Origin of the sequence: Rhizobium sp. Root708, from assembly GCF_001429725.1 — a bacterium.
Lineage (GTDB): Bacteria > Pseudomonadota > Alphaproteobacteria > Rhizobiales > Rhizobiaceae > Rhizobium.
In genome coordinates this window covers 1-56,027 of record NZ_LMHV01000023.1, presented here as the reverse complement: position 1 = coordinate 56,027, position 56,027 = coordinate 1, and the positions used below count along the sequence as shown (strand labels likewise).

Genomic DNA, 56,027 nt, shown 5'->3' with positions numbered 1-56,027 from the left:
GCTGTCCGTCAGATCCAGCGATATGCGGAGTTCCGGATTTTCTTTCAGCAGGTCGGGGATGAAGGGAGCCACGAACTTCAAGCCGAAGGACACCGGTACGGAAACCCTCAGCAATCCAGCCGCACCTCGCTCGGAGGATCGCAGACGCGCCTTTGCCTCCGCCTCGTTCTCCACCAAGGCCAAAGCAAACGGCAGGAACGTTTCCCCCTCGGGGGTCGGTGAAATCGAGCGCGTCGTGCGATGCAGAAGCCTGACGCCCAAAGCCTCCTCGAGCGCGGCAAGCCGTCGGCTCGCCGCCATCGGGCCGATACCCAACCGCCTGCCTGCTTCGGCAAGACTCCCTGCATTGACCGCCGTCGTGAAGACCAGAACGTCATCCGTGTTCATTATATCGAATTCCGTTATAGAGGCAGAACATCCAAGACCACTAAATCCATGCAAGGTAAAAAGCTAGATATCTCGTAGACCTCATCCAACGAAGGTGAAAGCCATGGATATCAATGCCAAACATGCCCACAAGCCCAGGGCGGGGCTGGGCAAGCCCGCACTTTTCGCAATGGCCGCTGCAAGTGGCATTGCCGTCGCCAATATCTACTACAACCAGCCAATGCTCGGCATTATCGAGGCGGATTTCGCGCACGAGCCTGTCACCGGCTTCATCCCCACAGCGACGCAGTTGGGCTATGCTCTCGGGCTCCTCCTGCTGCTCCCGCTGGGCGACATCGTCCATCGTCGCAAGTTGATCATCGGACAATTCATCGTTCTGGCCGCAGCTCTGGTGTTGGCCGCACTGTCGCCCACAGCCTGGGCACTGGTGCTTGCATCCCTGGTCGTCGGCGCCGCTTCGACGGTCGCTCAGCAGATAGTGCCATTTGCCGCATCCCTTGCCATGCCCGAAAAGCGCGGCTCGACGATCGGCACCGTCATGGCGGGCGTTCTCTCCGGGATCCTCTTTAGCCGAACCCTGTCGGGTTTCGTCGGGCAGCACTTTGGCTGGCGAGAAATGTTCTGGCTCGGCGTCCCAATGGCACTCGGGGCTTCCGGCCTGATGTTCATGACGCTGCCCGATCATGCACCGACGTCACGGATGGCTTACCGCAACGCCCTGCGGTCTCTCGTCCACCTCTGGAAGCGCGAGCGTGCGCTGCGAACCGCAGCCTTGATGCAGGCGGCTCTCTTCGGTTCCTTCACCGCATTCTGGACCGTCCTGGCGCTCTATCTCGCAACGCCCAAGTTCAACCTTGGCGCGGATGTTGCCGGCCTGTTCGGCGTCGTCGGGGCCGTCGGAGTGTTTGCAGCCCCGTTGGCCGGCAAGGTCGCGGATCGGAAAGGTCCGCACTTCGTCGTATGGCTCGGAACCATTCTGACGATCGCATCCTGGCTGATGTTCGGCTTCTGGAACTCGCTGATCGCCCTCGTCATCGGTGTCATCGTTCTCGATTTCGGCATTCAGAGTGCCTTGGTCTCGAACCAGCATATCGTCTACGCGCTCGATCAGGAGGCCCGCAGTCGCCTCAATACCATCTTCATGACAGCCATGTTCCTCGGCGGTGCCGCGGGTGCTGCACTCGCCTCCACCGTCTGGAGCTACGAGGGCTGGGTTGGCGTCAGTGTTCTCGGTGGCGCCCTCGGTCTGATGGCGTTGGCGGTCCGTGTGATCGAGCATGTTCGTCCCAAGATTCAGGCTGCCAACTAAGGAAATCGAGATGAAGCCTCTCCGTATTCGTATCGTCGGCGGTTCGCTCGCGGGCCTCTTTGCCGGAATCCTTCTCGCCCGCGATGGGCATGATGTGAAGGTTTACGAACGCTCCTCGTCCGGCTTTGCCGGCAGGGGAGCAGGCCTCGTGCCGCAGCAGGAGGTATTTCACATCCTTCGGGAAATCGGCGTTGAGCATCTTGCGACGTTCGGCGTGGTCTCGCAGGATCGCATCTGGTTCGAGAGATCCGGTGCGATCGCGCGGCGGGCTCACATGCCTCAAACACAGATATCGTGGGACCTGCTCTATTCGACCGTGGCCGCGCGGCTCGATCCCGGTGCTTACGTTCTTGGCAAGCCGGTAGTCGGGGTGCGCGAGGAGGCAGGCTATTCCCTGCTCGAGTTCGACGATGGCAGCACTGAAAGTGCGGATCTCGTCGTAGGGGCGGACGGGATCGGCTCAACCGCCCGCGCCACGATGAATCCGGACACCAGGAACAGCTATGCCGGCTATGTTGGATGGCGCGGGCTGATTGCTGAAGACCGGCTCCCGAAGGCCGCTTCTGTTCTTGCCGGCGATTTCGCGTTCTATGTGGCGCCGGGCAATCACATGCTCGGGTATCTGGTCCCCGGTCCCAACGGCGAAATCGGCCAAGGGCAGCGCCGGTATAACTGGGTGTGGTACCGCTTCGTCGATCAGGGCGATCTTCCGGCGCTCTTTACGGGAACATCAGGCAAGACATTCGAGCTTTCCTTGCCGCGAGGCGAGCTCTCGAATGAACGGCGGGAACTTCTGCGCGTCGATGCCAGTCGTCTGCTGCCACCACCATTCGCCTTGGCCGTGGAGGCCGAGCCAACCCCGTCGATCCAGGCGATCTTCGACTATGAGGCGAGACATATGGTTGGCAGTGCCACCGCGCTGGTCGGCGATGCCGCCTTCATCGCGCGTCCCCATACAGCCATGGGCGTCTCCAAAGCCGCAGGGGATGTAATCTCTCTGCGAAACCACTTGAGGCAGGCCGAAGACCTGCAATCCGCACTGAAGGCATATGAAGGCGAGCGGATCGAGGTCGGCAGGAAGATCGTGGAACTCGGCCGTCAACTCGGCGCCACGGCGCTCTCATCGCTGGACAGAACCCCTATCGTTCGACCGGTTGGAATGGCCTACCTCGGGCCATTTCGATGGAAATAGTGCGAAAGATTTACCGCTATTCGTACCGGCAGCACACGAACGTACACCTTGGTACAGTTGGCCGCTCCCCGCCTGCACGATACCATTTCGAGATCATAGCCAGAATTTCCGTGAGCGGAGCATGCCGTCTTTGCAATTCCTCGCGCTCTCCTAACTAACCCGATGATCCTCACTCAAGACGTTGATTAAGGGAAAATGCCTGTGTCAGACGACCTAACGCTTCAAGTCGCAAACATGCGGCCGCAGGATGCCGGCGCGAGCATCGCGCGTATGTCCGCAGCTTCGATGACCAAGATCGGCATTGGCGAGGGAGATCTTGTCGAATTGATCGGTCGCCGGCATACGGCTGCGATCGCAATGCGCCCCTATGAAGAGGACCACGGGCTGAATATCATTCGACTGGATGGCCTCCAGCGCGTCAACGCCGGCGCGTCGAGCGGCGACCACGTGGAAGTGCGCAAAGCGGAAGCCCGTCCCGCGACGAGGGTCATACTTGCGCCGGCGCAAAAGAACCTTGTCCTTCAGGGATCCGGCGAAGCCTTGCAGCGCACCTTCCTGCACCTTCCCATGGTCGCGGGCGATGTGGTTTCGACGTCTGTTCAACAACGGGTGAGGGATCCGCGCCTGCTGAACCTTCCGGCCTACGGCTTGCAGGAAATCAGGCTGGTCGTCGTCTCCACGCAACCTCGCGGGATCGTCCAGATGACCGCGGAAACGGTCGTGGAGCTGCGCCCACAATTCGAGGAGCCGAAAGAGGCACGGCGCGCTGATGTAACCTACGACGATATCGGCGGTCTCGGCTCGTCCGTCGAGCAAGTCCGTGAGATGGTCGAACTACCGCTGCGCCACCCCGAACTGTTCCAGCGCCTCGGCATCGATCCACCGAAGGGCGTTCTCCTTTATGGACCTCCGGGGACGGGCAAGACGCTTCTCGCGCGTGCCGTCGCCAACGAAACCGAAGCGAATTTCTATCATATCGCCGGCCCCGAAATCATGGGTAGCCGCTATGGCGAATCCGAAGAGCGGTTGCGTCAGGTTTTCCAGGAAGCCTCGCAAAACGCTCCGTCGATCATCTTCATCGACGAAATCGACTCGATCGCTCCAAAGCGTGAGCAGGTAACCGGGGAGGTGGAGCGGCGCATTGTTGCCCAGCTTCTCACACTCATGGACGGCCTCGAGCCGCGCCAGAATATCGTCGTTATCGGCGCGACGAATCGACGGGACGCCATCGACGAAGCGCTCCGTCGCCCCGGCCGCTTCGACCGCGAAATCGTCATCGGCGTTCCCGATCAGAACGGGCGGCGCGAAGTCCTGGCAATCCATACGCGAGGCATGCCCCTTGCCGAGGACACCGATCTTGACGAGATCGCGCGGACAACCTTCGGCTTCGTCGGGGCGGACCTTGGCGCCCTGGTGCGTGAAGCGGCGATGGACGCGCTGAGACGGATCCTGCCGGACATCAATCTGAAGGAAGGTATTCCGACCGAGGTGCTGGAGAAGCTGACGGTCACGCAGGACGACTTCACCTCGGCGCTGAAGCGTATTCAACCTTCGGCGCTGCGTGAAATCATGATCCAGGCACCCAACGTCCGCTGGGACGATGTCGGTGGCCTGGATGACGCGCAGATGAAGCTGCGGGAAGGCGTGGAGCTGCCGCTGCGGTCGCCCCAGTCGTTCAAGCGGATGGGGATCCGGCCGGCGAAAGGCTTCCTGCTCTTCGGTCCTCCTGGAACCGGCAAGACACTCCTTGCAAAAGCCGTTGCCCGGGAGGCGGAGGCGAATTTCGTCGCGGTGAAGTCGTCCGATCTGCTGTCGAAATGGTACGGCGAGTCCGAACAGCAGGTTTCGAGGCTTTTTGAGCGGGCCCGTCAGGTTGCCCCAACGGTGGTTTTCATCGACGAGATTGATTCTCTTGCACCCGCGCGTGGCGGCGGGTTTGGGGAGCCGGCGGTGACGGAGCGGGTGGTGAACACGCTGCTGGCTGAAATGGATGGTCTGGAGGACATGCAGGGGGTTGTGGTGATGGCGGCGACCAACCGACCGAACCTCCTCGATCCCGCGCTGCTCCGCCCCGGCCGGTTCGACGAGTTGGTCTATGTGCCGGTGCCGGATGTGAAGGCACGGCGGAAAATCCTGGGCATCCATACCAAGAAGATGCCGCTTGCCGCCGATGTCGACCTCGATGAACTGGCGGAGAAGACCGAACGGTTCACCGGCGCGGACCTGGAGGATCTGACCCGGCGGGCCGGCTTGATCGCGCTGCGGCAGTCCCTCGATGCAACGATCGTCACCAAAGATAACTTCGCGAAGGCACTGGAGGAGGTCCGGCCGTCTGTTACACCGGAGGTCGAGCGGGAATACGAGGAAATGCTGCGGACACTTCGGCAGGAAAACCCGCAGAAAATGCAGATCGGCTTCACGCCACTGCGTCAGACGAAGGAGTGAGGGAGTGTATGGGGCAACAGTCCCGTAATCCTCCAAAGGGCGCCGGTTATGCTGGCGCCTTTCTCGTTGTTGCGGCCTTGCCGCTGCCCTCCATCAATGAAGGCTTTGTATGGTCTGGATATCAACGAGCGACAATGCTTGGACGCCAGCAACGAGGAGCACCGCACACAACGCTACCGCTGCCACGGCGGTGACGATTGCGGGCAACCAGAGTTGCCGTGGTTTGGCCGGCGCGGTGAACGGCCCGGCATCGATGCCGCGCGGCAGATTGCAGTTGGCCGCGCGAAGTATTCGGGGAGCGGAAGCCACGGCCGGCGGGCCATTCTTCACATCCGGGATATGGACTTGGAGAAGCATTTTCGACCTCGTGTAATCGGGTTGATGCTAGAGCGACGGCAACTCGGCCGAATATCTTGCCGAAGGTGCCCGCAAGGGAACTGTGACGGTCGACGTTCCCTGCAGCGATTGCCCTTCCGTCGAATAGGCGGTGAACCGAACCGTGTAGATGCCGGGCTCCAGCGCCGCGGCTATCGGTATGACCAGTTCGCCCTCTCGGCTCCTCTGGGCTTTTCCGACAGCGACTTCGCCGTTGGGGCCAAATATCCTGACCTGCGTACGTTCCACGTCGACCGTGGAGGTGAACGACAGCGTGAGATTCTGGAAGGGTTCCGCCGGGCCTGACAACCTTCCGTTTGGCTCAAGCGACGCCTGCGCTTGCGTGGCCAGGAACAATGCCACGGCGATGGATGTTGCGATCACGGTATTCCTGAACATCTTGCGGCTCCCGTGTTGAATAAAATGCAGCCTAATAATCGCCCGCGGGCGGCGGGTTTTAAATGACGTTGAAGTATAGGACGGGCATACCTTGGTGTTAGGCAGGCTAGCGCGGACGAGGCTGCGGCGGCTGGTGGGTTCTTCGGCGTCGCATGGAAAAGTCCGCATTCGGCAGGCAAAAGGTTTAGTTGCGCTCGACGATGGTATGATCGCCAATCGGCTGGCCGAATTGCACAATCACGCAGTCAACAACGAAGAGGCTCGCCCGCGATCCTTGCTCGTGATACCGGACGCCTGTCCGGGCCTCCGTTCCCGCCGTCAAGGCGAGACTACCAACTGAAAGGTGATGCCGTGAGTGCAACCAAGCTTTTCTCACCCTTCGAAATCGGATCCTTGAAACTGCAGAACCGCATCGTCATCGCGCCGATGTGCCAGTACTCCGCTTCCGATGGCGAAATGACAGACTGGCATCTTATCCATCTCGGAAATCTTGCCCTGTCCGGTGCCGGTATTCTGACCATCGAGGCGACAGCGGTAACCCCCGAAGGTCGGATTTCGTATGGCGACGTGGGCCTTTATTCCGACGGGTGTCAGCGGGCGATGGACCGGGTGCTCACTGGGATCCGCCGCTGGTCCGATATGCCGATTGCCGTACAACTTGGCCACGCTGGCAGGAAGGCCTCCTCGGAGATTCCCTGGAAGGGCGGACACCAGATTGCGCCGGACGCCGAGGGTGGCTGGAAGACGGTGGCGCCGAGTTCAATTCCCTTTCGGGAGCACTACGACCATCCGAATGCCCTCGACAAGGTCGGTCTACAGCGGATCCGTGCAGCCTTCGGCGACGCGGCAAGACGAGCCGCGGAACTGGGCATTGACGCCATCCAGATTCATGGCGCGCATGGCTACCTGCTCCATCAATTCATGTCACCGCTGTCCAATGAACGGATCGACGAGTACGGCGGCTCCCTGGAAAACAGGTTACGCTTCCCGCTGGAAGTCTTTGATACGGTTCGCGAAGCTTTCCCATCGGACAAGCCTGTCACGATGAGGCTATCCGGGACGGATTGGGCCGAGGGCGGCTGGGATGTCGAGCAGACCATCGACTTCGCGACCGCATTGGAAGCGCGCGGGTGCTCCGCGATTCACGTATCGTCGGGTGGTCTGGCGCATCACCAGCAAATCGCCGTTGGCCCAAGCTATCAGGTCCCCCTTGCGCGGGCAGTCAAACAGGCCGTCAAGATTCCGGTGATCGCCGTAGGCCTCATTACCGAATTCGAGCAGGCGGAAGCCATCCTGACGACAGGCGACGCGGATCTCGTCGCGATTGCCAGAGCCATTCTTTATGACCCGCGTTGGCCATGGCACGCTGCGGCTCATTTCGGCGAGACCGTCCAGGCCGCGGATCAGTACCTGCGGTGCCAGCCGAGGCAATTCCGGCACCTCTTCGAGCACAAGGCCCAATAACGCAAAATGCGGTGAACGACGGAAATGCCGCTCACCGCATGTTTGTTCACCTGTACGGATTCCGCTGCGATTGGCCGAGAAGACTGGTCAGGTATCCACGACATTGGCGTCGACACGCTCGCCGTTTCCGGCCAGCTCCGTGACCCATTGTCCGCTGGTATTCTCATACGTCACCAGAACGCTCGCGTCGCTCGTGCCTTGGCGCGATGCCGCGGCCCTTGCTGCTTTCAAAGCCGATCCGTGATCTGAAAATGTCTCGGACCAGACCTGATCGACGTGGTACGCCCAGCCGCCGTCGTGTTTGTCGACATGATACGTTACATGCAAGCGAGTGCTCCTTGAGGTTTGAAAGTTGTCTGACACGGCCTCGACGATGGGGAGAGTGGATCTCTTCATCCTCCGTCGGACCGGAGTTTAAAGGCAGCCTCGAGGGGAGCCTCGAAAGAACCGCTTACTGCGATCGCGCGACGGATCGAAACTCCAGGACGCGTGACGCACTTTGGAGAAGCTGAGCAAACGATCTTGCGTCAACGTTGTCAGCCTCGTTGAGTAGTCCGATCAGTGGATCCGATATCGCCTCGGTCAAGGAAAGTTCACTGAATACGCGATGCTTCGGCGCCGTGGACGGACCATTGCCCCGATCCGACCTCTCCCTCCGGCCAGGCACCGGCTCCTCTTCGAGGGCGACGTGGCTGGGAGATGAGGGAACGCGCTGGCCAACGTCATGACGCGGATGCTTTGAAGAGCAAAGCACTTGCGCGAGCAACCGATGGTTCTCGGTTTGCGCTGTTGTGAAGGGTATCTGGAACAAAATAGTCTCCGCGATCAGTATTCATTTCGAGCAATCAATAAGCAACACGCTATCAGCACGCGGCGCTGGTCGTAATCATACTCAGGTATAGTCGGGCACGCCTTCGCACGTCGGCCGATTTGCATCGCGATCTTTCGGTACAAGTGCAGGCAATATGTCCAAGACCGGCGTCACAGGTGTCGGTAGAGATGGGACGATCTTGAAACGATATCCGCAGCTTTAGAGGATGGCACCGCTCATGACCGCCTGTGCGCACAAATCGACAATCCGCTCCGTGACGCCCCGAACCTTCGGCTGTGAAGAATGCCTTGAGCAGGGAATGGAGTGGTTTCATCTCCGCCTGTGTCGCGAATGCGGGCATGTCGGCTGCTGCGATCAGTCCGTCGGCAAGCATGCCACGGCGCATTTCCACCAAACGGGACACCCGATCATCGAAGGTTACGATCCACCCGAGGGCTGGGGGTGGTGCTTCATTGATGAGACCTTCGTCGATCTGCCGGACCAAACCCCTCAGAACGGTCCCATACCGCGTTACTACTGATCGAGAGGATCGAACGATGGCCGGCTCCACATCTCGCGACGACCAGAAATTCCCTGTCCTCGATGTTAAGCAAGTTGCGGTCGCGAGACGGTTCTCGTCAGCGGACCCGGTCTCCTTCCAGCCCGGAGCGGCGATCCTTGCGATCGGAGAAACAAATGCATCATCGTGGCTCGTCCTCGATGGTCAGCTTGAGATATTCAGCGGCACGGGGCTGCGAGGCGAAACACCGATCGTGACACTGGCTGCCGGCCAATTTTCGGGGGAGGTCAGTCAGCTTTCGGCGCGCCCGTCGCTTGTCGGTGCCCGGGCGGGCACCTGCGGCTGCAAAGCGATCCCATTCGACGCAGCCCATGTCCGAGCGCTGATCGTCGGATCCGCTGAGATCGGTGAGCTCGTCATGCGCGCCTTCATCCTGCGGCGCGTCGCGCTGATCGATAGCGGCGCTTCTGGATCAGTGCTGATCGGCACGCCCGGTAGCGGGCAACTGGTCCGCCTTGAAGGTTTCCTGCGCCGAAACGGCTATCCCTATATTGCCTTGGACGCCACATCTGACGTCGAAGGCCTCGCGCTTGTGCAGCGCCTCGGCATCGCCTCGTCCGACCTGCCGATCATGGTTTGCCCTGGTGGCACTGTCCTGAAGAACCCGAACGAGGCGGCGGTGGCGCGCTGCCTCGGCATCACACCGACATTGGATAAAGGGCGCGTCTATGATGTTGCAATCGTCGGTGCGGGCCCCGCTGGTCTTGCTGCAGCAGTTTATGGCGGTTCCGAGGGGCTCGATGTTTTGGTACTCGAGCAGGCAGTCGCAGGCGGACAGGCCGGCGCCTCGATGCGGATCGAAAATTACCTCGGCTTTCCGACCGGCATAACGGGCCAGGCGTTGATGGGGCGGGCTTTCAATCAGGCGCTGAAGTTCGGCGCCGAAATCGCCCTGCCGCTGGCTGTTGCAAACCTTGCGGCACCGGAGAACACGGCGAGTGGTCCCTTCGCGCTCACGCTCTCCAACGGCCAGAAAGTTTGCGCGCGAACTGTCGTGATCGCGTCAGGGGCGCGGTACCGGCAACCGAGCATTCCGATGCTTGCGGACTTCCAGGGATCTGGGGTTTCCTACTGGGTGTCGCCCATCGAAGCGAAGCTCTGCGGCGGGGAAGACGTCGCGCTCATCGGTGGCGGCAACTCTGCCGGCCAGGCCGTGGTGTATTTGGCGCCGCAAGTCAGACGCCTGCATCTCGTCGTCCGCCGACCGCTTGAAGAGACAATGTCAGCCTATCTTGTCGAGCGCATCGCTGCGCTTGGAAATGTCGACGTTCATGTCGGCAGTGAGATTGTCGGCATTAGCGGGGATGAACAGGGCAAACTCTCGTCTTCCGTGATCAGGGACCTGATGTCGGGCGTCGAGAAGCCGCTTTCCGTGCAGCACCTCTTCGTCTTCATCGGCGCCGATCCCAATACGGAATGGCTCCCGGCAGGGATTTCGGTCGATGAGAGAGGGTTCATCGTGACAGGCCAGCAAGCGCGCGGGGACATAGTCCGCGCGAGGCAAACCTTGCCACTTGAGACGAGCGTTCCGAATGTCTTTGCGATCGGCGATATCAGGGCCGGTTCGACCAAGCGGGTTGCTGCCGCGGTCGGCGAGGGGGCGGCTGTCGTCAGTCAAATTCATGAGGCGTTGAAGGCGTTCGATGGAGCCGCGGTAGCTCGGGAAGACCGTTTGCTTCACGCCGTGCGGTAGGACGCTTTGTCGGCGGCTTTGCTCCGGTCATTCAATACAAATCGGAATCCGATTGTCCAAGATACGGATCCCCATAATCGGATACTCACCGGAGGCAAGGAGACAGCCTCGATGACGACGAAGGTCAAGACGATCCGCGATGGCAGGGACATGCTGTCCGAGATGGAGGAGACGGCGTCCCATCCCGATCGCGCATCGGCCGTTGACGAGCGGCTTGATGTGGCGCTTCGCGAGAGCTGCCCCGCAAGTGATCCGCCGGCATCGGGCCGCATGGAATGAAATGCATCAAGATCGAAAGGATGAAGAAATGGACGACACACTGAAATCCCGCCGGACTCTATCACTGAAGACCCCGTCGGGTCTGAGCGAAGAGGCCGTGAGGTGCATTTCGGCTGGCGCGACGACATTGCTCGCCGATGTCTTCGCGCTTTACCTGAAAACCAAGAACTTCCACTGGCATATGTCCGGCGCGAGTTTCCGCGACTACCATCTGCTGCTCGACGAGCACGGCGACGAGTTGTTTGCGATCACCGACCCGCTGGCGGAGCGGGCACGCAAACTCGGCGGGACAACGCTGCGCTCGATCGGCGATATCGCCCGTCGCCAGCGGATCACCGATAACGATGCCGATTTCGTCCATCCGCATGGCATGCTGGCGGAACTGCGCGAGGACAACGCTTCGCTCGTTGCCAGCATGAGAGCACTTCACGAGACCTGCGACGAATACGGCGATGTCGCGACCGCGAGCCTGCTCGAGAACTGGATCGACGAGGGCGAGCGCCGGACATGGTTCCTCTTCGAAATCCTGCGCGGTACAAACGGCTAACGTCCGAAGAGGCGCGACTACCAGCGCGCCTCTTTCCATCCGTAGGATGACACGTTCCTCATTCGCCAAAGTTTGGCCTTGCCGTTCGGCCAAGAACCAAACGGTCGTCACGAGTGATTCCGGCGACGGATGAACAAGGAATTCGTTATGTTTAAGACCATTGTCGCGACAGCGCTTATTGTTTCAGCTACGGCAGCGAATGCCTCCGCATCGAGCGACGGCGCATGGAAGGCGCTGTTTGCCAAGGTGAATGGGACCTGCATCGGTCAATCGGGGATGGCCTCGCCAGAGGCTTCCGCACCCGTTGTCTTCGACGACGCAGCGGGAAAGATCGCCCTCATGCTGCGGGGCTCGATGGGCAAGGGCAAGCCGTCCGTCAATCTTATTTGCCTATACGACAAGAAGACCGGCAAAGCCTCGATCGCCGAGTATCGTTGGCTCGGGCGCTAATTCCGCCCATAGCCTTTGCTAATACGCACTGATCACGCTCGTGGCCGCCAAAGAAAGACTTGCTTGGCGAGCCCCTGAGTAGTCACAAGCCAGAACTCGGCTTTCGCGAGGTGGCGGACCGAGATGTCGGCGTTGTCTGATGCCGACATCCCCCAAATGCGGGATGCGCTGTGCGCAATTCCGTGCTCGGTATCCCCCGAAGACATCGTGGTCGAGGGGTCGATATCGTGCTTGCCAGCTTCAAGAAGAATATCGTCTTGCTTTGTGTGACGCTGCTGGTGTCGTGCAATTCCGTCCCGATTGAACAGGTTCCTTCGGACGCGGTCGTCGTCGTGGGGCCGAGTGACCTCCAGGGCAAAACCAGGGAGCAGATCGAAGCGGACGAAAAACGCTTGGCGGACAATGAGCGCACGCGGGAGCCCTCCATTCGAACCGATTATCCCGCGCTGACCAGGATTGCCGCGACAGCACCTGCTGTCACGACTTCCGGGTTTCCGCAGCCGCCGGGCGATAGTCGATCTGACTGTGATGATCCGAACAGCCGATTTGTTCAGTGGATTCAAAACGTTCAGCAGCGCGCCTCCTCAGGCGGCGCATGCATGAATGCGAGGGGTGCCTACCTTATCAACTCGGAAGGTGCGAAGAAGTCCCGATATTGCGCGCAGTTCTATTCGGGCACCGAGCGGGAGAAATCCCTTCAGCAGGCGGACGAATACGATCGCGTTGCCAACGAGGCCCGGGGAACGATGGGCGGGTCTTGCGGCTGACGTCCAGCAGTTTGCGCAATACGGTGATGAGCCTTATCGCATTCTGGTCAGATCTACCGGACGATTGTTGATGATCGCTTCCATCGAGAAGAAGCCGGTCACCGTTGCAAGATCGAAGTTAGTGATCAGCTTCTGATAGAACGCATCGTAGCCCGACATGCCTTTCGTGACGACCTTGATGAGATAGTCCCAGTCGCCGCCGATCCGATAGAAATCGATCACTTCGGGGATTCGCTCGACATGGGCACGAAATCCCTCGCTCCATTCCTTGGAATGGTGGCGCGTGCGGATCATCACGAACACCGTGAGATCAAATCCCAGCGCCCGAAGATCGATATCGCTGTGCGAGCCTCGGATCAGCCCGATCGAATTCAAACGCTGCAGCCGCCGCCAGCATGCGTTTTGAGACAGGCCAACCTTGTCCGCCAGGTCTCGCTGGGAGAGATTCGCATCGTTCTGCATGGCGCTCAGAATCTTCATATCAAATGCGTCGATTTTTGTCAGTGCGTCGTTCATTTGAAATGCCAATCGGAAAATCGCTTAGAAAATAGGTGAATTTTTTGAGCGTGAAGCAGGATACGATCGGTGTCAATATCCGAGCTCAGGAGAAAGCCGTGGACATCGCCCCCGCAGCGCCAGGTCGTTCCGAAACCCCGCTTTCCAATTTTCGTCGCAGCTTGAACAAGTCAAGCGTGATGGCCGACCTTCGCGACGGTCTCGTCGGGGCACACGCGACGATCTCCGGCCCTTATGGCGAGAAGGAGCTGGTTTACGCCGACTACGTCGCCTCCGGCCGCGCTCTCCATCAGATCGAGCGCTTCATGCTGGTTGAAGTCCTTCCCTATTATGCCAACAGCCACACCGAGGCTTCCTACTGTGGCGGCTTCATGACGCGGTTGCGCAGGGATGCGCGGGCAACGATCGGTGCCTTCTGCGGAGCGACCGCAGACCAGCATGCGGTGATCTTTACCGGCTCCGGTGCGACATCGGGGATCAATCGGCTCGTCACGCTGTTCGGCGTCACCGAAGCCGTTGCCGCAGGCAAGCGTGTCCGCATCATAATCGGCCCCTACGAGCATCACTCCAACATCCTGCCCTGGAGAGAATGCGGCGCCGAGATTGTCGAGATCGCCGAGGCTCCAACGGGTGGCCCGGACCTCTCCCTTCTCAAGCACGCGTTGAACAACGATGCGGCCGATCTGACAATATGCACGCTTTCCGCAGCCTCGAACATTACAGGCATCACCAGCGATGTCGCGGCGATCACGGCGATGGTCAAAGCTGCGGGCGCGAGAATGATCTGGGACTACGCCGGCGCCGGGCCTTATGTCCCGATTTCGATGTCTCTAGGCGATCACGCGGAGATCGACGCTATAGTCGTCTCGCCGCACAAGTTTATCGGCGGCCCCGGCGCGTCCGGAGTATTGATCCTTCGGCGCGATGCCGTCTCGACAAGGACGCCATCCTGGCCGGGCGGCGGAACGGTGAAATTCGTGTCGCCGCAGGCTCACGACTACTCCGACAGCCTGGAAGCCCGCGAGGAGGCCGGAACCCCGAACGTGGTCGGCGACATCCGCGCCGCGCTGGCCTTTATCGTCAAGGACGCCATTGGTGCAGACGTGATGGCAAAGCGCAATCGCGAGCTCGCAGAGCGCGCCTTCAGCGCCTGGAAGGATATCCCGCAGATGGAGATTCTTGGCCTCTCGGAGCCCCAGCGACTTCCGATCTTCTCCTTCCGGGTGAAGAACGAGAAGAGCGGCTACGTGCACCAGCAGCTGGTCACACGGATGCTGAGTGACCGGTTCGGCATTCAGGCCCGCGGCGGCTGCGCCTGCGCGGGGCCATACGTGCATCGGCTGCTGTCCATCGATGAAGAGCAGTCCGAGGCGATACGGCAGGCAATCCTCTCCGGCGATGAGATCAGCAAGCCGGGCTTCATCCGGCTCAACTTCAGCGTTCTCCTTTCCGAGGAAAAGGTTCAGTTCATCCTCGATGCCGTGAAGCAGATCGCGGCCGACGCGACGAGCTTCGAAGCGGACTACGCTGTCGATCCGAGCAGGGCGATCTTCGCTCCGCGCGCTGAAGCGGTCGAAGGCAAAGCCTATGCTCAAGCCTGAGGTCACCGGGTTCTACGATCAGCGAACGGGCAGCATCCAGTATGTCGTCGCGTGCCGGAATTCGCGCAGGTGCGCGATCATCGACCCGGTGCTCGATTTCGATGAGAAGTCCGGTTGCACGGCAACGACGAACGCCGACGCCATCCTCGATCACATTCGACATCACGACCTCAAGCTCGACTGGATTCTCGATACTCACCCGCATGCGGACCATTTTTCCGCAGCGGCCTATCTGAAGCGCAAGACCGGGGCGCCGACCGCGATCGGCGAGCATGTCAAGGACGTGCAGCAGATCTGGCGGAAGATCTACAACTGGCTTGATCTTGCCTGCGACGGTTCGCAGTGGGACCGACTGTTTCGCGATGGCGAGACGTTCAGGATCGGCGAGTTGGACGCTCGCGTCCTTCATTCGCCAGGGCACACCTTGGCTTCGATCAGCTATGTCGTCGGTGATGCCGCCTTCATTCACGACACCCTGTTCATGCCCGACAGCGGGACTGCGCGCGCCGACTTTCCGGGCGGCAGCGCAGAGAGCCTTTGGCGGTCGATCCAGACCATTCTGAGCCTGCCTGACGAGACACGTCTTTTCACCGGTCATGACTATATGCCTGGAGGGCGCCAGCCGTTGTGGGAGAGTTCGGTCGCCGAGCAGAAGCGTGATAATCCCCATGTCGCCGGCCAGTCACGGCAGGATTTCATCCAACGTCGTGAAGCGCGCGACAAGACACTGCCGATGCCGCGACTGATCCTGCATGCGCTTCAGGTCAATATCCGGGCAGGGGAACTGCCTCCGGCCAAGGACAACGGCCAGCGCTTTCTGAAAATCCCGCTCGACGCCTTTCCGGGTTCGGTGTGGAGCTCCTGAGAGAATGGACGGATCACTTCCTCATCTCCTGCTTGTACTCGGCTCCGGATCCCTGATCGGAGGCACGCTCGGCTTGATCGGAGGAGGCGGGTCCATCCTTGCAACGCCGTTGCTGATGTACGTCGTCGGTATGCGGGATGTTCATACGGCGATCGGGACCGGCGCTCTCGCGGTTTCGGCCAATGCATACTTCAACCTCGCCGGCCATGCCGCCAGGGGGCATGTCTGGTGGCGCTGTGCCATCATATTCGCCATCGCCGGCAGCCTCGGCGCCTATCTCGGCTCGAGCCTCGGCAAGCTGGTCAATGGCCAGAGCCTGCTCTTCCTGTTCGGGCTCTTGATGATGCTGGTCAGTTTCCTGATGCGGCAGGCGCGATGTCAGACGGATGTGACGGCACAGTCGCTGACTATCGGAACGCATGGGAAGACGACGCTGATCGCACTCGCTACCGGCGTCTGCTCGGGATTCTTCGGAATTGGCGGTGGTTTCCTGATCGTGCCCGCCTTGCTGCTCGCGACCGGCATGCCCCTGATCAACGCGGTCGGCACCTCGCTGCTTGCTGTCGGCACATTTGGACTGACCACGGCGATCAACTATGCGGCGTCCGGTTTCGTTGACTGGCTGACCGCGCTCTACTTCATTGCCGGTGGCATTGGCGGCGGAATCATTGGCACGATCGGTGCCTGCCGGTTGGCGGCCCACCGGAACACGCTCGCCCAGATCTTTCGGTGGGTTATCTTCGCCGTCAGTCTCTATGTTCTGGCGAGGAGCTATCCGGCCGCTTGATGCGCGGCAGGTTCTCCCTACGCGGGGCCGTAGAAGTGGTCCGCTGACTGCTGCGCGTCCGGCGGGATAGCCGCCGGTCTTGCAATAGACACGATCGCGTCCTATTTATGCACCATCATCCAGATAATCACACACGACCACGGCGATCGTCCTAGGGACGTATTCTTGCGCGTTTGGCGCCGGATAATCATGTGATGCCGCAGTCGTCCAAGGAATTCGATTGAAGAAAACAAGTATTGCTGCCGTTCCGGCGGCGCTGAAGCCGCATGAGCACGGCGAGGTCGTCAAGCGGCCGATCAAGGAATGGAAGCCATATCCCTGCCTGCTCACGCGCGCCGAAATTCAGACCATCATTGCCGAGCAACTCGGCTAGCTATCGCTAACAGAACAGGAGACGACCGTGCAAGTCATCGTCAGAGACAACAATGTCGAGCAAGCAATCCGCGCCCTGAAGAAAAAGCTACAGCGTGAGGGCGTGTTTCGGGAAATGAGAGACCGCCGGGCCTACGAAAAGCCGTCGGAACGTCGCGTTCGCGAAAAGGCACAAGCGATCGCGAGACAGCGAAAGGCAGCGCGCAAACAGATGCAGCGCGAAGGACTTTTGCCGTCCCCAAAGCGCCGCGCAGTAGCGCGCTAGCTTTTAACCCCGTCGGTTGGGCGCCTGAGCGCCAACCGAGCCATTGAAGGGCCGAAATATGGAAGAATTGCATAGCGCTACCGTGTCGGACGAGCGCCTTGAAGACTGCCGCGACGTCGTCGAGCCCGATCTCCAGGATCTGATCCGCGCAACGATGGCCGCCGGCTTCTCGGCAGAAGAGGTCCTGATCGCGATCAGCGAACTGGTCGCTGAGGACTTCGCGTTCGTCGCCGGGGTGCCCAGCGTTCACTAGATGCGTGGTCCGAGGAGGTAACTCCTCGGATACGATTGTCATGTCTCCTCTCGCCATTCTATAAGCATCACATGGTTCAACGTGCTGGCAGCGCCGACCTTCCGCTTCATGGCGGCCGTGTTCCCCGGTGGCTCGGCGAGCGCATGACCCGGCTTGGCGCGGTCATCACCGAAGCGATCGTCATCCACTATGGACGCGACGAGTTGTTGAGCCGCTTGGCCCACCCTTTCTGGTTCCAATCGTTCGGCGCCGTGATGGGAATGGACTGGCACTCCTCCGGTATTACCACCAGCGTCATCGGCGCCTTGAAGCGTGGGTTGACCCCAATATCAGGCGATCTTGGTATCCACGTCTGCGGTGGCCGAGGCAGAAGCTCGAGACAGACGCCAGACGAGCTCGTTGCGATCGGAAATCGCGTCGGCATTGATGGGCTTGCCCTTGCCAGAACGAGCAGGCTTGTCGCCAAGGTCGACAGCGCCGCAGTTCAGGACGGTTTCGATCTCTACCTGCATGGGTTTATCGTTACGGATGACGGCAAGTGGGTTGTCGTCCAACAGGGCATGAACGGCGATAGACGTCAGGCTCGGCGCTACCACTGGCAATCAGAGGGACTCAAGAGCTTTATCGATTCCCCACACGCGGCAATCGAGGGGCGCCAACAGGGCGAGATCGTCAATCTCGCAGATCACCGGGCCGACGCCTCGCGAAAAGGGCAGCTCGATCTTCTTGCCGATTTCGGGCCGGATCGCATTGTGCGGGAGATGATCGCGATCGACCCGCCGCGCGCGAAGAAAGAACTCGCGCAGCCCATGCTGCCGCATCTTATCATGCCGGCACATCACGACGTCCGCGAGGAGGACGTGAACATGAAACGGCTGCATGGCACGCTGGCCGCCGCTGCCGATCGTGGTCCGAAGGACTTCGAGGAACTTCTCCTGACGCCGGGTGTCGGCGCTCGGACAGTTAGTGCACTCGCCATGGTGGCTGAAGTCGTCCACGGTGCGCCGTGCCGCTTTTCCGATCCAGCCCGCTTCTCGCTCGCCCACGGCGGCAAGGACCGGCATCCATTTCCCGTGCCGATCAGGGTCTATGACGAAACCATCAATGTCATGAAGTCGGCCGTTGGTCGGGCGAAGCTCGGTCGCGAAGAGGAATTGCAGGCGCTGAAGCGTCTGGATGATCAGGCGCGACGGCTGGAGCAATATGTGACCGGCCCGGACCTCAAGGAAATCGTTGCCGGTGAATTTTCGCGCTCACACGAATGGGGCGGCCGCAGTGTCTTCGGATGGGAACCGCCGCAGGACGAGTTGACCAACGCGACCACCAAGAAAGATCGGACCGGGTAGGGCGATCCAGCCGATTTCTGCTCTATTCAAAGTACGACAATCGTAGCGATATCAACGTTTTAACCTTATATCTTGGTGTCGTTTGGTAAGACGATCACTCACTTCGCGAACCGGTCTCCGCTTGATTGAGCTTTCCCGCCAAGGGCTTCGCTTCGCCGGCGAGCCTCGCGGCTAGGAAGTCGATAAACGCCCTGACGCGCGCGGCCAGATGCTCGTGCCCGGCATAGACGGCGTGGATCACCTCCATATCACCGGGATTGAAGTCTTCCAGAACGGGAACGAGCAGACCGGCCTCGATGTCGCGCTGGACGTGAAACCGCCCGACGCGACCGAGGCCGGTGCCCGACAGGCAGAGTTGCTTCATGACGAGGCCGCTGTTGACAGAAGTGTTGCCCGTGATCGGCAGACGATAGGCGTCGCTCGAGCCCTCGTCTTGAAACGGCCACTCGTTGAGGCGTCGCTGGAAGTTGAACGTCAGGCAGTTGTGCCGCGCCAGATCGTCCGGATTCCGCGGCATGCCATGCGCCTGCACATAGGACGGCGAGGCAATGATGACGCGACGGCTTTCCAACAGCTTCCGCGCTTTCAGCGCCGAGTCGTTCATTGTACCGGATCGGATGGCGATATCTGTGCGCTCCTCGATGAGTGCGATCACGCCATCGGTGAGTGAAATATCAAGTTCGACCTCGGGATAGAGGGCCAGGAAGTCAGGTACGAGAGGCAAGAGATAGCGCTCGCCGAAGCCCAGCGACGCGTTGATGCGCAACGGCCCGCGGGGAACGACCTTTCCCCCGCTGGAGATGAGCTGTTCAATGTCCGTGATTTCGGCCAGGACGCGCTTGGCCCGGGCAAGATAGATCTCGCCCTCGGGAGTCAGAGTGACGATGCGGGTCGAACGGACCACAAGGCGCGTGCCGAGCCGATCTTCGATCCGGGTAATGAGCTTGCTGACGGCAGACGGTGACAGGCCGAGCCTCCGGCCGGCGGCGGAAAAGCTCTGCAGTTCGGCGGCAGCCACGAAGACCTCCATTTCTCCGGCGCGGTTATCCATCTTCGCCTTCTTTGTGAATTGAATTCAAAAGTATTTATCCAATGCCCTCGATTATCATGCAAGTCCTCGTGCCTCATATTGCAGGCAACCAGTCAATCCGCGGCAACGCCGCTTTGAAAATGCCCTGCTGGATATGCGGGCATAGAGGAACTTGTCATGCCTTTAGCCATCCTCGCCTTGACGATCGCGGCTTACGCGATCGGCACAACGGAGTTTGTCATCGTCGGTCTCCTGCCGACCGTTGCCAATGACCTCCACATCACCCTCCCACTCGCCGGCCTGATCGTCAGCGTTTACGCCCTCGGCGTCACCTTCGGCGCGCCAATCCTGACCGCTCTCACCGGTAAGATCGAACGAAAGCCTTTGCTGCTCGGCCTCATGGCCCTGTTCATCGTCGGCAACACCGCCGCGGCACTTGCACCGAGCTACGAGATCTTGCTCGTCGCCCGCGTGCTGGCAGCCTTCGCTCACGGCGTCTTCTTCTCCGTCGGCTCCACCATCGCGGCTGATCTGGTGCCGGAAAATCGCCGTGCTTCGGCCATCGCCATGATGTTCATGGGATTGACTGTCGCCATCGTCACCGGCGTTCCGATGGGAACCTATATCGGCCAGATTCTCGGCTGGCGGGCCACGTTCTGGGCGGTCGCGGCCCTTGGCATTATTGCCTTTCTCGCGATCGCAATCCTTTTGCCTAGGAATTTGAAGAAGGCAGCTCCCGCCAGGTTCATCGACCAGGTTCGCGTTCTCGGCTCCGGGCGCCTGCTCATCGTCTTTGCGATGACCGCACTTGGATATGGCGGCACATTCGTGGCTTTCACGTTTCTGGCGCCGATCCTGCAGGAAATCACCGGCTTCTCCGAGCGCAGCGTGAGCCTCATCCTGGTGCTCTACGGCCTTGCAATCGCCGTCGGCAACATTGCGGGCGGCAGGATTGCCAACAACGATCCGGTCAAGGCGCTAATCGGCCTCTTCATAATGCAGGCGATCGTGCTGATTATCCTGACCTTCACCGTGACATCGCCGGTTCTGACGATCGTAACGCTTGTGGCGCTCGGCTTCCTCCAGTTCGGCAACGTGCCCGGCTTGCAGCTTTATGTCGTGCAGCTCGCCAAGGAACATCGCCCCGGCGCGGTCGATGTTGCCTCTGCGCTCAACATCGCGGCCTTCAACCTCGGCATCGCGATCGGCGCCTGGCTCGGTGGCCTCGTGGTCGAGTCGCCGCTGGGACTTGGTGCCACGCCATGGGTGGGAGCCATTCTTGTCGTCGGAGCGCTGCTGCTCACGATCTGGAGCGGTGCACTCGATCGACGCGGCGTCTCGGTACTGAAGGCAGCCTGATCCGCTTGGAGGCAAGCGCCCCCATTCCTATCCGCCAGACACGCCTGGTGCCCTTTACCCTCGCCCCAAAGCTCACATCGAGCGCCCGTTTACATCCCGGAGACAACCCTAATGCATACAGTAACCGCCAATGGCGCACCCATCCCCGCTCTAGGCTTCGGCACCTTCCGAATCCCTGGCAACGACGTTCTCAGAATCGTGCCGCATGCGCTGAAGCTTGGCTTCCGCCACATCGATACCGCGCAGATCTACGGGAACGAGGCTGAAGTCGGCGAGGCAATCGTCACCTCAGGCATTGAGCGCCGCGACATATTCCTGACCACCAAGGTATGGGTCGAGAATTACAAGCGCGAGGCTTTCCGGAAGTCGGTCGACGAGAGCCTGGAAAAGCTCAAGACCGATTACGTCGACCTGCTTCTGCTGCACTGGCCGAATGATAAGGTCTCTCTCGCCGAGCAAATCTCGGCGCTCAACGACGTGAAAGAGGGGGGCAAAGTTCGCCATATCGGCGTCTCCAACTTCACGACTGCGCTGATGGCCGAAGCGCGCGCCCTCTCCAAGGCGCCGCTCGTCACCAACCAGATCGAATACCATCCCTATATCAATCAGGACGTCGTCATTGCCGCGGCGAAGGCAGCCGGCATGTCGGTGACGGGTTACTTCGGCATGGCCGATGGCAAGGTCTTGTCGGATCCGATCCTGCAGAATATCGGCGCAAGCCACGGCAAGACGGTCGCGCAGGTCGTGTTGCGCTGGCTTGTGCAACAGGATGGCATCATCGCGCTCTCCAAGACGGTCAGCGAGGCTCGTGTTGCCGAAAACCTGGCGATCTTCGATTTCAACCTATCGCCCGACGAAATGGCTGCGATCCACTCACTCGCCAAGGCCGACGGACGGATCGTCTCGCCTGATGGACTCGCGCCGAACTGGGATAAGGCTGCCTGAAACAGCGAGCAAGAGTTCCGTACCCGCGAACTTCATTCCCCTGGAGGTGTCAAAGCAATCGCCTGACGCCTCCCTGTGTTGCGGTTTGACCGACAAAATTCTGTGCTAGTCTGCAGCAAGCTTGGCCGTGTCGGGGAGACGCATGGACGGAACACATCTCTTCGAACTGGTGATCGCAATGTTCCTTGCGATCATCGCCCTTCATTACCTCGCCCACAGGCTAGGGCTGCCTCCATCGGTTGCATTGCTCGCGGGCGGCGCGACCCTTGCCTTCGCTCCAGGCCTGCCGGCGATCACCGTCGATCCGGAACTGGTACTGGTCATATTCCTTCCGCCGCTGCTTCTTGACGGCGCCTGGTCGATCGCCGTTGCGCGGTTGCGGCGGCACATGGTGGGCATAGCCTCGCTCGCAATTGGTGCCGTCCTCTTCACGACCGTGGTGATCGCAGTCGTGGCTCACCTTCTGATGCCGGCCCTTCCCTGGGCTGCTTGCGCTGCCCTTGGTGCCATCGTATCGCCGCCAGATGCCGTGTCGGCCCGGGCAGTGCTCGAACGGGTGAAGCTGCCACGCCGTCTCCAGATCCTCCTCGAAGGCGAGAGCCTGCTGAACGACGCAAGCGGCCTGGTGCTTTTCAGGTTCGCGGTTGCAGCCGCCGCAACGGGGACCTTTAGCCCCACCAGCGCCATCGGCAATTTCTTCCTCCTCGCCTTTGGAGGCGCGCTGGTCGGCGCCGTCGTCGGGATTGTATGGGTGAAATTCGTCCGTCGTCTCGGCGACGAATACCTCATTATCGCAGCGACGACGCTTCTCGCGTGGATCTCATACCTGCTTGGCGAGTTTCTGCATGTTTCCGGCGTAATAGCCACCGTGACGACCGGGCTGATCGCGACGTGGCACCAGCATACTGTTCTGTCCGCGGCCACGCGCATGCGCGGATCGTCGTTCTGGGCAGTCTTCGTCTTTCTCATGGAAGCCTCCGTGTTCATCCTGATTGGCCTGTCGCTCCGAGATGTGGTGGAGCGTGGTGGAGGGTTCGGCCAACTAGCCGAAACGATGGCGCTGCCGGCGCTGGCAATCCTGCTCGCGCTCCTTATCGCACGCTTTGCATGGATATTCGGATCCGAGCTTGTCATTCGGATTTGCAGCAGTCTCGGCCTCGCGAGAACCCGACCGATAGGCGGGGGAGGGGCCGTCGTTCTCGGATGGGCCGGCGTGCGTGGGGTTGTGACCCTAGCGCTGGCACTGAGCTTGCCTCAGGATTTCCCCAGCCGCGACTTCATTCTCGTCATGGCCTTCGCCGTGATCGTCGGGACGGTCCTGGTGCAGGGCACGACGCTTGGCCGGGTGATCAGCTGGGCCGGCCTCATCGAGACTGAGTCCGAAAAAGCCCGGATGACAATGAGCCAGGCCGAAGCGGCGATGGCGCAAGTGCAGTTCGCGTCGGTGCGCAATCTGGCCTACGATGGCGATGGGAAACTCATCCATCCGCAACTGCTTGAACGATACCAGCGCAGAGCGACGGCAATCGTCGACTATGCCGCCCGCACCGAAGACTACCAGCCGATGCTTCATGCACATTTCGACGTCGTGCTGGAAGCCGTCGCCGTCGGACGGAAGGAGCTCATTCGCCTCCATCGGGCAGGCGAGATCGACGACGAGACCCTACAGGAGCTCGAGCGAGATCTCGACCTGGAAGAACTGAGTGCTATTTCCGCGAAGGCCTGAGCGGGATATTGGTGCCGACCTCATGCGGCCTTGCGCATCATGGCGGCCGCCATCGAATAGCCGCCATCCATGCCGTCGAGGAAGTGACGGTGCGCATGGGGGCTGGACGACGGCACGAAGCAGGTCATGATCGCATGCGACTGGCAATGAAGGCCGTAGGTGAGCTCGCCGCGACGTTCTGCAGCCTGGAGCATCGACCGCACGATTTCGACTTCCTCCAGCGAGCAGTCGACAGTGAGGCGAAGCGCATCGTCATACTTGCGGAAGTCGGAGTTCTGGGCGGCTGTTGACCAGATCTCAGCATTGATCCTGCCGCTCTTTGGATCCTCTGCCGGGCGTTCTTGCGGAAGCGGTATAGAACTACGCGGATCGCGATCGAACACCTCTACGATGCGCTTCGCGAGATGGGTGAAATCCGCACTTTCCTCGCTCTGCGGTGCAGCAAGCAGGGACAGGATCGTCCCGTTTCTGTTGGCAAACGGTGCCCAATCGCAGGAAAGGCCTGTCAGATCAGGAGCGTCGACGCTCCCTTCTATGTCCTTGGGAGACTGGATGCGTCCGAGCTTCAACTGCTCCTCCATCCAGCGGATTCCACCCCCTGAGAACATGGTGTAGGTCACATTGCGTGATGCGGCGTAAGGTGCGATCCGGACATCGTGGCCATTGGCGCGAATCTCGCGCAGGGTCATCAAGCCGGCGCGCATCTCCAGCCCGAGCTCCCGTTCCGCGTAGGCCGCGACCTGACGAAGCGCCATCTCCGCCGTGCCCCGGGCCGTCGCCTGCACGGCGAAAGCTGCGCCATCTCCCCCGAAGGTGAATGGGAAATCGAAGGTTCCCAAGGCATTGCCGAGAGCTGCGATGATCGCAACACCTGCGAAGTTTACATCGCGGTAGCGCCCCTGTCCGATGACCTCCGTGGAATGGACGATGTCAGTCATTCCGATCAGCCAGTTTTCGGGAAGAGGTTCGTAGGCGGACTGATCGAGCACGCTTGCGAACTCGCTGTAGGCACGCTCCCTGTTTGTCAACGATGCGATCATGATCTGGCTCCGGAAGCAGGTGTTTAGAGCCGCGGTTGCGCGGCGGTTTCGAGGGTCACCTAAACCAGAGGGAGTTGTCCGGCATATATCCGGATCGGGCCAATTTTATATGGAAGCGTAAGCTCGGACCCATCTGAAACATTAGAATACAAATTTCCCCGTCGAAGCCGGCGTATCTCGCCTGGTCCGAGGCTAAACGGCGCTGCCTTCCGTTCCCTGCGTTGACGCAACGTTCTCCGGCTCCGCAGGGCCAACCTGCGGAACCGGCTCACTCTGACGCATTCGCGCGTCGTGTGCTTCGCGACCTATGAAACGACCTTTATGCGCCCCTTCATGTTTGGATGGTAACGACAGAAGTAGTCGACGGTGTCCTGACGTGTGACGGTGTGCGTTGCGCTCTTGCCCGGCTGAATGATGACCTCCCAACCGCCTTCCACCGTCGCGGTATGCTCGAACGGATCCTTGTTGGTCCATTCGATGATGTCGCCAACCTTCACTTCGAGGTCAGCCGGAACGAAGGCAAGATCCTCGACCGTCACATGAACCGTGCCGTTATGCGCGCGAGCGGACGCAGTCCGGATCACGGTGAACGCAGCCGCCATCAGGACTTGCCTTCGGTTCACGTCGCCAACGGTCATTTCAGCTCCATCGCCATGTGTTCCGCATGCTGCTGATGTCCTTCGAACAACTTGAGCCCTGTCTCCAGCAATCCCTTCAGTTGCTTGTTTTCCGCGGACGGGATGAGCAGTGTCTTCAGCGCGCCGTTGACCTGTTTATGGTAGGCAACCTCGTTGTCGATGTATGCCTTGTCGAATGCCGCGCCGTCGAGCTTGCTGAGTTCAGCCTGCTTGTCCTTGGCTGCCTTGGTGAGCGCTTGGCTCGTCGCGTTGTCCTCGGGCGTCACGTTCAGCTTTTTGACGAGAGCGAGAGCCTGCTCATTGACCGCTTCGTGATCCTTTTCCATCGATTGGGCGAAGGACTTCACGTCCTTGTTCTTTGTTTTCGACAGGGCGAGCCTCGCCGCATCGATGTCGATGACGCCGGCGGTGTAGGCGATATGGGCAATCTGCGGGTCAGACGGCTTGTCTGCGGCCAAAGTCGGGACGGCAGACAAACAAGCAAAGCTTGCAGCGGCGAGCAGGGAAGGGATGATTTTCATGAGAGCCTCCTTAGCACCGGAAGACCGGCACCTGTTTCAACGAGACATTTGATGCCGCGCCGCTAAAGAGGTTCCCGACCATCCTGCAGGCCGAGTTTACCGATCACTGTTTCCGTCAGGCGTTCACAGCGTGATCCCGCAAACGGGAATGCATCCATCAGAACCGGGCCTATTCTTTCCTCCAATCGCTCCCGGATCAGTTTCCTGGCTCGATGAAGCCGCGTCTTGATAGTGGCCGGGGCAACGTCGAGAAGCTCTGCAGTCTCCTCAACCGACAACCCCTCGATAACGCGAGCCATGAAAACCACGCGGAAATCCTCGGGAAGTGCATCGGTTGCCTCCTCGACAAGTTGAAGAAGCTGTCGTTGCGCCATGGTACGCTCCGGATCGACGGTGGCTGCGGGAGAAGGGAAGGGAATGACTTCCGACTCTACGCTGCCCGGTGATGGGCCAATCCGTTTCAGGGTCTTTTGTGACCGAAGCCGCATGAACGCGGTGTTCAGCGCGATGCGTGAAAGCCACGTCGCAAACGATGCTTCGCCGTTGAATGCGGAGAGATGCGAAAATGCGTGAAGATAAGTCTCCTGCAGGGCCTCTTCCGCATCCAGGCTGCTCCGCAGCACTGCCCGCACCAGCCGATAAAGGCGCTGGTTATGCTCCCTTATGATGGCACGAACGGCTTGCGCATCGCCTTCGGACGCGCGTCGGACAAGTGCCAGTTCTGTGTCATCGAAAGAGCGGTGCTGGGCTTTGGGCGCGGGCATGTCTCATCTCCTGTTGGCAAACTTATTCGATGCCGCGCCGACGACAAGGTTCCCGTGTCATCAGCGTTTAGAAGTTCGCGGTCGATCGGGCCAGGAGCACCGCAGCATTTGCATAGCTGCGTTGCACAAAAAATGTTTTCCAAGTGGTCAAAAAAAGTGCATAACGCCTACAGCTGATGCACATGGCGGCTTTCCTCCCAGTTCCGCCGCAGCAGCTGTTCCCCTCTGGAGGTTTTTGACCTTCACACCTTATGGGCCGCGGTTTTCCGTCGGCCCTTTTTTCTTTTGTTCACCGGCCGACTCATCGAGCGGTCCTCCGCCGCTGCAATCGCCCCGAATCAGGCCCCGTGTGGCAGCATTCCCGCACACTCCCTCAAAACGTCCTGCTGTTCTTGAACTGCCACACAAGTGTGATTACGAGGAGCTGTTCTCTTGCCGTCTGGATGCGTCGCGTGCCCAATTTCCCGTTCTCCGTAGCCGATCCCGTTCAATTTCAAAGCCCACTGCCGAAATCGTCAGATGTCGTCATCATCGGCGGTGGCGTTATCGGTGTGACCACAGCGCTTTTCCTTGCGAAACGGAATATTTCCGTAACGCTTCTCGAAAAGGGCCGTATCGCGGCCGAGCAATCGTCGCGGAACTGGGGATGGATCCGAAAGCAGGGACGAGATGCGGACGAATTGCCAATCGTCATCGAGGCGTGCCGACTTTGGCGGGAGCTTGCGGAGGAGACCGGCGAAGATATCGGCCTCAACGAGACCGGCGTGACTTATCTGGCGAGTTCCGACAAGGAATTGGCAGGCTTCGAGGCCTTCATGCGGATCGCCGCTGCTCACGATCTCGACACACGCCTTATCGATTCCATTGAAACATCAGGTATCATCCGAGGCATGTCCAAGCGCTATGCCGGAGCGATGACGACACCATCCGATATGCGGGCTGAACCCTGGCTGGCGGTGCCTGCGCTCGCGCGACTGGCAGCGCGGCTGGGGGTGACGATGATCGAGAATTGCGCAGCACGCGCACTCGACGTCTCGGCAGGAACAATCAGCGGCGTATGGACGGAGGCCGGTCGCATTGAAACCTCCACCGTCCTCGTTGCCAGTGGTGCTTGGTCGTCGCTCTTTTTGCGAAAGCACAATGTGGTGATCCCGCAGTTGAGCGTCAGGGCGACCGTTGCTGCGACCGAACCCTTGCCCGAGGTCTACAAGGGCGCCGCTATCGAGCACGGCATTGCGTTTCGACGGCGGCAGGATGGCGGCTATACACTGGCGGCGGGTGGGAGCAATCTGCTCTATGTCGGGCCCGACGCATTCCGGCACGCCACCAAATACCTGCCGGCTCTCATGGCCCATCCCGCTGGAACCCGGTACCACCCGCTTGCGCCTACGGGATACCCCGACGGCTGGGCGACACTACGCGATTGGTCTCCGGATAGCGAAAGCCCGTTCGAACGGATGCGGGTACTCAACCCCGCTCCGGTCCGCTCAAGTCTCGATGCAATCGAGCGCAACTTCCCGGCGCTTTTCCCGAATCTTGGAAAAGTGCGCCTTAAGGCGACCTGGGCGGGCATGATCGATGCGATGCCCGACGTCGTTCCTATCATCGATCGCGTGCCTGCTATCGCCGGTCTTTTGGTGGCTACAGGGATGAGCGGTCACGGCTTCGGTATCGGTCCCGGTGTTGGCCGGGTTGTCTCCGACATGATCCAGGGCAATTCGATCGGCCACGATCTCCGCCGTTTCCGTTTCGATCGCTTCAGCGATGGCAGTCCGATCCGACTGGGGCCGGCGATTTAGTATGTTTTACGAGGTTCTTTTATGACTTTTGGAAAAACCACCGCGAGCCCTCTAGTGGGTATTGCGCTGGCGTCCGCGGGATATGCCTGCTTCGCGTTGCAGGATGCCTTGGTGAAATGGCTTGTGGCCGATTATGAGGTTCCGCAGATCCTGTTCATGCGCAGTCTGGTGATCGTGCTGGTGACCGGTGTGCTTCTGCGCTATCGCCGTCACCCCTCGATCTTCAAAAGCCCTTATCGGAACACGGTCGTTCTTCGCGCCGCCCTCATGCTTATCGCGTGGCTGCTGTTCTACAATGCTGCGCGTCATATCGGCCTGGCGGAGCTCACCACACTCTATTTCTCGGCTCCGATCATCACGATTTTCCTGTCGATCATCGTTTTGAAGGAAACCGTCGGGGTAGGGCGCTGGATCGCCGGCGTGGGAGGTTTCGTCGGCGTGTTGGTCGCGGCCAATCCGACACATTCCCCGAACCTCATCCCAGCCGCCATGTGCATCGTGGCGGGCCTTTGCTGGGCATGGAGCACGATTCTTGTCCGGCTGGTCAGCCGAAGCGAAAGCACGCTGACGCAGATGTATGCCACGAGCCTGCTGTTCGGCCTCGCATGCGCAGTCTCGTTCCCGTGGATATGGAAAACACCCGACGCCACCGGCTGGATGCTGATGATTGCGCTCGGTGTGGTCGCAACGATTGGCCAGTTCCTGCTTTACGAGGGCTTTCGCCATGCACCAGCCTCCGCGCTCGCGCCGGTGGAATATACGGGGCTCATCTGGGCGTTCGTTTATGGCTATGCGATCTGGGCTGAAATTCCGACGCCCAACGTCTTTGTCGGTGCGCTTCTGATTGTCGGATCCAGCATCGTGCTTGTCGCCTGGGAACGGCGGCTGGTGATCTCGGCACGCAAGCCCGCGTCGCAACAATAAGGCGACCTTCGAACGCGCACGGCGGAACCGCCGACCTCGCAGAGCCGTTTGCATCGCATGCCTTCAGCAGAGTGATGTCGTATGGATTCTGGCGCGCCGGTGATGTCGGTTTTTTGTCGAATATCTCGCCGGATTGAGGTGGGATATTAAGGTATCGGCGCTATTCGTCGCTCGTGCCCCCCCAAGGATTCTCCGATGAATAGAACCATTGCCCTTGCACTGCTCGCATTCACCATTCCCGCTTTCGCCCATGCGGCAACGCTGAAATTCCCAAGCGACGCGCCCATCGCCAGCATTACCATCCCCGACAGCTGGGGACCCAGTGAAACAGAGAGCGGCATCGAAGCGACGTCGGCCGACTCGGCTGTCTATCTTTCCGCCGATGTCGCCGACAACGGCTCGATCGAAAAGGTCGTCTCCGACGCTGTGGATTTCCTGACGAAGAACGGGGTCAACATCGATCCGTCAACGCAGAAAGACACGCCGGTCACCGAGGTGAACGGCATGAACATGACGACGATCGAGTGGGACGGCAAGGACGAGGACGGCCCCGTCAGCGTCGGTCTGCTCTTCGTGCAGACATCTCAGAACAAGGCACTTGTCGTCACCTATTGGGGCAACAAGGGCGAGGAAGACAAGCACGACGCTGAAGTGAAAGCGATCGTGGCGTCCATCAAGCCGGTCAATTGATCGGGCGAGGCAGCGAATTCGGTTCGATGCCTTTTTCTAACCTGCCGACAAGCGTCTCTCGGTCTTCGCGTCGAAGAGATGCACCTTGCTGAGATTCGGCTGAAGCGAGATTGTATCGCCCGCGTGGAGATTCAACCTTTCGCGAACCGTAGCGACGATGTTCGTTCCGGCGAGAGCCGCGGTGATCTGCGTCTCGGCGCCTGTTGGTTCGACCACGGCAACTTCGCCCTGTGCTCCGCCCTGATTTATGAAGATGTGCTCCGGACGAATGCCGTAGATCACTTCCTGTCCTCGCGCCGCGGGCGTATTCTCCAGGATCGGCAGCCGCGGGCCACCGTCGGCGATGAATTCGATAGGCCCATCGGCGCTAACTTTGCCTTCTATGAAGTTCATGCCAGGCGAACCGATGAAGCCGGCGACGAAAAGGTTCGCGGGCCGATCATAAAGCTCCAGGGGTGACCCGATCTGCTCGACATAACCGTCGCGCATCACGACGATCCGGTCGGCCATCGTCATCGCTTCGATCTGATCGTGCGTGACGTAGATCGTGGTCGTCTTCAGCCGCTGGTGCAGCTGCTTGATCTCGGAGCGCATCTGTACGCGCAGCTTGGCGTCAAGGTTGGAGAGGGGTTCGTCGAAGAGGAAGACCTGAGGTTGGCGCACGATTGCCCGTCCCATGGCGACACGCTGCCGCTGACCACCCGACAGGTTTCTCGGATAGCGCTCCAGCAGGCTCTCCAGACCGAGGATTTGCGCAGCCTCACGAACGCGCTGCCGTATCTCTTCCTTCGGCGCCTTGGCCAACCTGAGCGAAAAGCCCATGTTCGCCTCGACCGTCATGTGAGGATAGAGCGCATAGGACTGGAAAACCATGGCGATGTCGCGCTCCTTCGGAGCAACGTCGTTGACCACGCGGCTATCGATTGCGATGCGCCCGCTGGAAATTTCCTCTAGTCCGGCGATCATGCGCAGCAGTGTGGATTTGCCGCAGCCGGAGGGGCCGACAAGGATCACGAACTCCCCATCCCGGATGTCAATATCGACCCCATGCAGCACTTCGAAATGACCGTAGTTCTTGCGAGCGTTTGTGACGCTTACTGATGCCATGACCGCCTCCGGCGAGATTGATTTTAAAGCGAGTGATGATTGAGCTCGGCTGTGGCCCTAGAGTAAGGGCTTAGGGCGAGGTCGATAGCCGCGAGGCAGAGATCGCGAGCAAATGGCGCAACGGCTCCTGATACTACCTGCGGATAGACCCGGCCGAGGTGCTGGCTGATCAGGGTTTCTGGGATCGACTTGGGAAGCTTCTTGAGCAGATCTTCGATCGCGTCCGACGCACGGCGGTCCGGCCAGTAATATCGGATTCGGTCGCTGTAGCTGAAATGACGCTGCAGACGCTGCTCTTCCTCGGTCCCGCTATAGTGACCGGACCAGTGAACCGGGCGATCCAGCATGACCTTCTCCATGGTGGCGGGCAAGGAAGTCGACCGCGATTGAACGTCCAGCTGATTGGCAATCGCCGCCAGGCCATAGAGGGCTTCTCTCAGGGCGAAGGTCAGGCCGGGGCCAACCTTCAAAATCCCGAAGCCGTCATCCACCAGTGCCCTGAGTTCGGCGGTCGGTTGATAATCGGTAGAATGAGCTTCGAAGAGCAGGCCGGGCATTTCCGTCAAAGCGGCGGCGAGGCTCCGGGCCTTGTCGGGCTTGTAAAGCACGACGTTCTCGTTGCCGAATTCGACGCCGGGCTGCACGACGATACCGATCACCCGCTCCAGCGCGGACTGCACACCGGCAGCCGTGAAGGCTTGCCTGTGAACCCTAAGCGTTGCAAGTGCTGCTTCGGGCCGCGTGACGTCGAGCTCGTCCAGCGCATGAGTTGCTCCGCCGGGTGGCGGAACCTCGGTTCCTATGACGTAAACTGGCGGCCGGCGACCGATACGCTCCGCGGTGGCTTCGGCGACTACCGTCAATCGTGCGGCTCTTGCGGCGGTCAATTCGTCGGCCAGAGCCGGCACCTCGCCAGCGCATCCCATGGACGTATCCAGGTGCAGCTTTTCGAAACCGGCCTCTACATAGGCAGCCACCATCAACTCGGCACGGCGCATGGCTTCGTCGGCAGGCAGGGTTTTCCACGGGTTCGGCCCAAGATGATCACCGCCGAGGACCACCAGATCCACGTCGAAGCCGACGTCCGCAGCAATGCGCTCGATGAAATGCCGGAAGTCCGCCGGCGACATGCCGGTGTATCCGCCCTCGTGGTTGACCTGGTTGCAGGTCGCCTCGATCAGCACCGCACGCCGTTCGGAAGAGGCCCGCCGCAGCGCTGCCTCGATCACCATGGGGTGGGCGGAGCAGACGGAAGTGATCCCGCGTGGCAAGGGGATCGCTCTTTGTCCGAGAAGCCGTCCCAGGGCGACGCGCCGGTTTTCTTCGAACGTGTCGCTCATGCCAATGTCACGACCTTGGTGAGATGACGGGGGGAGATGGTATCGATGCCACGTGCCTGAGCGGCACGTTCACCGAGGATTTGCAGCGCCGGCAGCATCACCAGCCCCTCCAGCCGCGGACCTGTCTCGACCGCAAGTTCGATATCGCCCGGTCCACCAAGGCCGATCACGAAGGCGCCTTTTTCACGCAGCTCTTCGACGAGCTTTGCTTCGGCGACCTTCTGGTCGGGGCTGTAAAGCATCACGGCTGCCGTCTTTTCGTCGACGAGACTGATGGGCCCGTGCCTGTATTCGAGCGGATGGAAAGCCTGTGTCATCACCTGGCTCATTTCCATGAGCTTGAGAGCTCCTTCGGAGGCAATCCCGAAGAGAGGGCCGCTACCAAGAAAGACCACATGGGAGCGCTGGTGAACGCTGTTGGGCAGGGCGCCATCGAGGGCCAGTGCCAGCTGACGCGCGGAGGCGACGACTGAAGCTGACACCGTCTGACCGATCATTTGCAGGCCGAGCAAAAGCATCAGGCTTGCCGACACCGTCATGACGATGCCTTCGTCAGTGTGTGTCGCCGAGGCGACCACCTGATCGCTGTTCCGGGCAAGCGAGCTGTCCGCTTCGACCGTCAATCCGGTTACAAAGGCACCGGCTTCGCGGCTCGCCTTGGCGGCAGCCACCGTTTCCGTCGTCTCTCCACTTCGCGAGATCGCAACGACATGGGTCTTTTGCCACTCGGGCCAGTAGAACGCCGGTCCGTTCAGCCATTCAGCGCCGGGAACAGCAATCGCCTTGTAACCGGCCCGGTTTGCATAGGCGGCAAGCGCCAGCGCCAGGTAGTACGACGTGCCACAGCCGACATAGACGAGCAGGTCGCGTCGTTCCGTAGCTCCGTTCGAGCCCAGCGCCTTTTCCCAGAATGGGAATTGCTCGAGGATTACCTTTTCGGTCGTATTCATGTTGTCTCCGTTTACTTAACCGAACCGGCCAGCAGACCGCTGACGAGATACCGGTTGAGAAAAATGACGACGAGGGCAGGGATGACGATCGCAATGGATCCGCTGGCCGTAATCAGCCCGTAGTCGATGAAATTCTTCGTGACGAACTCGGGAATGAGAACCGTCAGCGGTTTGGTGGCCTGCGGCGAGAAAATCAGGGGAACGAGATACTGACCCCAGGCGCCGAGGAAGGTCAGGATGGCTGCCGCAGTCAGGCCCGGACCGGCCAGTGGCAAGACGATGTTGAAGAAGATGAAGAGACGACCGGCACCGTCGAGTTGCGCAGCTTCCTCCAACGCTAACGGCAGTGCCTCGAATACGCTTCGAAGCAGCCACAGCGATAGCGGCAGGTAGGCGGATACATAGATAAGGGCGACGCCCACATATGTATCGACCAGATGCATCTTGATCATGATCTGGTAGAGCGGGATCAGAACCGCGTATGCGGGGATCGCCAGCGTCGCGACAACAGCCGCAAAAAGTGTCTGGCGTCCCGGAAAGCGCATGCGCGTGAACGCATAGGCTCCGAGGGCGGAAATTGCGACGCAGAGGATCGTGGCGGCTGCCGAGGTAATGACACTGTTCACAAGTGCCGCGCGAAACTGCTTCCACACCTCGACACCGCCAATGCGATCGATGTTCACGCCGAGCAGGCGCGAGTAGTGGTCCAGGGTGAAATGCTGCGGGAAGAAGTTGATCGGTCTGGTCGAGAAGTCCTCCGTCGGGGTGACGGAGCTTGCGATGGTCCAGTAAATCGGGCCAAGGGACCACAGGAGCAAGAGACCGACGCCGGCCCAAATCAGCAAACGATAGAGGAGGCTGGGTTTCATCAGTCGAACCGTGTGTTGCGATAGACGCGAAGGACGTAGATGAGCGAGACGAGCAGGGAGACGAAGGTGATGACCACCGACAGCGCCATGCCGTAGGAGAACCGAAGGTTCTGGAATGTTTCCAGGTAGATTTGAACGAGGATGGGTCGTGTCTCCAGGCTGGAGCCCGCAAGCACCCAGGCCTCGTCGAAGAGATTGAAGGCGTTCACCGTTGCGTTGGTCATTGCGACCGCAATGGCGCTGCGCACCAGCGGAAGCGTGACGAGGGCAAACATCTGCGGCCGCGTGGCGCCGTCGATACGCGCCGCCTCATAGAGATGAGCGGGGATGCTCTGCATGGCCGCCAACACGATCACGATCGTCAGCGGCATCATGCGCCACACATGCACGACGGTTACCGCAATGAGCGCGCTGGTGCGATCGTTGAACCAGACGTGATTATCAAAGGGCAACCCCATTGCGGACAGGATACCGTTCAGCAGTCCAGCGCCCGGCTGATAGATCCACAACCATATGACAGAGTTGACCACCCCCGGCAGCGCCCAGGGAAGAATGACCGCGGCCAGAACCCATTGTCTGCCGGTCCTGAGCTGGTTGATCAACGCGGCTGCGAGAACACCAAAAACAGTCTCGGCAACGACGGCCAACGCGACATAGATGAGCGTGTTGGCCCAGGTGGTCGCAAGCTGGCCGTCAGACAGCATTCGTGTGTAGTTTTCCAAACCGACGAACGGCGTGCCGGCCTGCATCGGATTGACCCGGTGAAAGCTGTCCCAGAGGGTGCGGCCCATCGGGTAGAAGACGAGCGCCGCCATGGTGACGACGATCGGCAGGACGAGCAGGATACCGAGGCTGATGTCGGCATTTAAGCCGACACCCCGCTTGTTGAGCGCCCCTTCGGAGGCGGCAACGGTCATTGTGCCATTGCCTGCTTGGCAGCGTAAGCGATGCTTTCGACAGCCTGGTCGACGGTCATCTGGCCCTTGGCCGCGCTGTTGATCGCGGTGTTCACACCGCTGGAAAACTGCGGGTACCAAGGAGGCGTACCCTGCGGGAACAGCGCCTCAACCGTTTTGGATTGCGCGACCAGCGCGTCGCCGCTGTTGAGCTTGCCTTCCGAATTCAGGTCGGAAAGGGCCGACGTGCGAGTAGGCAGGAAGCCGTTCTCGACGTTCTTTTTCTGGAACTGCCGGGTGGTGAACCACTTCACGAAGGCGACAGCTGCTTCCTTGTTTGGCGAGACATTGGGGATCGCAAGCGCCTCGGGCAGGCCGAAGCTGCGGGTGGTGCCGCTCTCCGTTGGAACCAGGATCGCTTCGACCTGGCCCGCGACCTTCGATTGCTTCGGATCGTTCATCTGGCCGAGGCGACCGGGTTCACCGGAGATCATGATGCTGGTGATCCCCTGAGCAAACATGCTTTCGTTGATCTGGCTGTCCTTCAGGCCAGTCGATGCGGGATCAACAAGGCCCTCCTTCAGCAGCATCAGTTCGAACGCCAGAGCCTTGTAACCGGCGGAATCGGGCTTCGTGAAAAGCGGGTTGAAATCCTTGTCGAACAACTCGCCGCCGAACGCCTTCGTCAGCAGGTACCAACTCGTGGATGCGCCTTCGGTCGCCGACAAGGGCAGGCCAACCGGATAGGTCGAGATGCCTTTTTCCTTGATCTTCTTCGCCGTCGCGACGAGCTCGTCCAATGTCTTCGGCATCTGCGTGATGCCAGCATCCGCAAAGTGCTTCTTGTTGACCAGCATCACACGGAAGTCGTTGGTATAGGGTACGCCGAGCAATTTCCCGTCGACAGTGAAGATTTTGGCGACGCCGATATCGCTGACCGTATCCGCATCGATCACGTCGTTGAGTGGCATGTACCAGCCGGCGGCGCTGAACTGCCCTGTCCAGGACCAGTCGAATTCCGTCACATCGGCTGGTGCGGTTCCCGCCACCAGTGCGGTGACCAGCTTGGGTCGGATGTCGTCCCAGGAGAGTGTCTGCAGATCGACGTGAATACCTGTTTCAGCTTCAAAATCGGCGGCGATGTTTGGCCCCTGCGGCGAGGGCATAAGGACCGTGATGCTCTCTCCCTTCAGAGGCTTGGAATCTTCCGCCCCTGCCGGAACGGCGGCAAGCAGCGCGGCTGAGGCAAGCAGTGGCATGATAATTCTACGCATGTTCCCATCCTTCGTTTTTATTGATGCTTCGGATTTCGTGACTGCGGGATCGCCTCCCTGAGCGAGATGGCGACATTTTCGACCCAACGGTCATCAACGGACCAGTCGAGGAGTTTGGCAGCGGCCAGAAGCGCGCCACCGATAGGAGGAAGCCGGGGGGTAATCGCCGCGCTGCCGATACGGCGCTCAAGCGCTTCGAGCAGGAAGTGGCTCGCGAATGTGCCGCCCGCATAGGTCCAATCGGCACCCGGGCCGCAGTGGCCAGCGATTGCCTTGTGGTGTTTGGCGAGTTCGTCGGCGGCACGCTCAAGCAACCCGAGGGCAACGTTATCGCCATTCCTCGCCGATTGGTCGACGACCGCCGACAACGCAGCAATGCTCGGCCGTGGTTTCGAAAGCGATGTTGCCCAATCGCCGAGCGCATTCATCGCATCCGACAGATCAAGGTCCAGATGGTCGAATACGGCTTGTGCTAAGTTCGTTGGTTCAGAACGCCCGTCGAGACTTTGGCTGACCAGCTGAAGCGCGAGCCGCCCGATCCAATAGCTGCTACCCTCGTCACCGATGACATCGCCCCATCCGCCTGTGCGTACCGAGCGCCCTTCGGTGTCTCGCGCCCAAGCCATGGATCCGGTCCCGGAGAGCACGAGAACGCCAGCACCGTCGGCAAAGGCGCCGAGGTGGGCCGCTTCCACGTCGTTCAGTATCGCTGCCGGTACGCCCGGGAAGATCTGCGCGATCGCCTGCTCAAGCAAAAGCGACAGATGCGTCACTTCACCATAGACGGGCAGACCTGCAGCGACCGCCGCCAGTTGCCGCCCGCGAAACGGCACTGTGCACTGCTCCAGTTCGGCCCGCCATTCGGGATTGTCCATTGAGTTGACGCCGCCGCCCAGCTCGGTGGCGAGCACTCTTCCACCGCGGTCCATAAGAGTGACAAGCGTCTTGGTTCCACCACCATCAATACCAAGGATCAACTCGTCGCTCACTGTTTTGCTCCAAGATCAGCCAAGGTGGTTTCAACGCCCATTTCCACAAGCTGAGACCGCCACTGCGGGGTCAGCCCTGTGTCGGTGATCAGCTTTGCGCTGCCCAACGGGGCAACCTTATAGGTCGCCATCGTTCCGAATTTTGATGCGTCCGCCAGCACATATCGGTTCGCCGACCGCGTCAGCATTCGTCGATTGAGGCTCGCCTCGGCACTGTCCACGCTGTAGATCGCACCGTCCGGGCTGATCGCACTGGCACCGAGGAAGAGTTGATCAAACCAGATGGTCTCCAGCATCGCCTCCGCTTGAGGGCCGACGAGAGAAGCATTTTCGCTGCGCAGTTGACCGCCAAGCAGAACCACGTCCAGGTTGGGAATGTTCAGGAATTCCTGAGCGACGATCAGGCCGTTGGTAAATATCCGCAACGGCATCGGGTTGATGCGGATCAGACGCGCGAGTTGCAGAACCGTCGTGCCAGCATCGAGGAAGATCGCAGTCCGCGGCAGCAGCAGATCGTAGGCAGCATTGGCGATGGCGCGCTTGGCGGCGAGTTGGCGCTTTTCACGCTCCTGAAAGGCAAGCTCAACCGAGGAACCCTCGGCGATACGGGCGCCGCCATGGACGCGATCGATAACGCCGTCCTGTTCCAGGACCTGCAAATCGCGCCTGATGGTCGCGAGCGACGCCTGCACTGCATCGGCGAGATCCTGGATGGTTGAGAAGCCATTCGCGTAGAGATGACTGCGAATGGCATCAAGCCGATCCGTTTTTACCCCGCCGCTCTGGTTCACGATGCCCTCCCTCCGGCTACTATTGCGTCAGCTTTCCATTGCATTCGATCACTGTCAATCATATTTATGATCTTTTTTGACGTTTTCTTACGTATGACCGGAAGCCTTGGCCAGAGCCGACGGCGCTTGTGCGCCGGCGTCTCCTAGGTCGTGTGCAGATCAATGGTATTTCGGAAGAAGGTCGCCGTGCTCTTCGATCAGGTCGTCGACCAGATTCCAGATCTGATCCGGAGAGAGTTCCGCCGATGTATGCGGATCGAGCAGCGCCGCCTGATAGATACGATCGCGCTTTTTCGTCAGAGCGGCTTCGACGGTCAATTCCTGCACTGAAACGCTCAACCTCATCACGGCGGCTAGTTGCGAGGGTATGCGCCCGATCCGGGTTGGCTGAATTCCGTTTCTGTCGACGTGGCAGGGCACTTCTACAATGCATTCCGGCGGAAGGTTTTCGATCAGGCCGTCGTTCGGTACGTTGCCGTAGACGAGCGCGGGCTTGCCCGTCACCGCCGCATGGATAATGCCGGCAGCGTATTCGTTGCTCCTGCAGACCTCGATCGGCTTGCCGCCTTCGAGATCCCTCCTCAAGGCATGCCACTCGCCAATCTGGACCTCGCAGCGACGGATGTATTCGTCCAGCGGGATGTTGAACTGCTCTATCAACTCCGGTTGACGGCCCTTGATGTACCAGGATGTGTACTCGGAGAAGTGCTCGCTGGACTCGGTGACGAAGTGGCCGAGCCTCTTCAGCACATCGAAGCGGATCCGGTCGTCCTGCGGAACGCGCCCGTTCCCTGCCAGCGCCTTCAGGCGCGGATAAAGGTCCTCCCGCTTCCCGTCCGCATACCGTTTTTCGTATTTCAGGAAGAACGCGACGTGATTGATGCCGGCGGAGACGTAGTTGATGTCGGCGATATCCTCACCAAGGCATTGCGCCAGGTGCCCCGCCGTATGCTGGACACTGTGGCAAAGCCCGATATTTCGAATCTGGGGCGATATTTCCTTGATTGCCCAGCAGTTTATCACCATCGGGTTAACGTACTGCATCAACAGAGCATCGGGGCAAACCTCCTCCATATCGCGGCATATTGCTTCCAGAACCGGAATGGTTCGCAACCCGCGGAAAATGCCGCCGATCCCGAGAGTGTCCGCGATCGTCTGTCTCAGCCCATATCTTTTCGGAACGTCAAAATCCGTGACGGTCGCGGGCTTGTAGCCGCCGACCTGCATCATCAGGATAACGAAATCGGCATCCCGCAATGCGTCACGCCGGTTGAGCGTTGCCTCGATACGCACTGATTGCAGCGCCAGCGCATCGCAAATGCGGCGAGCGACGATCGCGGATGTCTTCAGGCGCTCCGGATCGATATCAAACAGGCTTATCGTGTAGGCGTCGTCCGATGGGGTCGAAAGCACGTCTCCCAGAATGTTCTGGGCGAAAACGGTGCTGCCAGCACCCACAAGGCATATCTTCGGCATATCGGGCTCCTAAAAATCAGCTCTGCCTCCTCAATGCCTCTTCCAAATCAGAATTTCTTCCTGATATTGGCCGGATTAGTCCCATATCAGAGCATTCGGCATGAAAGACAAAAACAACGGTCAACTGGACGAGTGGCTGGGCTCACTCAGCGCTTTCCTGATCGAGCGTCACATCGCAGACGCCATGCCGGCCGCGCATTGGCATGACCATGTCGAGATAAATCTGCTTCTTGAGGGGAGCATGACCTATCTTTTCAACGGACGGCAGCAGCAGGTGGAGGCTGGCCGCCTTGTTCTCTTCTGGGCAGCCATTCCCCATCAGACGATCGCCGTGACCGCGGATGCGCCACTCGTCTGCATCTATCTTCCGCTTGGAGAATTTCTCGCGCTACCAATCGACGGCGGCGCCAGACAGGCGATCATGCAGGGTGCATTCATCGTGGATCCGCAGCCGAGCGCGAGCACTCGATCACATGGTGCCGATTGGGCGAGCGAATGGGAGACGGCGACCAACATTAGGCGTGACCTTATTATCGACGAGGTCAAGGTAAGGGTGAGGCGGCTCATACTCGATTACGGGGAGCATCGGGGCGCATCGGCAAGCAACGTCGCGACGCCCGTCACGCCGGCAATCCGCTACGCGCAGCAGCTTACCGATCTGATCAACGTCCGCTATTCCCGCACATTGACGCTGCCCATGCTTGCGGGCTTTGCCGGCGTTCATGCAACGACCGCCAATCGCGCGTTTCGTGATGTGCTTGGCATCTCGGTCATGGAGTATCTGGCGCGGTACCGGCTCGCCCGCGCGATGCAGCGGCTCGCAGAGACAAACGAAACGCCGCTTCAAATCGCGCATGATTGTGGCTTTGGATCGGTCAGCCGCTTCTACGATACCTTCAAGGGGCGGACAGGCATGTCACCCCAGCAGTATAGGCGATCGCTACGCGGCACCCCCTAGTGTCGAACAGGACCCCGCAGGCTGCACAGTGCACGGCACTGACGCACGTTTCTCCACTAGCGCGCCGTGTCGTGCCTTTCGCTCTCAGCGTGGAACTTCTTCCGTTGTTGCAGGTTCGGTATGCACAGACTCAAGGAGGAATACGCATGTTCACGAAAATCATATCCGTTACGATCCTGTCTGTTGCAATGGCAACATCGGCCATGGCGCAGTCGTCCGGCGGGTCGAGCGGAACAGGTACATCCGGCAATTCGGGTGCCACCTCAAGCGACAGCCAGAACTCCACCGGCAGCGGCAACAATTCCAAGAACACCAATATGAACGGCCAAAACTCGGGTTCTTCGGGCGGTGACGCGAATGACTGCCAGCGTCGCGATGCGAGCGGAACGAACAATCCCTCGACCATGAACAAGACCGACTCAACGGACGCAGCAAACGCCTGCAAGTAGCGAATTGGCGCGATGCGGCGGTGCTGTGCGAAATGCACACGCCGCCACGCGTCAACAAGCAACGTCTCGTTCGGGGGAGAAGACTTTGACGAAAACCTTCAAAAGCGGTGACAAGGTTGCCTGGAATACCAGCCAGGGCGAGACCAAGGGTAAGGTGATCAGGAAGCAGACGGTTCCAACGGAAATCAAGGGCCACAAGGTCAAGGCCTCGCGCTCTAACCCCGAATACATCGTCGAGAGCGAAAAATCCGGGAAGAGAGCAGCCCATAAGCCTCAGCACTTAAAGCCCGCACGCTGAGCGGAAACGCACTTCTTTTGTAGCTTCCGTCTCATCGCCCTCCGCCGAGAAAACGGTCGGGGCGCTGGTTCAGCACAGCCTAAACCAATAGCTTGATATTGCGTGCGGCGCCTCAGCTATCGCCATTCCTCCTTCCCAACACCTGTTAACGCCGATCTCTCTAACAGGCGTTGCCGGAATGGATGTCTTGCTTGATGCGATGACAGGAGAAGTTCTGCTCGCACCCGGAGTTTCACCATTCGCTCCCCCACTCTCACCAGCTCAATGCCAGTCGCGTTCACCCAATCCGCCCTGTGTCGACGGATTGGGAGCCGGGCGTTTCGAGACCATTCGCCAGGAAGCCCCCCGGCGATCACTTGTAATGTATTTCTCGTTTACATCTATTGTGTCCACAAAGTATACAATCCGTTGACTCTCGTTTGCGAGGGTGTATGGTGTGCTGGCTCGAGGAATGAGGAGTTGGCCCGAAAATGGCGAAAGCGATCAAAAGCAATCTCTACGACGACCTGAAGCGTCAGATCCTGACGATGGAGCTCGACCCCGACGCCGATCTCGATGAGGGCAGCATGAGCGAGCGCTACGGCCTGTCTCGCACGCCGGTCCGCGATATTTTTCGGCGGTTGGCGGGTGAGGGGTATATCGACATCCGCGAGAACCGTGGTGCACGGGTTATTCCGATGAACCACGTGACGCTCAGGAATTTCTTCCTTGTCGCGCCGATGATTTATGCCGCCATCGGGCGGCTGGCGGTTCAAAACTTCAAGCCCACCCAACTTGCCGATCTCAAGCAGACGCAGGAGCGGTTCCGCACTGCGAGCGTCAGCATGGATCCGCTCGCCATGGTCATCGAGAACAACCGTTTCCACGAGATTTTCGGCGAGATGTCGGCCAATGCCTACCTCCAGCCCAGCCTTGGCCGCTTGCTGATCGATCACGCTCGTATCGGCCACACGTTCTTCCGCCCGCGCAACGACGACATGAAGCGCCGCCTGCAGGTGGCGGTCGATCACCACGATGCTTTCATCGAGGCCGTGGCGGCTCACGACGAGGACGCGGTCGTCGATCTCGTATTCGAACACTGGGAGCTGTCGCGCGAGAATATGGAAATGTTCATCGCTCCGCAGGGGCTCAAGGCGGACGCCCTTGTCGGTTCTCCAGCCACGCAATCACTGGAGAAGTCATCGTGAAGTTTGAGGGGATCTACACGCCGGCGATTACGCCGCTCGACGCGAGTGGCCAGATCGACCGCAAGGCCTTCGCCGCCGTCCTGGAATCGCTCATCGAAGCGGGAGTCCACGGCATCATCGTCGGCGGTTCGACGGGCGAATACTACGCTCAGACAAGTCAGGAGTGTTTCGATGTTGGTGCCTATGCCAAGGATGTCACCGGCAACCGATTGGCACTGATCATCGGAACCGGCGCCACCCGCACCGAGGATTCGGTCGAGTACGCCAAGGCGGCAAAAGAGATTGGTGCCGATGCAACTCTCGTGTCAACGCCTCCCTACGCCCTGCCGACCGAGCGGGAAAACGCGGTCCACGCAATGACCGTCGATCGCGCGGCGAATATGCCGATCATGCTTTACAACTATCCAGCCCGTATGGGCGTGATGATGGGCGAGGAGTATTTCTCCCGCGTCGGAAAATCCAAAAACGTTGTCGCCATCAAGGAAAGCTCCGGCGACATGGGCAATCTGCATCTGCTTGCCCGCAAGTTTCCGCACATCGCGCTCTCATGCGGTTGGGACGACCAGGCGCTCGAGTTTTTTGCCTGGGGCGCGAGAAGCTGGGTCTGCGCCGGCTCGAACTTCCTGCCGAAAGAGCACGTCGCGCTCTATGAAGCCTGCGTCATCGAGAAGAACTTCGACAAGGGTCGCGCGATCATGACCGCGATGCTGCCCCTGATGGACTTCCTCGAGTGCGGCAAGTTCGTCCAGTCGATCAAGCACGGCTGCGAGATCATCGGGCTGAAGACCGGCTCCGTGCGTGCGCCGTTGCGTCCGCTCAATTCCGAAGAAAAGCGAACACTTGAGACCGTCGTTTCGACGTTGAAGCGCACGGTCGGCCAGATCACATCGGGAGCCAATCGTCATCCATGAGCCCTTGACCGCCGCCGAATACAAGGCGATCGCAGCCGACCTTCAATTCCCGACGAATGCCTTCATCGATGGCGCTTTCCGCCCTGCAAGCTCGGGCAAGACCTTCAAGGCAAAGAACCCCGCGACCGGCGATACGCTCGCCAAGGTCGCAGCCTGCGACAGCACCGACGTCGACCATGCGGTCGCGAAAGCCCGCGCGACTTTTGACGATGGTCGCTGGCGGTTGCGCTCGCCCGGCGAACGCAAGCAGGTCCTGCTGGAACTCGCCAAGCTCATCGAGCGCAATCGACACGAACTTGCAGTCATGGAAAGTCTCGATAGCGGCAAGCCCGTCCGCGAGTGCCAGACGGTCGACATTCCAGACACCATCCATACGCTGCGCTGGCATGCCGAGCTGATCGACAAGCTCTACGACAACACCGCTCCTGTCGGATCGAACGCGCTGACGATGATCGTCCGCGAGCCGATCGGCGTTGTCGGCTGCGTCCTCCCATGGAATTTTCCGCTCCTGATGCTTGCCTGGAAGATCGGCCCGGCATTGGCGGCGGGCTGCTCCGTTGTCGTCAAGCCCGCCGAGGACACGACGCTGACAACACTTCGGGTCGCGGAACTCGCTCACGAAGCAGGGATACCTGCGGGCGTGTTCAACGTTGTCACAGGTAGTGGCAGAGACGTGGGCGAACCGCTCGGCCTGCACATGGACGTCGACATGATCGCATTTACCGGATCGACGCCGACCGGGCGCCGGTTCCTGCGCTACGCCGCCGATTCCAATCTCAAGAAGGTCGTGCTCGAGTGCGGCGGCAAGAACCCCGCCGTCGTTCTCGATGATGCCGAGGATCTCGATCTTGTTGCTGAACAGGTCGTCAACGGTGCCTTCTGGAACATGGGCGAGAACTGCTCGGCTACCTCGCGCCTCATCGTCCACGCCAATGTGAAGGACGATCTGCTGAAGCGGATTGGCGCCTACATGAGGGAATGGAGAACCGGCGATCCGCTCGATCCGGACAACCGCATCGGTGCCCTAGTCAACAAGGCGCATTTCGAGAAGGTCACATCGTTTCTCGACGATGCGAAGAAGGAGAAGCTATCGGTTGCCTATGGTGGCGACACGCATGACGGCATCTTCGTGGAGCCGACGGTCGTTGATGGCGTGACGTCATCGAGCCGTCTCTTCAAGGAAGAGATATTCGGGCCGGTGCTGTCGGTGACCACCTTCAACACGCTCGCCGAGGCGGTCGCGCTCGCAAACGACACCAACTATGGCCTGACAGCGTCCGTTTACACCGGCAGCCTCCGCAACGCGATCCGGCTCTCGCGAGAGATCCGCGCGGGCGTGGTCACCGTCAATTGCTTCGGCGAAGGCGACGCCACCACGCCGTTTGGCGGCTACAAGGAATCGGGCTTCGGCGGTCGCGACAAGTCGGCATTCGCCCACGATAACTATTGCGAGCTGAAGACCATTTGGATCGACATCTCGGAGCGGTCAGTCGACGAGAGCGTGCGATGACCAGCAACCTAGTCAGACGGCTGCCGATTGAAAACGGGGTCTCTGGCTGGGAGACCATCAGTCAGCGCCTGTTTCCCTTAAAAGAACTCGACGGCAACGTATCTGCGGACTGGCTGGTTATCGGCGCCGGATTTGCCGGACTCTCCGCTGCCCGACGCCTCCGTGCGCTGCGGCCGGGCGAAAAGATCGTCCTGTTGGACGCCGGCGAGATCGGAAAAGGCACGTCGGGACGCCATTTACGGAGCGATCCGCACTCTCGATATCGCCACATCGATCAACGGCGCGATCGCGATCGTGGTGCTGACCATGGTGCTTGATCGCATAACGCAGAGCGCCGCGCGTCTCGGAACGGGGAGGACGTCATGAACACTTCGCTTTTGCAGTTTTCGCCGGGCGCCTTCCTGGCACCTGTTGTCGACTGGTTGAATACCAATCTCCATCCATTGTTTTCAGCCATCAGCACTATCGTTGAAACGGTCCTGTCCGCAATCGAGGCAGCCCTTCTCGTGCTGCCTCCGCCTGCCATGATCGCGATCGTCGTCGTCGCGGCGTTCTTCGCCGTCAATCTTCGTGGTGCTATCCTTGCCGGGCTTTGCCTCGGTTTCTGCCTCATCGTCGGATTCTGGACGGCATCGATGCAGACTGTTGCGCTCGTGACAGTCGCGGTATTCATCTCGGTGCTCGTTGCGTTCCCCGTGGGCGTGCTGTGTGCACGCTATCGGCCCCTGGAAGCCGCCGTCCGGCCAGTCCTCGACGTCATGCAGACCGTGCCGCCATGGGTCTATCTCATTCCGGCAGTCATGGTCTTCAGCCTTGGGCGCGTGCCGGCGATCATTGCGACAATCGTCTATGGAATCCCTCCGATGCTGCGTCTCACCACGCTGGCATTCAAACAGATACCGCGCGAATACATCGAACTCGGCAGCGCGATCGGCGCTCACCCACGGTCGGTGCTTTGGAAGATTGAAATCCCGCTGGCAAAGCAGACTCTGCTCGTCGGCCTCAACCAATGCATCCTGCTGTCCCTGGCAATGGTTGTCCTGGCAGGGCTCGTGGGCGCAGGCGGTTTGGGTGCAGAGGTCACGCGTGGATTGACGCGCATGGAAATGGGCCTCGGGTTGCGGGCCGGGCTGGCAATCGTCGCCGTCGCCCTCCTGCTTGATCGTCTGAGCCGAGGGCTGCTTGATCGCAATCGCCCGTCCGCTGCTGCCAGGTGACCAATGACGAGCACGTACTTCCGCATCTTAGGCTTCGCCCGCGTCGTTGCTCGCAACACCACCGTCGTGGACGAGCCGGATCAGCTTGCGTACGGATTTTAAGATCGCTTGATGATGGGCTTTCGAAACAGGAGGCATGACCGATGAGACCAGAGGATTTTCGAACCGGGGAAAATGCGGTCGCAATCAAGCAGCTCAAGGTTGGCTTCGTGCTTGCGCGGACATTCACGCTGTCGGCATTTGCCCTTTTCGTAGACACCCTGCGTCTTGCGAGTGATCAATTCGATCGCTCCGGAAGGGTACGGGCCGATTGGCAGGTTTTGGGAAGCACGCGTCATCTTGTCACCTCAAGCTGCGGTGTCCAAGTCGCCCCGACCTCCGACTTCGTCGATCCGTCTCGCTTTGATTACATCGTGGTGGTTGGCGGTCTGCTGACCGTCGACCGACCGGTGGACGACGGGACCGTCGCGTTTTTGCGACGTGCTGCTGCACAACGCGTTCCTCTGATCGGCCTCTGCACGGGAACGTTCATCCTCGCCGAAGCCGGCCTCATGGCAAACCACAATGCCTGCGTCAGCTGGCTCCATGTGCAGGCTTACAAGGAGCGGTTTCCGACCCTGTCGGCGCGCTCGGACCGGCTCTTCAATCTCGACACCCAGCGCGGTTCCTGTGCTGGCGGAACCAGCGCTGCCGACATGGCCGCACTTCTTGTTCGCCGATACATCAGTCACGAGGCGGAACGAAATGCCCTCGAAGTCCTGCAGATCGAGAAGGCGAGATCTCCGGGAGACGTACAGCCGCACCGGCCGCTCTATGAGAACTACGACGATGATCGTGTCAGGGCCGCGATGATCCTGATGGAACAGAACATGGAGTACGGCATCTCGATCCCCGAACTCGCGTCCTCCGTCGGACTGTCGCGCCGGCAGCTCGAGCGTGTCTTCATGGAGAAGGCGGGGATGTCGCCGGCTCAAGCCTACAAGCGCGTCCGACTGAAACGGGCAAAAGAACTCCTCGCAAACCCCAAACGGTCGATGATCGAAATCGCGCTCGATGTCGGCTTCGAAAACGCCTCGCACTTCACGCGCGCCTTCAAGCGAACCTTCGGCGCAACGCCCTCGCAGGTGCGGGCAATGCCTTTGGAGGTGCACTGAGCATGCCGCAGGTCGGAAAAATCACCGAGCTTTGGCGTTATCCGGTAAGCTCCTTGACGGGAGAGCAGCTCGACCATGGCGAAGTCTCGGCCAACGGGATGGTAGGTGACCGGCGATACGCACTTGTCGAGGTGTCGACTGGCACCGTGGCTCATCCTGAACGGGATCGGCAATGGCAAAAATGCGTGTTCATGAAATCGCGGATGACGGAGAACGGTGAGGTCCAGATCCTAGTCCCCAACCACGATTGGCGCGGCGTCAAAGACCCGCAGCTTGGCTTGGCACTGACGGGGTTTTTCGGTTTCGAGGTCGAACTTCGTCCCTACGAGCGGACCCAGTCCGAAATGCCGAACGCCGCATTGGCAAAGGATCGCTACGACGTCTCGCCGTTGCATCTTCTCACCAGCGCTTCGATCGGCCACCTGAAGTCACTTCATCCAGCCGGCGATCCCAATCCGAGACGTTTCCGACCCAATATCGTGGTCGAAACAGCAGAGGATATAACCGGTTTTGTCGAACTCGGCTGGGTCGATCAGGCCGTCCGGCTCGGCGGAGTGGAAGGAACGGTGATCGCCCCCACGAAACGCTGCGGCTTTACGATCATCGAGCAGGACGGGTTCCCGAACGATCCGGAGATCTTGAGAAACATCATGAGATTCGGCAGTCGCAACATGGGTGTGTATTGCGCGCCCGTCTGCAACGGCGTCCTGAGGGTCGGTGATCCCGTCAGCGTTGGCGTTGGCAGGACTCTGACGAGACCGCTGTGCACGCAGGGCTACGAGCTACCGACCAGATCGTAGGGATTGTTGCGGAAGCACCAACGAACGTCCCGGCATCCGCAAGTGATCCACAATGATTACAGCCATGATATCGCCGAAGTCTCCGTCAACAATCGTCCGAGGAGGCAGGTGATGCAGGCACGATATGAAGATCGGTATGTTGAACTGACGACGCGGCTCCGGTCCGTTGAAGCATTCTGTGACTTCCTTGCGCAAGGAGGAACAGTACGCGTCGCCGAAAAAGACGGATCGGCTTTTAGCGAGGTAACGAGCGTGATGCTTTCGCGACAGCGCAGCGAGGCCGAAGCAATCCGGCGCATGAGGCGAAGCCTTTTCCCGGATCGGGGAGACGACGACTTCCCACCGCTCTACAGCAGCCACTGAGGGCGTCAGGCAAAAACCAGAGGCTTACCGCGCCGTCGGCGGATACTACATAGCCTTCCCTGACGTCATCTGGGAACGGGGTATCCGCGTTCTCATCACGAGGCTAGCCCCCGAAAACGAGCTAGGACTCGTTGGTCCTGTTGCGTAACAACTCACAAATGGCGGCGGTTTGCATTGTGGGCGAGCACAATGCTAGTCGACCGGAGGCCAATTGATCGTTTCGTGGTCGGGATGCTGGCGGTTGGTGCTGGAAATCCGGTGCAGCATCGCTGCATTGTCGGCGTAAGTCGGCCGATCTCCGGGCACCTGGATCAGCCCGGCGTACCAGGCGACACGGCTCTCATTGCCGTACTGATTTTCCGGTGGCGCGCGATCGGGCTCGTCGAGCGTCCCGACAAGAATTCCCACGTCCTCGGCATCAGGATAGTCGAATATCAGCGGAGTACCGCAGCCGCGGCAATAGCCCCGGCGAGCGATATCCGAACTATGAAAATAGCTGACTGTCCCGCGTGTGAGGCGAAATGCCGACTTCATGACAGGGCAGATGATCGCGAAGGGGCCGCCAACCGCCTTCTGGCACATGCGGCAGTGGCACACGTGAACGTTCTGCGGTTGCTGATCAAGCGCGTATCGGATTGCGCCGCACTGGCAGCCACCGGTCAGAACATGGGTTTGCATAGATTTCCTCCACACGACATTTTCGCTCACTTGGTCGGCGACGATCGCATCAGGAAACAAATCCGTTCGACAAAAGGCAAGGGGCGATTTGACGGTTGCTCGTCGTGGCAGGCCGCCGCCCTTACGAAATAAGCGTTCGAACCGCCTGACAGGCCGTAAAGCGAGACCATATTTTCCATGATGATCGCGTTACCTGCTCGACACCGTTAGAAGCATAGGACGCGTTCTCGCGACATCCGGATTGACCATCCATCGGTCCGGAGAGAAGTACGCTCTTGTTCGGACCTGCTGGTTGGAGTTCTGAGACAGGACCAGGGTGAAATCGTAACTGTTTTCCCGGCTCAGCTCTCGCTTGAACTCGAAAGATGCGCCGAAGCGTTCGCATCTGATATCCAGCAGTTTCTGGATCGGGATCAGCGTGTCCTGAAAGTCGCCCCACCTTACCTGGCTGACCAGAACCTCGAAGATGCGCATGAGGGACGGGTCGAGGAGCCCCTGGTCGTCAGTCGTCGGCCCGACAATCCTGCCGCTGATCTCGAGCACCTCACCCGACGCGTTTCCTCGAACGCGCAGGAAGGTCGAGCGCAGAGGACGAATATCGTCTCTCTCATAAATCCGCTGAAAATAGCATTCGTAGCTGATACTACGCATGGAGGCGGCGCGCCATTCTGTCGCCTCTATGCCGGCGTCACGGAAGGCTGCACAAATCTGGGGTCCGGATATCCGCCACCTGCGAACGAACTGGCTGGTCAATTCGGCCTGTGGAACGTCGAAAAGGCGCGTTCCATCCGACATGGACGATTGCGAACTGACAGGCTCTGCAATCGCATCCCCAGTTGATTGAACGGGTACGGCCCCATCGTCTTCGGCGGGATGTTGGTTTTTACCAGCCTCCCGCCAATGGTGCACTTCGGAAACTGCGCCCATGACGACGAAGAAGAACAGTCCCAGGAGCGCTACCAGGCCCTTACTCCAGAGCGGCGAGGTCGCTGTTTGATTTCCTGAAGTCTGGATTCCCAAATCCAACACCGTCCTGAGCGTGAATGCGAGACCGCTAACATAGCAGCGGTTGAGGACGTTTGGAAGTGATCGGTCCGCAGGCCATGCTGATCCAGACCTTCAGTGCGGAGTGCCGGGCAGCGACGAAACCATGTCGGCCTGTCGCCAGTGAGAAGCCTCGGCGCCGCACGATCGCGCGACGAGCCCAGCGCTATCGCTGTGGTTTCATTTAAGACGGTTGCAAAAAAGACCGCGACATCATCTTCTACGTGCTAGTCTTTCCGGGGCAGGGGACGCACATGGATCACGACTTCATCGACACGATATACGAAGCTGCGGTGGTGCCGGAGCTCTGGAAGGGCCCTGGATTGCTCGACCAGCTGGCGCGGCGCAGTCAATCGCGAGACGGTGTCCTGATGGGAGTTTCCCCAGATGGGGATTTCAGGTGGATCGGAAATGATTCCGTCGTTCCTAAGATGCAGGCCTATATCGAAGGGGGCTGGGGGTCCAAGAACCCTTATCTTCAGAGTGAAGAGCGAAGCCGCAAGTTCGCGGAACCCCGCTTCCTGATGGATACCGACGTGATGTCCGTCGAGGAGATGATGGAAAGCGAATACTATCAGGGTTTCATGCGTCCGCACGGATGCTTCTGGCATGCAGGCACCGGAATAACCTCGCCATCGGGAGACATCATCAAGCTGTCGGTGCACAGGAGCTTCGAGGAAGGCCCTCTCCCAAAAGAGGTGACGACTGCGCTGACGGAGCTCCGGCCGCACCTTGCGCGGGCAGCTCTATTGGCATCGAGGCTAAAATTCGAACAGATCAAATCCACCGTGGATGCGATGGAGACCCTTGGAATTTGGGCCGCGGCGTTGAAGAACGGGCGGCTTGTGGTCGCCAACAAAAGCTTCGCGCGCCTCATTCCAGGTGTTATTCGTGACCACCGCCACCGAATAGTGTTTGCTCAGAAGGCGGCGGACGCCCGCTGGGCATCGTTGTTGGACGCGCGCGTCGCCAAACTCGGCGGCTCTTTTCCAATTGCCGCCGAACATGAACACTCAGCGATGGTCGTTCACGCGCTGCCGATCGCAGGCGCAGCGCACGACATCTTCAACGCCGCTGACCTTTTGCTTGCGATCACGCCGGTGCTCAAGGATGCCAAGGTCGACGACGGCATTCTCGCTGGCCTCTATGACTTGACCCCCGCCGAAGCGAGCGTAGCCCGGGAGATCGGGCTCGGCAGAAGCGTCGACGAAGTGGCAAAATCCCGCGATGTTTCGGTCGGAACGGTTCGTGCACAGCTTCACGCCGTTTTCGACAAGACAGGCTCCAAGCGGCAGATCGACCTCGCGCGGCTGATCTTCGGTCTCTCCAAATAAATACACCGATGGTGACCGGAGCAGCCGGGCTTATATCAATTGGTATATGCGCGTCTCACCGGTCCTCGCTACTCTCTTATAGGTTGACGGGAAGAGGGTTGAGCGCTGAAACGGTCTCCTGCGTTTCAGTTCGCTGCGCGTCAGGGCTTCCCGTTCACCACCAATTTTTCATGTTAGGGCAGGCAGGCGGCGTCGCCGTTCCGTGGAGACGTCGGCGCCGCCTGCGCGGCCCGCATGTATGGTCATCCGAGGATGACAACATCCGTTTTCATCGAGGTCCTCGCGTAAGCCGCGAGATTGTTGTTATCTGGCTCCGGATTCGTTGGGGCAACAGATGACGACGTTGGAAGAACTCATTGATCGCACACGCCTGGACCTGGCTGACGAGTCGCTCGGCGTACGCCGGAGCTGGGAAGACATGTTCAGGTACACGCTCAAGCATTATCCAAAGGAGACTCCTCTGGATGATTTTGATGTGAAGCTACTCGAAGCCCGCTTCAGAGCTTCCAACATGAATCCGCCGGTGGTTGACGGTTACGCGAAGAGATGGCGCGACTTGCTCCAACGATCGACCGGCGTTTAGTGTCGCCGGTCTAGGCCATCTGCTTACGAGGCCGTAGCACCATTTTCTCGGCCTGCAGGCGCAGTGCCACGGCATATTGAACCGCCACGCCCAGCGCGAGCGTCGCGCAGTCAAGGGCAGGTGAGAACGCATAGGCTTCCCGAAGAACCTGTAGCGAAATGCAGGTAACCGATCCCCAGGCAAACACCGCGAGGCCTTGCTTTCCAAGCAGAGCCACGGCGGCCACCTTGGCGTTTCCGGCAATCGAACGGAATGCGGCGATCTGCGAAATCACGTATGCCAGCGCCAGGACGTGCAGCAGTCTCGGGAGAGGCAGGATTCCCTTGTCAAATCCGACCAGCAGCGGGTGATCGCCCCAATTCGTCAGATCGTAATTCTGCCCCTGAATAACGAACATCGCAAAGGCGAGGTATGCGATCGCAGCCGTCATCAGGACCGGGCTGTATCTGACGAGAACCTCGCCCTTCTTCGACGAGATGCCGGCGCATAGCCCGATGCAATAGATCAGCTGCCAGGAGAACGGATTCAGGAACCACGACCCTTCGGTGGGGAAGTTCGGCAGATTGATATTATTCCAACCGGCAATCGCCCAGATCGATACGGATACTGTCAACAAAAGACGCCGGCTGCGCGACGCAAGAGCCAGAAACAAAGGCGTCGCTGCAAGCAGCAACATATAGAGCGGCAGGATGTTGAAGTAGCCGAGTTGATGCGTCATGCCGAGCACGCCCAGGGCGGTCGTCCACGGCGCTTCAAGATACGAGATCATGTTGACGCGTTCGGAAAGCGCGGTCGTGCCCAGAAAATTGTGGCCAGCCATCAGAATGACGACCGCCAACACGGTCGTGAGCAGATGGACACTGTAGAGCCGCCCCGCGCGGCGCAATATGCGGGCAATCGCGTGAATACGATCGCGGGCGTAGGCGCTCGAATATGCGAGGCCCGCAGACATGCCGGACATCAGAACGAAGGCTTCGGCGGCATCCGAGAAACCGAAATTCTTCGACGTAACTCCTTCCATCATGTTGCCAGGCACGTGGTTGATGAAGATCATAACCAGAGCCAGGCCACGGAAAAAATCAAGGCGCGGATCTCGGCCGGCCGATGGAGCGGCAGGGTGCTGCATTGCTAACTTGTCCTGATGATTCATTTCTGTTGACGACGAACCCACGGTAGCAATCGCCCGATGAAGCCCACATGAACGAGCAGTTCACCTTCGTGACATCCGAACCCAAATAGCCGGCGACGGCTTCAGCCCGCGGTCACGAATCCAGACAGTAATCCGCCGACATTTCCGTTACCCTAGAAGTATCGCGGCTGTGGGCGCGGCTCTTTGTCTTTCATAAAGCGCAGCTTTTCGTAGCGCGAGCCGACTGACGAGAGGGTCCGCGCTTGGGCGATCCGACCGCAAACGGCTTCTATCTCTGCTGCGAGATTCCCGTCTTAAGCGGTGAGATCAGCAGGGCACTATCGCCTGACCTCCAGACGCGGCAGGAATATAGCCAGGAAACCCGCGATCGGTATGAACGAGCATATCTGATAGACGCCCTCAATCCCGATCCTGTCAGTCAACCCGCCAAGGAACGCTGCGGCAATCCCGCCGATCGCGAAGTTGAGGCCGTAGAACATTCCGCCAATCAGGCCGATCCGCTTGGGAACGAGGTCCATCGCGTAGATCATGATGGAAGCAAACGCGCTTGCCATGATGAGGTTGATACCGACCGTCAGCACTCCCGTCCAGAACAAGTCTGCATAGGGCAAGAGCAGGGTGAGGGGCAGGGGGCCCAGGATAGAAATCCAGATGATCCGGTACCTGCCGATCCTGTCCCCGACGATACCGCCGAGCAGCACGCCGGCAGCGGACGAGATGAAGAATACAAACAGCATCATCTGCGACATCGACACCGAGACGCCGAAGCGATCGATCAGGTAGAATGTATAAAATGAGCGGAAGCTCTCGAGATAGGTCAGCTTCGATGCCATGAGCAGCGTCAAAACAGCGAGACCGATAACGACGGTCCGGCGCGAGTGATCCGGTCGAGCATCCTTTGCGCCCTTGCTCCGTAGCGCGGCTTCGAACTGCGACTGGATCGACCAGTACTGGCGGGCACTCCATGTGAGCAGGAACATCGCCAGAGCGATCATCGCCGTGAAAAATACCAGGCTGTGCCGGCCATTCGAAACGATGAAGACCGCGGCACAAAGCGGCCCGAGTGCGCCGCCGATCTGACCGCCGACCTGGAAGATACCCTGCGCCAATCCTTGCCTGCCGCCGGAGGCATAACGGGCTGCGCGTGTCGCTTCCGGATGGAAGATCGATGAGCCGATACCAACCAAGGTCACCGAGATCAGAATCAGGACATAGGAGGAAGCGTAGGCGAGACTGATCAGACCGGCGAGCGTGAACGCCATTCCGAATACCGCCGAGTAGGGCAATGGGTGGCGATCAGTGTAGAGCCCGATCGCCGGCTGCAGCAGTGCGCCTGCGATCTGGAAAACAAGCGTTATGACGCCGATCTGCGCGAAGTCGAGGGCGAACTCGCTCTTCAAAATCGGATAGACAGCTGGAATCAGGGACTGAATGGTGTCGTTGCAAAGATGCGATAGGCCCAAAGCGAGCAAGACCAACAGATGGACTCGAGGCTGGCTGACGCTCGGCGTATCCACCGAGGACGCCTCCGAAACTGATGCGGTCATGAAACTCTCCCAAAGGGACCAGTTGATCCCGTTCTCCTTCTGTATCTCTAGGATTTTGGAAGGTGGGCGTCGAGGTCACTTTCTCATGGAACTGTACGGGTAACTCCATTTTCATGAGTCAGTCAGGTTGGTGGCCGTCCGTCGGCCGACCTTGAAGCCACACACCTTGTGGCGGAGGAGTTGGAATGTCCGCCGGCTTGCAAAGTAGTAATGTCCGACTGGTCGCCACACGGCACATCGACCAGCCYCGATCTGAGCGGCTGATACCGGTTGCAAGATCAGATCGGGGGCGGGTGGTAAATACACCTCTTCGGCTTTAGCTTTGAGACGCCTCACTCCGCAGCCTNCGATCTGAGCGGCTGATACCGGTTGCAAGATCAGATCGGGGGCGGGTGGTAAATACACCTCTTCGGCTTTAGCTTTGAGACGCCTCACTCCGCAGCCTGCTGTCGCGACAGTGCTTTCTGGCGCCGTGCGATCACTGCCGGATCGTTCATGAAATCCTTCCGCCGGCCCGGTCCGCGAGCCCGTTTGACGTAGCCATTCTTATCGCTGTTGCTCTTCACCGTCGGCTCGTCCTGCTGCTCCTGGCGCTCCTTGATATAGGCCAGAACATCACCCAACCGCTTGTTCTCGGTGATCGCSGCATGCGTCACCCGCTGGTCCTTGTCGAACACCGTGTAGGGTNTGGCGCTCCTTGATATAGGCCAGAACATCACCCAACCGCTTGTTCTCGGTGATCGCSGCATGCGTCACCCGCTGGTCCTTGTCGAACACCGTGTAGGGTAGGGAATAGCCTTTCCAACGCACATCCAGCCGGCCGTCCGCATAGGCATAGGTCTCGACATAGCGACCAACCAGACCACGCGTCACCTCGGTCTCCTSCAGCATGATCCGYTTGCGCTCGAACGAAAMSGTCAGCTGCGATCCRACATAGCGCTGCTCGCGCTTGCACAGGATCTCCGTCAACCGATCCGGCGCCAGGTTCAGCGGCCGATGCAGATCGTCAGCCC

At 59.8% G+C, this 56,027-nt stretch carries 57 protein-coding genes and 4 pseudogenes (1 of these 61 running past the window's edge); 35 read left to right on the top strand and 26 right to left on the bottom strand.

Translation table 11 applies throughout. From position 1 onward, the window contains the following. On the bottom strand, nt 1-387 hold the 5' end (the start) of the coding sequence (locus ASE04_RS14720) for a LysR family transcriptional regulator (RefSeq protein ID WP_056818463.1). Its footprint begins 516 nt before the window's first position; the window shows 387 of its 903 coding nt (coding positions 1-387); the start codon lies at nt 385-387; its stop codon lies beyond the left edge, outside the window. Nucleotides 388-490: 103 nt separating this feature from the next. Between ASE04_RS14720 and ASE04_RS14715 the strand changes: the two genes are divergently transcribed. The 3 genes from ASE04_RS14715 (at nt 491) to ASE04_RS14705 (ending at nt 5,333) form a co-directional block, all read left to right on the top strand. After that, entirely contained in the window at nt 491-1,696 is a 1,206-nt protein-coding gene (locus ASE04_RS14715; protein ID WP_056818461.1) for an MFS transporter, read from the top strand. Between the two features lie 10 nt (nt 1,697-1,706). Continuing rightward, on the top strand, nt 1,707-2,888 hold the full coding sequence (locus ASE04_RS14710) for an FAD binding domain-containing protein (RefSeq protein WP_082597351.1): 1,182 nt from the start codon (nt 1,707-1,709) through the stop codon (nt 2,886-2,888). A 195-nt stretch (nt 2,889-3,083) separates the two neighbouring features. Beyond that, nucleotides 3,084-5,333 carry a CDC48 family AAA ATPase gene (locus ASE04_RS14705; RefSeq protein ID WP_056818460.1) on the top strand — a complete coding sequence of 750 codons (2,250 nt, stop codon included), beginning with the start codon at nt 3,084-3,086 and terminating at the stop codon, nt 5,331-5,333. A gap of 93 nt (nt 5,334-5,426) precedes the next feature. On the opposite strand, the gene ASE04_RS14700 is transcribed toward ASE04_RS14705, so the two are convergent. After that, complete coding sequence (locus tag ASE04_RS14700; protein ID WP_056818458.1) at nt 5,427-5,690, bottom strand: hypothetical protein; 264 nt, start codon at nt 5,688-5,690, stop codon at nt 5,427-5,429. A 27-nt stretch (nt 5,691-5,717) separates the two neighbouring features. After that, nucleotides 5,718-6,107: a copper resistance protein CopC gene (locus ASE04_RS30995; protein WP_056818456.1), complete on the bottom strand. Its 390-nt coding sequence runs from the start codon at nt 6,105-6,107 to the stop codon at nt 5,718-5,720. A 351-nt stretch (nt 6,108-6,458) separates the two neighbouring features. On the opposite strand from ASE04_RS30995, the gene ASE04_RS14690 reads away from it, so the two are divergent. Then, nucleotides 6,459-7,571 (top strand): NADH:flavin oxidoreductase/NADH oxidase, encoded by a 1,113-nt coding sequence (locus tag ASE04_RS14690; protein WP_056818454.1) that lies wholly within the window; start codon nt 6,459-6,461, stop codon nt 7,569-7,571. Nucleotides 7,572-7,658: 87 nt separating this feature from the next. Here ASE04_RS14690 and ASE04_RS14685 read toward each other — a convergent pair whose 3' ends face one another. Continuing rightward, a complete protein-coding gene (locus tag ASE04_RS14685) occupies nt 7,659-7,898 on the bottom strand; it encodes a hypothetical protein (protein WP_056818452.1) in 240 nt (79 codons plus the stop codon). 722 nt (nt 7,899-8,620) lie between these two features. Between ASE04_RS14685 and ASE04_RS14680 the strand changes: the two genes are divergently transcribed. The 6 genes from ASE04_RS14680 to ASE04_RS14660 all read left to right on the top strand — a co-directional run bounded on the left by ASE04_RS14680 (nt 8,621) and on the right by ASE04_RS14660 (nt 12,698). Continuing rightward, a complete protein-coding gene (locus ASE04_RS14680; protein WP_056819086.1) occupies nt 8,621-8,923 on the top strand; it encodes a UBP-type zinc finger domain-containing protein in 303 nt (100 codons plus the stop codon). A 16-nt stretch (nt 8,924-8,939) separates the two neighbouring features. Continuing rightward, entirely contained in the window at nt 8,940-10,655 is a 1,716-nt protein-coding gene (locus tag ASE04_RS14675) for an FAD-dependent oxidoreductase (RefSeq protein WP_056818449.1), read from the top strand. A 111-nt stretch (nt 10,656-10,766) separates the two neighbouring features. Then, the gene (locus tag ASE04_RS31210; RefSeq protein ID WP_200960726.1) at nt 10,767-10,934 is read left to right on the top strand and encodes a hypothetical protein; all 168 of its coding nucleotides are present in this window, start codon (nt 10,767-10,769) and stop codon (nt 10,932-10,934) included. Nucleotides 10,935-10,962: 28 nt separating this feature from the next. Next, complete coding sequence (locus ASE04_RS14670; protein WP_056819084.1) at nt 10,963-11,481, top strand: Dps family protein; 519 nt, start codon at nt 10,963-10,965, stop codon at nt 11,479-11,481. Between the two features lie 147 nt (nt 11,482-11,628). Beyond that, nucleotides 11,629-11,931 carry a hypothetical protein gene (locus ASE04_RS14665; protein ID WP_056819082.1) on the top strand — a complete coding sequence of 101 codons (303 nt, stop codon included), beginning with the start codon at nt 11,629-11,631 and terminating at the stop codon, nt 11,929-11,931. Between the two features lie 227 nt (nt 11,932-12,158). Next, nucleotides 12,159-12,698: a hypothetical protein gene (locus tag ASE04_RS14660; protein ID WP_056818447.1), complete on the top strand. Its 540-nt coding sequence runs from the start codon at nt 12,159-12,161 to the stop codon at nt 12,696-12,698. Nucleotides 12,699-12,731: 33 nt separating this feature from the next. Here ASE04_RS14660 and ASE04_RS14655 read toward each other — a convergent pair whose 3' ends face one another. Next, a complete protein-coding gene (locus ASE04_RS14655) occupies nt 12,732-13,214 on the bottom strand; it encodes an Lrp/AsnC family transcriptional regulator (protein WP_056818444.1) in 483 nt (160 codons plus the stop codon). A 179-nt stretch (nt 13,215-13,393) separates the two neighbouring features. Here ASE04_RS14655 and ASE04_RS14650 point away from each other — a divergent pair, with 179 nt between their 5' ends. The 7 genes from ASE04_RS14650 (at nt 13,394) to ASE04_RS14625 (ending at nt 18,703) form a co-directional block, all read left to right on the top strand. Then, complete coding sequence (locus ASE04_RS14650; RefSeq protein WP_156408813.1) at nt 13,394-14,815, top strand: aminotransferase class V-fold PLP-dependent enzyme; 1,422 nt, start codon at nt 13,394-13,396, stop codon at nt 14,813-14,815. Continuing rightward, nucleotides 14,802-15,680 (top strand): MBL fold metallo-hydrolase, encoded by an 879-nt coding sequence (locus ASE04_RS14645; protein ID WP_056818440.1) that lies wholly within the window; start codon nt 14,802-14,804, stop codon nt 15,678-15,680. Before ASE04_RS14650 ends, ASE04_RS14645 begins: the two co-directional genes overlap by 14 nt. Nucleotides 15,681-15,684: 4 nt before the next feature. Next, nucleotides 15,685-16,467 (top strand): sulfite exporter TauE/SafE family protein, encoded by a 783-nt coding sequence (locus ASE04_RS14640; RefSeq protein WP_056818438.1) that lies wholly within the window; start codon nt 15,685-15,687, stop codon nt 16,465-16,467. 220 nt (nt 16,468-16,687) lie between these two features. After that, on the top strand, nt 16,688-16,840 hold the full coding sequence (locus ASE04_RS31205) for a hypothetical protein (protein ID WP_200960725.1): 153 nt from the start codon (nt 16,688-16,690) through the stop codon (nt 16,838-16,840). Nucleotides 16,841-16,867: 27 nt separating this feature from the next. After that, nucleotides 16,868-17,104 carry a 30S ribosomal protein S21 gene (rpsU, locus tag ASE04_RS14635; RefSeq protein WP_056818436.1) on the top strand — a complete coding sequence of 79 codons (237 nt, stop codon included), beginning with the start codon at nt 16,868-16,870 and terminating at the stop codon, nt 17,102-17,104. Between the two features lie 58 nt (nt 17,105-17,162). Next, complete coding sequence (locus ASE04_RS14630; protein ID WP_056818434.1) at nt 17,163-17,357, top strand: hypothetical protein; 195 nt, start codon at nt 17,163-17,165, stop codon at nt 17,355-17,357. Nucleotides 17,358-17,428: 71 nt separating this feature from the next. Continuing rightward, entirely contained in the window at nt 17,429-18,703 is a 1,275-nt protein-coding gene (locus ASE04_RS14625) for a DUF763 domain-containing protein (RefSeq protein ID WP_056818432.1), read from the top strand. A gap of 94 nt (nt 18,704-18,797) precedes the next feature. On the opposite strand, the gene ASE04_RS14620 is transcribed toward ASE04_RS14625, so the two are convergent. Next, entirely contained in the window at nt 18,798-19,754 is a 957-nt protein-coding gene (locus ASE04_RS14620) for a LysR family transcriptional regulator (protein ID WP_056818430.1), read from the bottom strand. Between the two features lie 156 nt (nt 19,755-19,910). On the opposite strand from ASE04_RS14620, the gene ASE04_RS14615 reads away from it, so the two are divergent. The 3 genes from ASE04_RS14615 to ASE04_RS14605 all read left to right on the top strand — a co-directional run bounded on the left by ASE04_RS14615 (nt 19,911) and on the right by ASE04_RS14605 (nt 23,763). Beyond that, complete coding sequence (locus ASE04_RS14615) at nt 19,911-21,092, top strand: MFS transporter (protein ID WP_056818428.1); 1,182 nt, start codon at nt 19,911-19,913, stop codon at nt 21,090-21,092. A 111-nt stretch (nt 21,093-21,203) separates the two neighbouring features. Then, entirely contained in the window at nt 21,204-22,037 is an 834-nt protein-coding gene (locus ASE04_RS14610; RefSeq protein ID WP_056818426.1) for an aldo/keto reductase, read from the top strand. A 142-nt stretch (nt 22,038-22,179) separates the two neighbouring features. Further along, nucleotides 22,180-23,763, top strand: coding sequence for a Na+/H+ antiporter (locus ASE04_RS14605; RefSeq protein ID WP_056818424.1), 1,584 nt, complete (start codon nt 22,180-22,182; stop codon nt 23,761-23,763). A gap of 20 nt (nt 23,764-23,783) precedes the next feature. Here the strand turns inward: ASE04_RS14605 and ASE04_RS14600 are convergent, their stop codons facing one another. The 4 genes from ASE04_RS14600 to ASE04_RS14585 all read right to left on the bottom strand — a co-directional run bounded on the left by ASE04_RS14600 (nt 23,784) and on the right by ASE04_RS14585 (nt 26,726). Then, nucleotides 23,784-24,803 carry a DUF3095 family protein gene (locus tag ASE04_RS14600; protein WP_056818421.1) on the bottom strand — a complete coding sequence of 340 codons (1,020 nt, stop codon included), beginning with the start codon at nt 24,801-24,803 and terminating at the stop codon, nt 23,784-23,786. A gap of 305 nt (nt 24,804-25,108) precedes the next feature. Beyond that, entirely contained in the window at nt 25,109-25,441 is a 333-nt protein-coding gene (locus ASE04_RS14595; protein WP_082597349.1) for a cupredoxin domain-containing protein, read from the bottom strand. Beyond that, a complete protein-coding gene (locus ASE04_RS14590; RefSeq protein WP_056818419.1) occupies nt 25,438-25,962 on the bottom strand; it encodes a DUF4142 domain-containing protein in 525 nt (174 codons plus the stop codon). The genes ASE04_RS14595 and ASE04_RS14590 overlap by 4 nt, the downstream gene beginning before the upstream one ends. 62 nt (nt 25,963-26,024) lie before the next feature. After that, nucleotides 26,025-26,726 carry an RNA polymerase sigma factor gene (locus ASE04_RS14585; protein ID WP_056818416.1) on the bottom strand — a complete coding sequence of 234 codons (702 nt, stop codon included), beginning with the start codon at nt 26,724-26,726 and terminating at the stop codon, nt 26,025-26,027. A 452-nt stretch (nt 26,727-27,178) separates the two neighbouring features. On the opposite strand from ASE04_RS14585, the gene ASE04_RS14580 reads away from it, so the two are divergent. The 3 genes from ASE04_RS14580 to ASE04_RS14570 all read left to right on the top strand — a co-directional run bounded on the left by ASE04_RS14580 (nt 27,179) and on the right by ASE04_RS14570 (nt 30,139). Continuing rightward, on the top strand, nt 27,179-28,525 hold the full coding sequence (locus tag ASE04_RS14580) for an NAD(P)/FAD-dependent oxidoreductase (RefSeq protein ID WP_156408795.1): 1,347 nt from the start codon (nt 27,179-27,181) through the stop codon (nt 28,523-28,525). Nucleotides 28,526-28,546: 21 nt separating this feature from the next. Beyond that, nucleotides 28,547-29,449, top strand: a complete 903-nt coding sequence (locus ASE04_RS14575) for a DMT family transporter (protein WP_056818412.1) — start codon at nt 28,547-28,549, stop codon at nt 29,447-29,449. A 195-nt stretch (nt 29,450-29,644) separates the two neighbouring features. Then, nucleotides 29,645-30,139 (top strand): hypothetical protein, encoded by a 495-nt coding sequence (locus ASE04_RS14570; RefSeq protein ID WP_056818410.1) that lies wholly within the window; start codon nt 29,645-29,647, stop codon nt 30,137-30,139. Nucleotides 30,140-30,175: 36 nt separating this feature from the next. On the opposite strand, the gene ASE04_RS14565 is transcribed toward ASE04_RS14570, so the two are convergent. The 9 genes from ASE04_RS14565 to ASE04_RS14525 form a co-directional block, all read right to left on the bottom strand. Further along, nucleotides 30,176-31,246: an ABC transporter ATP-binding protein gene (locus tag ASE04_RS14565; protein ID WP_056818408.1), complete on the bottom strand. Its 1,071-nt coding sequence runs from the start codon at nt 31,244-31,246 to the stop codon at nt 30,176-30,178. Between the two features lie 23 nt (nt 31,247-31,269). Next, nucleotides 31,270-32,586, bottom strand: coding sequence for a D-tagatose-bisphosphate aldolase, class II, non-catalytic subunit (locus tag ASE04_RS14560; protein ID WP_056818406.1), 1,317 nt, complete (start codon nt 32,584-32,586; stop codon nt 31,270-31,272). Further along, the gene (locus ASE04_RS14555) at nt 32,583-33,536 is read right to left on the bottom strand and encodes an SIS domain-containing protein (RefSeq protein WP_056818403.1); all 954 of its coding nucleotides are present in this window, start codon (nt 33,534-33,536) and stop codon (nt 32,583-32,585) included. Before ASE04_RS14555 ends, ASE04_RS14560 begins: the two co-directional genes overlap by 4 nt. A gap of 11 nt (nt 33,537-33,547) precedes the next feature. After that, nucleotides 33,548-34,405 (bottom strand): carbohydrate ABC transporter permease, encoded by an 858-nt coding sequence (locus ASE04_RS14550; protein ID WP_056818401.1) that lies wholly within the window; start codon nt 34,403-34,405, stop codon nt 33,548-33,550. Further along, a complete protein-coding gene (locus ASE04_RS14545) occupies nt 34,405-35,322 on the bottom strand; it encodes a carbohydrate ABC transporter permease (RefSeq protein WP_056818399.1) in 918 nt (305 codons plus the stop codon). The genes ASE04_RS14550 and ASE04_RS14545 overlap by 1 nt, the downstream gene beginning before the upstream one ends. Then, nucleotides 35,319-36,575 carry an ABC transporter substrate-binding protein gene (locus ASE04_RS14540; protein ID WP_056818397.1) on the bottom strand — a complete coding sequence of 419 codons (1,257 nt, stop codon included), beginning with the start codon at nt 36,573-36,575 and terminating at the stop codon, nt 35,319-35,321. Before ASE04_RS14540 ends, ASE04_RS14545 begins: the two co-directional genes overlap by 4 nt. 17 nt (nt 36,576-36,592) lie before the next feature. Further along, nucleotides 36,593-37,564 (bottom strand): N-acetylglucosamine kinase, encoded by a 972-nt coding sequence (locus tag ASE04_RS14535; protein WP_056818395.1) that lies wholly within the window; start codon nt 37,562-37,564, stop codon nt 36,593-36,595. Continuing rightward, entirely contained in the window at nt 37,561-38,355 is a 795-nt protein-coding gene (locus ASE04_RS14530; protein ID WP_056818393.1) for a DeoR/GlpR family DNA-binding transcription regulator, read from the bottom strand. The genes ASE04_RS14535 and ASE04_RS14530 overlap by 4 nt, the downstream gene beginning before the upstream one ends. A gap of 159 nt (nt 38,356-38,514) precedes the next feature. Next, the gene (locus ASE04_RS14525) at nt 38,515-39,831 is read right to left on the bottom strand and encodes an alpha-glucosidase/alpha-galactosidase (protein WP_056818392.1); all 1,317 of its coding nucleotides are present in this window, start codon (nt 39,829-39,831) and stop codon (nt 38,515-38,517) included. 100 nt (nt 39,832-39,931) lie between these two features. Between ASE04_RS14525 and ASE04_RS14520 the strand changes: the two genes are divergently transcribed. Beyond that, nucleotides 39,932-40,789, top strand: a complete 858-nt coding sequence (locus ASE04_RS14520; RefSeq protein WP_056818390.1) for a helix-turn-helix domain-containing protein — start codon at nt 39,932-39,934, stop codon at nt 40,787-40,789. A 130-nt stretch (nt 40,790-40,919) separates the two neighbouring features. On the opposite strand, the gene ASE04_RS30715 is transcribed toward ASE04_RS14520, so the two are convergent. Beyond that, entirely contained in the window at nt 40,920-41,300 is a 381-nt protein-coding gene (locus tag ASE04_RS30715) for a hypothetical protein (protein WP_156408794.1), read from the bottom strand. A gap of 23 nt (nt 41,301-41,323) precedes the next feature. Between ASE04_RS30715 and ASE04_RS14510 the strand changes: the two genes are divergently transcribed. From ASE04_RS14510 to ASE04_RS14475, 9 genes and pseudogenes are all read left to right on the top strand, one after another. Beyond that, nucleotides 41,324-41,536 carry a DUF2945 domain-containing protein gene (locus ASE04_RS14510; RefSeq protein WP_056818386.1) on the top strand — a complete coding sequence of 71 codons (213 nt, stop codon included), beginning with the start codon at nt 41,324-41,326 and terminating at the stop codon, nt 41,534-41,536. A 470-nt stretch (nt 41,537-42,006) separates the two neighbouring features. Then, the gene (locus tag ASE04_RS14505; RefSeq protein WP_056818384.1) at nt 42,007-42,723 is read left to right on the top strand and encodes a GntR family transcriptional regulator; all 717 of its coding nucleotides are present in this window, start codon (nt 42,007-42,009) and stop codon (nt 42,721-42,723) included. Then, entirely contained in the window at nt 42,720-43,634 is a 915-nt protein-coding gene (locus ASE04_RS14500; RefSeq protein ID WP_056818382.1) for a dihydrodipicolinate synthase family protein, read from the top strand. The genes ASE04_RS14505 and ASE04_RS14500 overlap by 4 nt, the downstream gene beginning before the upstream one ends. Beyond that, entirely contained in the window at nt 43,627-45,144 is a 1,518-nt protein-coding gene (locus ASE04_RS14495; protein ID WP_056818380.1) for an aldehyde dehydrogenase, read from the top strand. Before ASE04_RS14500 ends, ASE04_RS14495 begins: the two co-directional genes overlap by 8 nt. After that, a pseudogene (locus ASE04_RS31590) lies at nt 45,141-45,380 on the top strand (FAD-dependent oxidoreductase); the annotation flags it as partial. The gene ASE04_RS14495 and the pseudogene ASE04_RS31590, both read left to right, overlap by 4 nt. Then, a pseudogene (locus tag ASE04_RS31585) lies at nt 45,373-45,510 on the top strand (proline/glycine betaine ABC transporter permease); the annotation flags it as partial. The pseudogenes ASE04_RS31590 and ASE04_RS31585, both read left to right, overlap by 8 nt. Then, nucleotides 45,507-46,361: an ABC transporter permease gene (locus ASE04_RS14485; RefSeq protein ID WP_056818376.1), complete on the top strand. Its 855-nt coding sequence runs from the start codon at nt 45,507-45,509 to the stop codon at nt 46,359-46,361. The pseudogene ASE04_RS31585 and the gene ASE04_RS14485, both read left to right, overlap by 4 nt. A gap of 143 nt (nt 46,362-46,504) precedes the next feature. Further along, complete coding sequence (locus ASE04_RS14480) at nt 46,505-47,515, top strand: GlxA family transcriptional regulator (protein ID WP_056818374.1); 1,011 nt, start codon at nt 46,505-46,507, stop codon at nt 47,513-47,515. Nucleotides 47,516-47,517: 2 nt separating this feature from the next. Then, on the top strand, nt 47,518-48,315 hold the full coding sequence (locus tag ASE04_RS14475; RefSeq protein WP_056818372.1) for an MOSC domain-containing protein: 798 nt from the start codon (nt 47,518-47,520) through the stop codon (nt 48,313-48,315). Between the two features lie 555 nt (nt 48,316-48,870). Here the strand turns inward: ASE04_RS14475 and ASE04_RS14465 are convergent. After that, complete coding sequence (locus tag ASE04_RS14465; RefSeq protein WP_056818370.1) at nt 48,871-49,356, bottom strand: GFA family protein; 486 nt, start codon at nt 49,354-49,356, stop codon at nt 48,871-48,873. Between the two features lie 189 nt (nt 49,357-49,545). Beyond that, nucleotides 49,546-50,283, bottom strand: coding sequence for a DUF6030 family protein (locus ASE04_RS14460; protein ID WP_274533880.1), 738 nt, complete (start codon nt 50,281-50,283; stop codon nt 49,546-49,548). Nucleotides 50,284-50,654: 371 nt separating this feature from the next. Between ASE04_RS14460 and ASE04_RS14455 the strand changes: the two genes are divergently transcribed. Next, nucleotides 50,655-51,734, top strand: a complete 1,080-nt coding sequence (locus ASE04_RS14455) for a helix-turn-helix transcriptional regulator (protein WP_056818366.1) — start codon at nt 50,655-50,657, stop codon at nt 51,732-51,734. Between the two features lie 334 nt (nt 51,735-52,068). Further along, on the top strand, nt 52,069-52,317 hold the full coding sequence (locus ASE04_RS14450; protein WP_056818364.1) for a hypothetical protein: 249 nt from the start codon (nt 52,069-52,071) through the stop codon (nt 52,315-52,317). A 10-nt stretch (nt 52,318-52,327) separates the two neighbouring features. Here ASE04_RS14450 and ASE04_RS14445 read toward each other — a convergent pair whose 3' ends face one another. The 4 genes and pseudogenes from ASE04_RS14445 to ASE04_RS30705 all read right to left on the bottom strand — a co-directional run. Then, on the bottom strand, nt 52,328-53,443 hold the full coding sequence (locus ASE04_RS14445) for an OpgC family protein (protein WP_056818362.1): 1,116 nt from the start codon (nt 53,441-53,443) through the stop codon (nt 52,328-52,330). Between the two features lie 341 nt (nt 53,444-53,784). Beyond that, complete coding sequence (locus ASE04_RS14440) at nt 53,785-55,014, bottom strand: MFS transporter (RefSeq protein WP_056818361.1); 1,230 nt, start codon at nt 55,012-55,014, stop codon at nt 53,785-53,787. A 431-nt stretch (nt 55,015-55,445) separates the two neighbouring features. Further along, nucleotides 55,446-55,619 (bottom strand): annotated as a pseudogene (locus tag ASE04_RS30710) (ISNCY family transposase); the annotation flags it as partial. A gap of 83 nt (nt 55,620-55,702) precedes the next feature. Continuing rightward, nucleotides 55,703-56,027: pseudogene (locus ASE04_RS30705) on the bottom strand (ISNCY family transposase); the annotation flags it as partial.

Bases quoted from the DNA above. Each gene is read 5' to 3' on its own strand.
- ASE04_RS14475 (WP_056818372.1), top strand. From the start codon at position 47,518: ATGCCGCAGGTCGGAAAAATCACCGAGCTTTGGCGTTATCCGGTAAGC.
- ASE04_RS14575 (WP_056818412.1), top strand. From the start codon at position 28,547: ATGACTTTTGGAAAAACCACCGCGAGCCCTCTAGTGGGTATTGCGCTG.
- ASE04_RS14480 (WP_056818374.1), top strand. From the start codon at position 46,505: ATGAGACCAGAGGATTTTCGAACCGGGGAAAATGCGGTCGCAATCAAG.
- ASE04_RS14545 (WP_056818399.1), bottom strand. From the start codon at position 35,322: ATGACCGTTGCCGCCTCCGAAGGGGCGCTCAACAAGCGGGGTGTCGGC.
- ASE04_RS14585 (WP_056818416.1), bottom strand. From the start codon at position 26,726: ATGCCCGCGCCCAAAGCCCAGCACCGCTCTTTCGATGACACAGAACTG.
- ASE04_RS14455 (WP_056818366.1), top strand. From the start codon at position 50,655: ATGGATCACGACTTCATCGACACGATATACGAAGCTGCGGTGGTGCCG.
- ASE04_RS14675 (WP_056818449.1), top strand. From the start codon at position 8,940: ATGGCCGGCTCCACATCTCGCGACGACCAGAAATTCCCTGTCCTCGAT.
- ASE04_RS14460 (WP_274533880.1), bottom strand. From the start codon at position 50,283: ATGGGCGCAGTTTCCGAAGTGCACCATTGGCGGGAGGCTGGTAAAAAC.
- ASE04_RS14645 (WP_056818440.1), top strand. From the start codon at position 14,802: ATGCTCAAGCCTGAGGTCACCGGGTTCTACGATCAGCGAACGGGCAGC.
- ASE04_RS14710 (WP_082597351.1), top strand. From the start codon at position 1,707: ATGAAGCCTCTCCGTATTCGTATCGTCGGCGGTTCGCTCGCGGGCCTC.
- ASE04_RS14650 (WP_156408813.1), top strand. From the start codon at position 13,394: ATGGCCGACCTTCGCGACGGTCTCGTCGGGGCACACGCGACGATCTCC.
- ASE04_RS14665 (WP_056819082.1), top strand. From the start codon at position 11,629: ATGTTTAAGACCATTGTCGCGACAGCGCTTATTGTTTCAGCTACGGCA.
- ASE04_RS14565 (WP_056818408.1), bottom strand. From the start codon at position 31,246: ATGGCATCAGTAAGCGTCACAAACGCTCGCAAGAACTACGGTCATTTC.
- ASE04_RS14615 (WP_056818428.1), top strand. From the start codon at position 19,911: ATGCCTTTAGCCATCCTCGCCTTGACGATCGCGGCTTACGCGATCGGC.
- ASE04_RS14520 (WP_056818390.1), top strand. From the start codon at position 39,932: ATGAAAGACAAAAACAACGGTCAACTGGACGAGTGGCTGGGCTCACTC.
- ASE04_RS14550 (WP_056818401.1), bottom strand. From the start codon at position 34,405: ATGAAACCCAGCCTCCTCTATCGTTTGCTGATTTGGGCCGGCGTCGGT.
- ASE04_RS14485 (WP_056818376.1), top strand. From the start codon at position 45,507: ATGAACACTTCGCTTTTGCAGTTTTCGCCGGGCGCCTTCCTGGCACCT.
- ASE04_RS14620 (WP_056818430.1), bottom strand. From the start codon at position 19,754: ATGGATAACCGCGCCGGAGAAATGGAGGTCTTCGTGGCTGCCGCCGAA.
- ASE04_RS31210 (WP_200960726.1), top strand. From the start codon at position 10,767: ATGACGACGAAGGTCAAGACGATCCGCGATGGCAGGGACATGCTGTCC.
- ASE04_RS14705 (WP_056818460.1), top strand. From the start codon at position 3,084: ATGCCTGTGTCAGACGACCTAACGCTTCAAGTCGCAAACATGCGGCCG.
- ASE04_RS14555 (WP_056818403.1), bottom strand. From the start codon at position 33,536: ATGAATACGACCGAAAAGGTAATCCTCGAGCAATTCCCATTCTGGGAA.
- ASE04_RS14600 (WP_056818421.1), bottom strand. From the start codon at position 24,803: ATGATCGCATCGTTGACAAACAGGGAGCGTGCCTACAGCGAGTTCGCA.
- ASE04_RS14450 (WP_056818364.1), top strand. From the start codon at position 52,069: ATGACGACGTTGGAAGAACTCATTGATCGCACACGCCTGGACCTGGCT.
- ASE04_RS14700 (WP_056818458.1), bottom strand. From the start codon at position 5,690: ATGCTTCTCCAAGTCCATATCCCGGATGTGAAGAATGGCCCGCCGGCC.
- ASE04_RS30995 (WP_056818456.1), bottom strand. From the start codon at position 6,107: ATGTTCAGGAATACCGTGATCGCAACATCCATCGCCGTGGCATTGTTC.
- ASE04_RS14465 (WP_056818370.1), bottom strand. From the start codon at position 49,356: ATGCAAACCCATGTTCTGACCGGTGGCTGCCAGTGCGGCGCAATCCGA.
- ASE04_RS14525 (WP_056818392.1), bottom strand. From the start codon at position 39,831: ATGCCGAAGATATGCCTTGTGGGTGCTGGCAGCACCGTTTTCGCCCAG.
- ASE04_RS14640 (WP_056818438.1), top strand. From the start codon at position 15,685: ATGGACGGATCACTTCCTCATCTCCTGCTTGTACTCGGCTCCGGATCC.
- ASE04_RS14715 (WP_056818461.1), top strand. From the start codon at position 491: ATGGATATCAATGCCAAACATGCCCACAAGCCCAGGGCGGGGCTGGGC.
- ASE04_RS14625 (WP_056818432.1), top strand. From the start codon at position 17,429: ATGGTTCAACGTGCTGGCAGCGCCGACCTTCCGCTTCATGGCGGCCGT.
- ASE04_RS14590 (WP_056818419.1), bottom strand. From the start codon at position 25,962: ATGAAAATCATCCCTTCCCTGCTCGCCGCTGCAAGCTTTGCTTGTTTG.
- ASE04_RS14610 (WP_056818426.1), top strand. From the start codon at position 21,204: ATGCATACAGTAACCGCCAATGGCGCACCCATCCCCGCTCTAGGCTTC.
- ASE04_RS14505 (WP_056818384.1), top strand. From the start codon at position 42,007: ATGGCGAAAGCGATCAAAAGCAATCTCTACGACGACCTGAAGCGTCAG.
- ASE04_RS14605 (WP_056818424.1), top strand. From the start codon at position 22,180: ATGGACGGAACACATCTCTTCGAACTGGTGATCGCAATGTTCCTTGCG.
- ASE04_RS14445 (WP_056818362.1), bottom strand. From the start codon at position 53,443: ATGCAGCACCCTGCCGCTCCATCGGCCGGCCGAGATCCGCGCCTTGAT.
- ASE04_RS14560 (WP_056818406.1), bottom strand. From the start codon at position 32,586: ATGAGCGACACGTTCGAAGAAAACCGGCGCGTCGCCCTGGGACGGCTT.
- ASE04_RS14440 (WP_056818361.1), bottom strand. From the start codon at position 55,014: ATGACCGCATCAGTTTCGGAGGCGTCCTCGGTGGATACGCCGAGCGTC.
- ASE04_RS14540 (WP_056818397.1), bottom strand. From the start codon at position 36,575: ATGCGTAGAATTATCATGCCACTGCTTGCCTCAGCCGCGCTGCTTGCC.
- ASE04_RS14680 (WP_056819086.1), top strand. From the start codon at position 8,621: ATGACCGCCTGTGCGCACAAATCGACAATCCGCTCCGTGACGCCCCGA.
- ASE04_RS14655 (WP_056818444.1), bottom strand. From the start codon at position 13,214: ATGAACGACGCACTGACAAAAATCGACGCATTTGATATGAAGATTCTG.
- ASE04_RS14595 (WP_082597349.1), bottom strand. From the start codon at position 25,441: ATGACCGTTGGCGACGTGAACCGAAGGCAAGTCCTGATGGCGGCTGCG.
- ASE04_RS14630 (WP_056818434.1), top strand. From the start codon at position 17,163: ATGGAAGAATTGCATAGCGCTACCGTGTCGGACGAGCGCCTTGAAGAC.
- ASE04_RS14670 (WP_056819084.1), top strand. From the start codon at position 10,963: ATGGACGACACACTGAAATCCCGCCGGACTCTATCACTGAAGACCCCG.
- ASE04_RS14570 (WP_056818410.1), top strand. From the start codon at position 29,645: ATGAATAGAACCATTGCCCTTGCACTGCTCGCATTCACCATTCCCGCT.